The sequence below is a fragment of the Corynebacterium sp. 1103A genome, assembly GCF_055700955.1.
Genome location: NZ_JASTTF010000004.1, coordinates 115,343 through 170,018, shown reverse-complemented (window position 1 = coordinate 170,018; position 54,676 = coordinate 115,343). Strand labels below are relative to the sequence as shown.

The 54,676-nt window shown below is 60.5% G+C and carries 67 protein-coding genes, 1 tRNA gene and 1 pseudogene (2 of these 69 cut by a window edge); 57 read left to right on the top strand and 12 right to left on the bottom strand.

Annotation, left to right across the window (positions count from 1 at the left end):
- Positions 1 to 994, bottom strand: partial view of a nicotinate phosphoribosyltransferase gene (locus tag QQS52_RS05005; protein ID WP_472772849.1) — the 5' portion only. It extends 347 nt beyond the left edge of the window; 994 of the gene's 1,341 nt are visible here — the first part of the coding sequence; it begins with the start codon at positions 992 to 994; its stop codon lies off the left edge, out of view.
- A gap of 38 nt (positions 995 to 1,032) precedes the next feature.
- Positions 1,033 to 1,608 (bottom strand): CAP domain-containing protein, encoded by a 576-nt coding sequence (locus tag QQS52_RS05000; RefSeq protein WP_472772848.1) that lies wholly within the window; start codon positions 1,606 to 1,608, stop codon positions 1,033 to 1,035.
- 185 nt (positions 1,609 to 1,793) lie between these two features.
- Here QQS52_RS05000 and clpS point away from each other — a divergent pair, with 185 nt between their 5' ends.
- The 8 genes from clpS (at position 1,794) to rdgB (ending at position 7,386) form a co-directional block, all read left to right on the top strand.
- Positions 1,794 to 2,093 carry an ATP-dependent Clp protease adapter ClpS gene (gene clpS, locus QQS52_RS04995; RefSeq protein ID WP_070769684.1) on the top strand — a complete coding sequence of 100 codons (300 nt, stop codon included), beginning with the start codon at positions 1,794 to 1,796 and terminating at the stop codon, positions 2,091 to 2,093.
- Positions 2,094 to 2,113: 20 nt separating this feature from the next.
- Positions 2,114 to 2,653, top strand: a complete 540-nt coding sequence (locus QQS52_RS04990; RefSeq protein WP_472772847.1) for a DUF2017 domain-containing protein — start codon at positions 2,114 to 2,116, stop codon at positions 2,651 to 2,653.
- A complete protein-coding gene (locus tag QQS52_RS04985) occupies positions 2,653 to 3,591 on the top strand; it encodes a P1 family peptidase (protein ID WP_472772846.1) in 939 nt (312 codons plus the stop codon). Before QQS52_RS04990 ends, QQS52_RS04985 begins: the two co-directional genes overlap by 1 nt.
- 127 nt (positions 3,592 to 3,718) lie before the next feature.
- Entirely contained in the window at positions 3,719 to 4,351 is a 633-nt protein-coding gene (locus QQS52_RS04980) for a rhomboid family intramembrane serine protease (protein ID WP_472772873.1), read from the top strand.
- A 6-nt stretch (positions 4,352 to 4,357) separates the two neighbouring features.
- Entirely contained in the window at positions 4,358 to 5,188 is an 831-nt protein-coding gene (gene murI, locus QQS52_RS04975; protein WP_296205378.1) for a glutamate racemase, read from the top strand.
- A 62-nt stretch (positions 5,189 to 5,250) separates the two neighbouring features.
- Positions 5,251 to 6,021: an MBL fold metallo-hydrolase gene (locus tag QQS52_RS04970; RefSeq protein ID WP_472772845.1), complete on the top strand. Its 771-nt coding sequence runs from the start codon at positions 5,251 to 5,253 to the stop codon at positions 6,019 to 6,021.
- Positions 6,022 to 6,049: 28 nt separating this feature from the next.
- Entirely contained in the window at positions 6,050 to 6,781 is a 732-nt protein-coding gene (rph, locus tag QQS52_RS04965) for a ribonuclease PH (RefSeq protein WP_070769678.1), read from the top strand.
- Entirely contained in the window at positions 6,781 to 7,386 is a 606-nt protein-coding gene (gene rdgB, locus QQS52_RS04960) for an RdgB/HAM1 family non-canonical purine NTP pyrophosphatase (protein ID WP_472772844.1), read from the top strand. The genes rph and rdgB overlap by 1 nt, the downstream gene beginning before the upstream one ends.
- A 9-nt stretch (positions 7,387 to 7,395) precedes the next feature.
- Here rdgB and QQS52_RS04955 read toward each other — a convergent pair whose 3' ends face one another.
- Complete coding sequence (locus QQS52_RS04955; protein ID WP_472772843.1) at positions 7,396 to 7,770, bottom strand: DUF3817 domain-containing protein; 375 nt, start codon at positions 7,768 to 7,770, stop codon at positions 7,396 to 7,398.
- A gap of 52 nt (positions 7,771 to 7,822) precedes the next feature.
- Positions 7,823 to 8,245 (bottom strand): hypothetical protein, encoded by a 423-nt coding sequence (locus tag QQS52_RS04950; RefSeq protein ID WP_472772842.1) that lies wholly within the window; start codon positions 8,243 to 8,245, stop codon positions 7,823 to 7,825.
- A gap of 112 nt (positions 8,246 to 8,357) precedes the next feature.
- On the opposite strand from QQS52_RS04950, the gene QQS52_RS04945 reads away from it, so the two are divergent.
- Positions 8,358 to 8,443: transfer RNA gene (locus QQS52_RS04945), tRNA-Leu, on the top strand.
- A gap of 23 nt (positions 8,444 to 8,466) precedes the next feature.
- On the opposite strand, the gene QQS52_RS04940 is transcribed toward QQS52_RS04945, so the two are convergent.
- The 4 genes from QQS52_RS04940 to QQS52_RS04925 all read right to left on the bottom strand — a co-directional run bounded on the left by QQS52_RS04940 (position 8,467) and on the right by QQS52_RS04925 (position 11,028).
- Positions 8,467 to 9,279, bottom strand: a complete 813-nt coding sequence (locus QQS52_RS04940) for a tyrosine-type recombinase/integrase (protein WP_472772841.1) — start codon at positions 9,277 to 9,279, stop codon at positions 8,467 to 8,469.
- 378 nt (positions 9,280 to 9,657) lie between these two features.
- A complete protein-coding gene (locus tag QQS52_RS04935; protein WP_472772840.1) occupies positions 9,658 to 9,945 on the bottom strand; it encodes a hypothetical protein in 288 nt (95 codons plus the stop codon).
- Between the two features lie 221 nt (positions 9,946 to 10,166).
- The gene (locus QQS52_RS04930; RefSeq protein ID WP_472772839.1) at positions 10,167 to 10,544 is read right to left on the bottom strand and encodes an ImmA/IrrE family metallo-endopeptidase; all 378 of its coding nucleotides are present in this window, start codon (positions 10,542 to 10,544) and stop codon (positions 10,167 to 10,169) included.
- A complete protein-coding gene (locus QQS52_RS04925; protein ID WP_472772838.1) occupies positions 10,537 to 11,028 on the bottom strand; it encodes a hypothetical protein in 492 nt (163 codons plus the stop codon). Before QQS52_RS04925 ends, QQS52_RS04930 begins: the two co-directional genes overlap by 8 nt.
- 422 nt (positions 11,029 to 11,450) lie before the next feature.
- On the opposite strand from QQS52_RS04925, the gene QQS52_RS04920 reads away from it, so the two are divergent.
- From QQS52_RS04920 to QQS52_RS04905, 4 genes are all read left to right on the top strand, one after another.
- Entirely contained in the window at positions 11,451 to 11,723 is a 273-nt protein-coding gene (locus QQS52_RS04920) for a hypothetical protein (RefSeq protein WP_472772837.1), read from the top strand.
- Positions 11,724 to 11,923: 200 nt separating this feature from the next.
- Positions 11,924 to 12,745 carry an antA/AntB antirepressor family protein gene (locus QQS52_RS04915; RefSeq protein WP_472772836.1) on the top strand — a complete coding sequence of 274 codons (822 nt, stop codon included), beginning with the start codon at positions 11,924 to 11,926 and terminating at the stop codon, positions 12,743 to 12,745.
- Positions 12,745 to 13,116, top strand: a complete 372-nt coding sequence (locus QQS52_RS04910) for a hypothetical protein (RefSeq protein WP_472772835.1) — start codon at positions 12,745 to 12,747, stop codon at positions 13,114 to 13,116. Before QQS52_RS04915 ends, QQS52_RS04910 begins: the two co-directional genes overlap by 1 nt.
- 584 nt (positions 13,117 to 13,700) lie before the next feature.
- Positions 13,701 to 13,886, top strand: coding sequence for a helix-turn-helix domain-containing protein (locus tag QQS52_RS04905; RefSeq protein ID WP_472772834.1), 186 nt, complete (start codon positions 13,701 to 13,703; stop codon positions 13,884 to 13,886).
- A gap of 121 nt (positions 13,887 to 14,007) precedes the next feature.
- Here QQS52_RS04905 and QQS52_RS04900 read toward each other — a convergent pair whose 3' ends face one another.
- Positions 14,008 to 14,151, bottom strand: a complete 144-nt coding sequence (locus QQS52_RS04900) for a hypothetical protein (RefSeq protein WP_472772833.1) — start codon at positions 14,149 to 14,151, stop codon at positions 14,008 to 14,010.
- Here QQS52_RS04900 and QQS52_RS04895 point away from each other — a divergent pair.
- From QQS52_RS04895 to QQS52_RS04690, 42 genes are all read left to right on the top strand, one after another.
- Positions 14,150 to 14,338, top strand: coding sequence for a hypothetical protein (locus QQS52_RS04895; RefSeq protein ID WP_472772832.1), 189 nt, complete (start codon positions 14,150 to 14,152; stop codon positions 14,336 to 14,338). The genes QQS52_RS04900 and QQS52_RS04895 overlap by 2 nt on opposite strands.
- Before the next feature lie 180 nt (positions 14,339 to 14,518).
- Positions 14,519 to 14,788, top strand: coding sequence for a hypothetical protein (locus QQS52_RS04890; RefSeq protein ID WP_472772831.1), 270 nt, complete (start codon positions 14,519 to 14,521; stop codon positions 14,786 to 14,788).
- 137 nt (positions 14,789 to 14,925) lie between these two features.
- Positions 14,926 to 15,108 (top strand): hypothetical protein, encoded by a 183-nt coding sequence (locus tag QQS52_RS04885; RefSeq protein ID WP_472772830.1) that lies wholly within the window; start codon positions 14,926 to 14,928, stop codon positions 15,106 to 15,108.
- Positions 15,108 to 16,118, top strand: a complete 1,011-nt coding sequence (locus QQS52_RS04880; RefSeq protein ID WP_472772829.1) for a YqaJ viral recombinase family protein — start codon at positions 15,108 to 15,110, stop codon at positions 16,116 to 16,118. The genes QQS52_RS04885 and QQS52_RS04880 overlap by 1 nt, the downstream gene beginning before the upstream one ends.
- Positions 16,115 to 16,300 carry a hypothetical protein gene (locus QQS52_RS04875; RefSeq protein WP_472772828.1) on the top strand — a complete coding sequence of 62 codons (186 nt, stop codon included), beginning with the start codon at positions 16,115 to 16,117 and terminating at the stop codon, positions 16,298 to 16,300. Before QQS52_RS04880 ends, QQS52_RS04875 begins: the two co-directional genes overlap by 4 nt.
- Before the next feature lie 62 nt (positions 16,301 to 16,362).
- Positions 16,363 to 17,067 (top strand): recombinase RecT, encoded by a 705-nt coding sequence (locus QQS52_RS04870; RefSeq protein ID WP_472772827.1) that lies wholly within the window; start codon positions 16,363 to 16,365, stop codon positions 17,065 to 17,067.
- Positions 17,068 to 17,499 carry a single-stranded DNA-binding protein gene (locus QQS52_RS04865; protein ID WP_472772826.1) on the top strand — a complete coding sequence of 144 codons (432 nt, stop codon included), beginning with the start codon at positions 17,068 to 17,070 and terminating at the stop codon, positions 17,497 to 17,499.
- A gap of 121 nt (positions 17,500 to 17,620) precedes the next feature.
- Positions 17,621 to 17,767 carry a hypothetical protein gene (locus QQS52_RS04860; protein ID WP_472772825.1) on the top strand — a complete coding sequence of 49 codons (147 nt, stop codon included), beginning with the start codon at positions 17,621 to 17,623 and terminating at the stop codon, positions 17,765 to 17,767.
- 36 nt (positions 17,768 to 17,803) lie between these two features.
- Entirely contained in the window at positions 17,804 to 18,052 is a 249-nt protein-coding gene (locus QQS52_RS04855) for a hypothetical protein (protein WP_472772824.1), read from the top strand.
- Between the two features lie 104 nt (positions 18,053 to 18,156).
- Positions 18,157 to 18,675: a hypothetical protein gene (locus QQS52_RS04850; RefSeq protein WP_472772823.1), complete on the top strand. Its 519-nt coding sequence runs from the start codon at positions 18,157 to 18,159 to the stop codon at positions 18,673 to 18,675.
- Positions 18,676 to 18,904: 229 nt separating this feature from the next.
- Entirely contained in the window at positions 18,905 to 19,267 is a 363-nt protein-coding gene (locus tag QQS52_RS04845) for a hypothetical protein (RefSeq protein ID WP_472772822.1), read from the top strand.
- Positions 19,268 to 19,315: 48 nt separating this feature from the next.
- Positions 19,316 to 19,735 carry a dUTP diphosphatase gene (locus QQS52_RS04840; RefSeq protein WP_472772821.1) on the top strand — a complete coding sequence of 140 codons (420 nt, stop codon included), beginning with the start codon at positions 19,316 to 19,318 and terminating at the stop codon, positions 19,733 to 19,735.
- Entirely contained in the window at positions 19,732 to 20,457 is a 726-nt protein-coding gene (locus QQS52_RS04835) for a DNA-methyltransferase (RefSeq protein ID WP_472772820.1), read from the top strand. The genes QQS52_RS04840 and QQS52_RS04835 overlap by 4 nt, the downstream gene beginning before the upstream one ends.
- 130 nt (positions 20,458 to 20,587) lie before the next feature.
- Complete coding sequence (locus QQS52_RS04830; protein WP_472772819.1) at positions 20,588 to 20,779, top strand: hypothetical protein; 192 nt, start codon at positions 20,588 to 20,590, stop codon at positions 20,777 to 20,779.
- Positions 20,772 to 21,851: a hypothetical protein gene (locus QQS52_RS04825; protein WP_472772818.1), complete on the top strand. Its 1,080-nt coding sequence runs from the start codon at positions 20,772 to 20,774 to the stop codon at positions 21,849 to 21,851. Before QQS52_RS04830 ends, QQS52_RS04825 begins: the two co-directional genes overlap by 8 nt.
- Positions 21,845 to 22,279: a hypothetical protein gene (locus tag QQS52_RS04820; protein WP_472772817.1), complete on the top strand. Its 435-nt coding sequence runs from the start codon at positions 21,845 to 21,847 to the stop codon at positions 22,277 to 22,279. Before QQS52_RS04825 ends, QQS52_RS04820 begins: the two co-directional genes overlap by 7 nt.
- Positions 22,280 to 22,366: 87 nt before the next feature.
- Entirely contained in the window at positions 22,367 to 22,735 is a 369-nt protein-coding gene (locus tag QQS52_RS04815; RefSeq protein ID WP_472772816.1) for a putative PDDEXK endonuclease, read from the top strand.
- Entirely contained in the window at positions 22,732 to 23,274 is a 543-nt protein-coding gene (locus QQS52_RS04810) for a hypothetical protein (RefSeq protein WP_472772815.1), read from the top strand. The genes QQS52_RS04815 and QQS52_RS04810 overlap by 4 nt, the downstream gene beginning before the upstream one ends.
- 6 nt (positions 23,275 to 23,280) lie before the next feature.
- Entirely contained in the window at positions 23,281 to 24,048 is a 768-nt protein-coding gene (locus QQS52_RS04805) for a RapZ C-terminal domain-containing protein (RefSeq protein ID WP_472772814.1), read from the top strand.
- A gap of 128 nt (positions 24,049 to 24,176) precedes the next feature.
- Positions 24,177 to 24,512: a hypothetical protein gene (locus QQS52_RS04800; protein ID WP_472772813.1), complete on the top strand. Its 336-nt coding sequence runs from the start codon at positions 24,177 to 24,179 to the stop codon at positions 24,510 to 24,512.
- Positions 24,472 to 26,064 (top strand): hypothetical protein, encoded by a 1,593-nt coding sequence (locus QQS52_RS04795; RefSeq protein ID WP_472772812.1) that lies wholly within the window; start codon positions 24,472 to 24,474, stop codon positions 26,062 to 26,064. The genes QQS52_RS04800 and QQS52_RS04795 overlap by 41 nt, the downstream gene beginning before the upstream one ends.
- Complete coding sequence (locus QQS52_RS04790; RefSeq protein WP_472772811.1) at positions 26,057 to 27,424, top strand: phage portal protein family protein; 1,368 nt, start codon at positions 26,057 to 26,059, stop codon at positions 27,422 to 27,424. Before QQS52_RS04795 ends, QQS52_RS04790 begins: the two co-directional genes overlap by 8 nt.
- Positions 27,417 to 28,892, top strand: a complete 1,476-nt coding sequence (locus QQS52_RS04785) for a head maturation protease, ClpP-related (RefSeq protein ID WP_472772810.1) — start codon at positions 27,417 to 27,419, stop codon at positions 28,890 to 28,892. The genes QQS52_RS04790 and QQS52_RS04785 overlap by 8 nt, the downstream gene beginning before the upstream one ends.
- On the top strand, positions 28,892 to 29,284 hold the full coding sequence (locus QQS52_RS04780) for a hypothetical protein (protein ID WP_472772809.1): 393 nt from the start codon (positions 28,892 to 28,894) through the stop codon (positions 29,282 to 29,284). The genes QQS52_RS04785 and QQS52_RS04780 overlap by 1 nt, the downstream gene beginning before the upstream one ends.
- Before the next feature lie 6 nt (positions 29,285 to 29,290).
- On the top strand, positions 29,291 to 30,223 hold the full coding sequence (locus tag QQS52_RS04775) for a hypothetical protein (RefSeq protein WP_472772808.1): 933 nt from the start codon (positions 29,291 to 29,293) through the stop codon (positions 30,221 to 30,223).
- 12 nt (positions 30,224 to 30,235) lie between these two features.
- Complete coding sequence (locus tag QQS52_RS04770) at positions 30,236 to 30,601, top strand: hypothetical protein (protein ID WP_472772807.1); 366 nt, start codon at positions 30,236 to 30,238, stop codon at positions 30,599 to 30,601.
- Positions 30,602 to 30,619: 18 nt separating this feature from the next.
- Positions 30,620 to 31,078: a Gp19/Gp15/Gp42 family protein gene (locus QQS52_RS04765; RefSeq protein WP_472772806.1), complete on the top strand. Its 459-nt coding sequence runs from the start codon at positions 30,620 to 30,622 to the stop codon at positions 31,076 to 31,078.
- A 360-nt stretch (positions 31,079 to 31,438) separates the two neighbouring features.
- Positions 31,439 to 31,738, top strand: coding sequence for a hypothetical protein (locus QQS52_RS04760; protein ID WP_472772805.1), 300 nt, complete (start codon positions 31,439 to 31,441; stop codon positions 31,736 to 31,738).
- A complete protein-coding gene (locus tag QQS52_RS04755) occupies positions 31,728 to 32,156 on the top strand; it encodes a hypothetical protein (RefSeq protein ID WP_472772804.1) in 429 nt (142 codons plus the stop codon). Before QQS52_RS04760 ends, QQS52_RS04755 begins: the two co-directional genes overlap by 11 nt.
- Before the next feature lie 73 nt (positions 32,157 to 32,229).
- On the top strand, positions 32,230 to 33,069 hold the full coding sequence (locus QQS52_RS04750; RefSeq protein WP_472772803.1) for a hypothetical protein: 840 nt from the start codon (positions 32,230 to 32,232) through the stop codon (positions 33,067 to 33,069).
- A gap of 137 nt (positions 33,070 to 33,206) precedes the next feature.
- Positions 33,207 to 33,545 carry a hypothetical protein gene (locus QQS52_RS04745; protein WP_472772802.1) on the top strand — a complete coding sequence of 113 codons (339 nt, stop codon included), beginning with the start codon at positions 33,207 to 33,209 and terminating at the stop codon, positions 33,543 to 33,545.
- The gene (locus QQS52_RS04740) at positions 33,545 to 34,243 is read left to right on the top strand and encodes a hypothetical protein (protein ID WP_472772801.1); all 699 of its coding nucleotides are present in this window, start codon (positions 33,545 to 33,547) and stop codon (positions 34,241 to 34,243) included. The genes QQS52_RS04745 and QQS52_RS04740 overlap by 1 nt, the downstream gene beginning before the upstream one ends.
- A gap of 27 nt (positions 34,244 to 34,270) precedes the next feature.
- A complete protein-coding gene (locus tag QQS52_RS04735) occupies positions 34,271 to 40,678 on the top strand; it encodes a hypothetical protein (protein WP_472772800.1) in 6,408 nt (2,135 codons plus the stop codon).
- Between the two features lie 817 nt (positions 40,679 to 41,495).
- Complete coding sequence (locus QQS52_RS04730) at positions 41,496 to 42,467, top strand: hypothetical protein (RefSeq protein ID WP_472772799.1); 972 nt, start codon at positions 41,496 to 41,498, stop codon at positions 42,465 to 42,467.
- Complete coding sequence (locus tag QQS52_RS04725) at positions 42,467 to 44,131, top strand: hypothetical protein (RefSeq protein ID WP_472772798.1); 1,665 nt, start codon at positions 42,467 to 42,469, stop codon at positions 44,129 to 44,131. The genes QQS52_RS04730 and QQS52_RS04725 overlap by 1 nt, the downstream gene beginning before the upstream one ends.
- Positions 44,132 to 44,231: 100 nt before the next feature.
- On the top strand, positions 44,232 to 44,999 hold the full coding sequence (locus tag QQS52_RS04720) for a hypothetical protein (RefSeq protein ID WP_472772797.1): 768 nt from the start codon (positions 44,232 to 44,234) through the stop codon (positions 44,997 to 44,999).
- Between the two features lie 358 nt (positions 45,000 to 45,357).
- Positions 45,358 to 45,729 carry a hypothetical protein gene (locus tag QQS52_RS04715; protein WP_472772796.1) on the top strand — a complete coding sequence of 124 codons (372 nt, stop codon included), beginning with the start codon at positions 45,358 to 45,360 and terminating at the stop codon, positions 45,727 to 45,729.
- A 73-nt stretch (positions 45,730 to 45,802) separates the two neighbouring features.
- On the top strand, positions 45,803 to 46,390 hold the full coding sequence (locus QQS52_RS04710) for a carbohydrate-binding protein (protein ID WP_472772795.1): 588 nt from the start codon (positions 45,803 to 45,805) through the stop codon (positions 46,388 to 46,390).
- Positions 46,387 to 47,199, top strand: a complete 813-nt coding sequence (locus QQS52_RS04705; RefSeq protein WP_472772794.1) for a peptidoglycan recognition protein family protein — start codon at positions 46,387 to 46,389, stop codon at positions 47,197 to 47,199. Before QQS52_RS04710 ends, QQS52_RS04705 begins: the two co-directional genes overlap by 4 nt.
- A complete protein-coding gene (locus QQS52_RS04700) occupies positions 47,199 to 47,564 on the top strand; it encodes a hypothetical protein (protein WP_472772793.1) in 366 nt (121 codons plus the stop codon). The genes QQS52_RS04705 and QQS52_RS04700 overlap by 1 nt, the downstream gene beginning before the upstream one ends.
- Positions 47,565 to 47,566: 2 nt before the next feature.
- Entirely contained in the window at positions 47,567 to 47,977 is a 411-nt protein-coding gene (locus QQS52_RS04695) for a hypothetical protein (protein ID WP_472772792.1), read from the top strand.
- A complete protein-coding gene (locus QQS52_RS04690) occupies positions 47,967 to 48,389 on the top strand; it encodes a hypothetical protein (RefSeq protein ID WP_472772791.1) in 423 nt (140 codons plus the stop codon). The genes QQS52_RS04695 and QQS52_RS04690 overlap by 11 nt, the downstream gene beginning before the upstream one ends.
- Before the next feature lie 40 nt (positions 48,390 to 48,429).
- Here the strand turns inward: QQS52_RS04690 and QQS52_RS04685 are convergent, their stop codons facing one another.
- From QQS52_RS04685 to QQS52_RS04675, 3 genes are all read right to left on the bottom strand, one after another.
- Positions 48,430 to 49,068, bottom strand: coding sequence for a helix-turn-helix domain-containing protein (locus QQS52_RS04685; RefSeq protein ID WP_472772790.1), 639 nt, complete (start codon positions 49,066 to 49,068; stop codon positions 48,430 to 48,432).
- A 121-nt stretch (positions 49,069 to 49,189) separates the two neighbouring features.
- Positions 49,190 to 49,546, bottom strand: coding sequence for a hypothetical protein (locus QQS52_RS04680; RefSeq protein WP_472772789.1), 357 nt, complete (start codon positions 49,544 to 49,546; stop codon positions 49,190 to 49,192).
- 359 nt (positions 49,547 to 49,905) lie between these two features.
- Entirely contained in the window at positions 49,906 to 51,834 is a 1,929-nt protein-coding gene (locus QQS52_RS04675; protein WP_472772872.1) for a solute carrier family 23 protein, read from the bottom strand.
- Positions 51,835 to 52,238: 404 nt separating this feature from the next.
- On the opposite strand from QQS52_RS04675, the pseudogene pflB reads away from it, so the two are divergent.
- Positions 52,239 to 54,617, top strand: a pseudogene (gene pflB / locus QQS52_RS04670) (formate C-acetyltransferase).
- A 5-nt stretch (positions 54,618 to 54,622) separates the two neighbouring features.
- Positions 54,623 to 54,676, top strand: partial view of a pyruvate formate-lyase-activating protein gene (gene pflA / locus QQS52_RS04665; protein ID WP_472772788.1) — the beginning only. The gene runs 816 nt beyond the window's last position; the window shows 54 of its 870 coding nt (coding positions 1–54); the start codon lies at positions 54,623 to 54,625; the stop codon falls past the right edge of the window.

Below are 54,676 nucleotides of genomic sequence, written 5' to 3'. Positions count from 1 at the left end.
CCACGACCTTGTAGACCAGCCCGGCCGTCGGGGCGCCCGAGCCGGTGACCACGGAGGTGCCCACGCCGTAGACGTCCACCGGATCGCCGCGCAGGCCCGCGATGGCGAACTCGTCCAGGTCGGAAGAGACCACGATCTTGGTCTCGTTATTGCCCAGGTCATCGAGTTGCTTGCGGACCCGGCGGGTGACCGCGCCCAGGTCGCCGGAGTCGATGCGCACGCCGCCGAGTCTTTTGCCGGCGATCTCCACGGCGTTGATAACGCCCTGGGTGATGTCGTAGGTATCAACCAGCAGGGTCGTGCCCGCGCCCAGGACGTCGATCTGGGTGGCGAAGGCGGCCTTCTCGTTGGCGCTGCCGTCCTCGTTGACGTGTGCCAGCGTCCACGCGTGCGCGGCCGTGCCGGAGACCGGGATGTCGTAGCGGAAGCCGGCCTCCAGGTTGGAGGTGGCGACGAAGCCGGCCAGGTAGGCCGCGCGGGCGGCGGTGACCGCGCCGTATTCGTGCGTGCGGCGCGCGCCCATCTCCAGGATGGGGCGCCCGTCGGCGGCGGTGACCATGCGCGCGGCCGCGGAGGCGACAGCGGAGTCGGCGTTCATTATGGACAAGATGACGGTCTCCAACACGATGCACTCGGCGAAGGTGCCGCGCACGGTCAGCAACGGTGAATTCGGAAAGTAAAGCTCGCCCTCGCGGTAGCCGTCCACCTGGCCACTGAAGCGGTAGTTGCGCAGGTAGTCCTTGGTCTCATCGTCGAGGAAATCGAGGTGGGCCAGCTGCTGCTCGGTGAAGCGGAAGTTCTGGATGGCCACGATGACGCGCGGCGTGCCAGCGACGACGCCGTAGCGGCGCTCGTTCGGCAGGCGCCGTGAGAAAACTTCGCAGGTGACTTGGCGGTGGGCACTGCCGTCTCGCAGGGCTGCCTGGAGCATGGTCAGCTCGTACATGTCCGTGAGTAAGGCAGTGGAGGCGGTGATATTCGAGCTATCGTTCACATCGTGAAGTGTACGTCACAGCCGCGTGACGGGGGTGTTTATTCTTCAAATTGGATGACCACCCAGACGCGGCCGTGGCCGATTTCGGCGGCGACCGCCTGGAAGGTATTGGCCGGGTTTAAGACCACCTCGAGGTGCGGGCGGGAGGCGCGCAGCTTCTCCACGACCGCGTAGCCGGTGGCGCCTTCGGCCGGCAGGTTGACCTGCAGCTGAGAGATGTTCTCTGGCGAAGGGGTTTCCTTCCCGGTCGCCGCGTTCTGGCGGGCCTGTTCGCACGCCGCGCCCTGGCGGTCGGGCCACGGCAGCCCCGGCGGCAGTCCGTTATCGAGGCGCCACTGGTTCAGCGCGGTGCCCACCTCCTGCTCCAGCTGGGTCAGCCGGACCCGCTCTGCCGGGGAGGCCGGGTCCGGTTCCGTGGTGGAGGAGCCGTTGCCGGGAGACTCGGACGCGCCCGCCCCGCCGGGGCTGGAGACCAGGGAGGCGATGGCCACACCGACAGTGGCGGCGAGGGTGACGAAGGTGATAACCGCGCGGGCCACGCCGGGCAGATCGGCTGGGAAGCGGCCGAAGCGCACGTCGTTGATTAACCGTGTGAGCAGGGGAGGCTGTGACATGCTGTCCTTTCCGCCCGGGAGGCTGGGGCTGGCAAGCACTAAAGCTGAACTGCTTCAGTATGGAAGAACCATGGATGGATTAGGGTACAAGGCTAGTTGAGGCACAGGTTACCTGCCAGGCAACTTGTGCACTAGTGAAATTGGTTAGGCTATAAGGTATGACTGCCAGAATTTCCCCCATTTACATGGGCTCGCCCATGGCTACCCCGGAACTGGACGAGGACCTTCAGGTGGACGTGGCCACCAGCGAAAACCTGCCCTGGATGTGCATTGTCTGGGACGACCCGGTCAACCTGATGAGCTACGTCTCCTACGTCTTCCAAACCGTGCTGGGCTACGACAAGAAGCGGGCCAACGAGTTGATGATGCAGGTGCACACCGAGGGCAAGGCGGCCGTCTCCTCCGGTGAGCGCGACAAGATCGAAGCCGACGTGAAGAAGCTGCAGATCGCGGGCCTGTGGGCCACCATGCAGCAAGCCGGCTAGGAGGCGGAGAAGAAAAACCCATGCAAGAGTGGAAGAAGAAGAAATCGCTCATGCGCCCCGTGCGCTTTCACGCCGTCCTCGACCCGATGGAGCGCGAGGTCCTAGGCAACCTGACCTCGACGGTGGCCGAGGCCATTATCCAGCGCGCGCAGTCCGCGCCGAAGGACGAGCTGGCGGAGATGATGGACATGCCCTCCGGCCACAAAGACGCCCCGAAGGATCCGTCCCTGGCGCGCCTGTTCCCGGATTTCATGGCCGACGGCGACGAGGAGTTCGACGGCGACGCCTCCCTGATGCGCAGCCTGCACGAAAACGACATCGCCCGCGCCAAGCTGGCTAACCTGCAGGCCATCAACTCCGCGCTGGGGCCGACTGGCTCCGTGGAGCTGAGCATTACGGAGGAAGAGGCCCACCAGTTCGTCGCCGGGCTCAACGATTTGCGCCTGTTTGTGGCCGCGGGAGATTTCAGTGGCCCGGATGCCGCGGTCACGGACCGCGACGCGCTCGTCGAGTGGCTGGCCTTCAACCAGGACTCGCTGCTGCGGGCGCTGATGTCTTAATGCTCAGCGTCGGCCACGTTAGTCGCGGGGATACCGGGGTCACCGCGGTCTATTTCGGGCCCGCCGGGGCAGTGGCCGGCGTCGACGTGCGCGGCGGCGGCCCGGGCACGCGGGAGACCGACCTTTTGGCCCCGCACAACACCGTCCAGCGGGTCCACGCCATCGTGCTGGCGGGTGGTTCCGCCTTCGGCCTAGCGGCCGCGGACGGGGCCATGCGGCAGCTGGCGCAGGAGGGGCTGGGATTCGCCGTCTTTGGCGAGGACAAGCCCGGCCCGCGCGTGCCCATCGTGCCGGCGGCCGTCATCTTCGATCTGGCAGTGGGCCCGACGCTGCCCACCGCCGACGACGGGGCCGCGGCCATCCGCGCCGCCCTGGCCGGAGACGATCCGGCCCAGGGCAGCGTCGGAGCCGGCTGCGGCGCCACCGCCGGTAAGCTGCGCGGCGGGTTGGGCCGGGCGCAGCTGGAGTCGGCAGATACCGGCTATCACGTCGGCGCCATCGTGGCGGCCAACCCGGTCGGCCAGGTAGTCGACGCGGCCACCGGGCTCCTGTTCGGCGCGCCGGGCAGCCCCGGCATCGACAGCGCGGCCTTCGCCAAACTGCCCGACCCAGCCGCCGGCCTGAACACCACCATCGGGGTGGTCTACACCAACGCGCCGCTTTTCAAGGCACAGGCCAAGCGGCTGGCCCTGGCCGGCCACGACGGCATCGCCCGCGCGGTGCGCCCGGCCCACTCGCCGCTGGACGGGGACACCTTGTTCGGCGTCTCCACCGCGGGGTCGGGGCAGGCCGCGGCCGCATCCGCGCTGGTGGGGGACGGGGTCCTGGCCCGGCTGACGGCGCTGGCTGCCGATGCCGTCGAAGCCGCCATCGTCTCTGCCGTCTGCGCGGCCAGCGACGGCTTCGGCTACCCCGCGTATTCTTCCCTGCTGCGCTAAGCTGAAGTGCACTATGACATATTCCACTGGACCGTATTCGTCCCGGCCGGACCGTAGCCGGGGGCAGACCGGCCCGGCGAATTTCGGACCCACGGGCGGACCTCTCCAGCCGGCCGGCGGCGCTGGCATGCGCAAGCCCCAGACCAACCGGGGCGACTCGGTGAATTACACGCGCGCCGGGCGCTTGCGCACCGGCCTGGTCTTCGCCATTGGCTACTTGGTGCTGCTCTGGGGCATCCACATCATCAACTACGTCATCTTCGGCGGGCAATTGAGCTACTACGGCATCCACCCGCTGGACTTCAACGGCATCTGGGGCATCGTCACCGCCCCGCTGCTGCACGACGACTGGGAGCACCTCATGGGAAACTCGCTGCCCGGGGCCGTGTTCTGCTTCCTCATCGGCCTGTCCGGGCGGAAAGCCTGGTGGGAGGTCACCCTACTGGTGGTGCTCATCGGTGGACTCGGCACGTGGCTGCTGGGCGGGCCCGGCACCAACCACATCGGCGCCTCCAGCTTGGTCTACGGCTGGCTGGCCTACCTGCTGGTCCGCGGTATCTTCAACCGCTCGCTCATCCAGATCGTCCTCGGCGTGGTCCTGGGCGTTGCCTACTCCGGCCTGGTTTGGGGCGTGTTGCCCATCTACGAGGGCGTGTCCTGGCAGGGCCACCTGTTCGGGGCCATCGGCGGCATCGTGGCCGGTATGACTATCACCTCCGACGACACGTCGAAGCAGATTATGCGCCGCAGCGTAAAATAGTTCGGCGTGACTGAACTAGCTGATAAACCGCAGCCCGGACCGACCGCCCCCATCGGGATTTTTGATTCCGGGGTGGGCGGCCTGACGGTCGCGCGCACCATCATCGATCAGCTGCCTCACGAGTCGCTGCTCTACATCGGCGACACGCTGCACGGCCCCTACGGCCCGCGCCCCATCGCGGAGGTCCGCGCGCTGTCCATCAACATCGCCGACGAGCTGGTCGCCCGCGGCTGCAAGATGATCGTGGTGGCCTGCAATACCGCCACGGCCGCCTTCCTGCACGACGCCCGCGAGCGCTACGACGTGCCGGTCGTCGAGGTCATCCGCCCGGCCGTGCGCCGCGCCATCGCCACCACCCGCAACCACAAAATCGGCGTCATCGGCACCGAGGGCACCATCAAGTCCGGCGTCTACCAGGACCTTTTCGCCGTGCACCCGGACGTGCGGGCCACCGCAGTGGCCTGCCCCGACTTCGTGCCGTTTGTGGAGCGCGGGATTACCTCGGGCCGCCAGATCCTGGGCATTGCCGAGGGTTACCTGGAACCCATGCAGGCCGCCGGCGTCGACACCTTGGTACTCGGCTGCACGCACTACCCGCACCTTTCGGGGGTTATCCAACTGGCCGTGGGAGACGAGGTCACGCTGGTTAGCTCCGCGGAGGAGACCGCCAAGGACGTTCTCAAGGTGCTTACCGAGCGCGACCTGCTCGCGCCCGTGGACAACCCGGCCACGCGCGTGTTCGAGTCCACCGGCGACATGGAGATCTTTGAAAACCTCGCCTCCCGCTTCCTGGGGCCGGGGGTCGGTGAATTCAACCACATTTCCCACTCGGGTTGATTTTCTCCCCGAAATGGCCACAAATCGCCCCACTGTGGGCCCATTCGTGACACCATGAATGCATGAAGTTGACCATCTTGGGATGCTCCGGAAGCGTGCCCACTTCCGGGAATCCGGCCTCCGGCTACCTCGTGTCTTTCCCGGATGCGCCGTCCATCGTCATGGACTTGGGCCCCGGTACGCTGGCCGCTTTGCAGGACGTCCAGGATCCCTGTGACGCCCACGTGGCGCTCACCCACCTCCACGCCGACCACTGCATGGACTTTCCCTCCCTGATGGTCTGGCGCCGCTTCCACCCCTATGCGCCGGCCAAGGGCCGCAACTTCTGCTTCGGCCCCAGCTACGCGCCGCTGCACCTAGGGCGCCTGTCCTCCGACGGCCAGCCGGACGGCGTGGACGATATGTCGGATACCTTCGCATTCAGCCCCTGGGAGGACGGGGTGGAGCAGCGCGTCGACGACGTCGCCATCACCCCGTACCGCACCATCCACCCGGTCGAGACCTACGGCCTGCGCTTGCGGCACACTGAGACCGGCAAAATCATCGCGTATACCGCGGACACCGCCTTTGATGCCAAGCTGGTGCCGATGGCGCAGGACGCGGACGTCTTGTTAGCAGAGGCCGCCTGGGGAGCTAGCTCCGAGGGCAAGGCGGAAAAGATGCACATGTCCGGCGCGGAGGCCGGCCGCCTGGCGCAGCTGGCGGGCGTGAGCACCCTCGTGCTGGTGCACCTGCAGCCGTGGGGTGATGCCGCGGAGACGGTGGCGGCCGCCCGCGCCGAATTCGACGGCGAATTGGTTCTCGGCAAGCCCGGGATGGTCATCGAACTCTAGCCCGGGCGCGGCGGGTAGCCTGGGGAGCATGACTGATTTTCAACGAGCAGACGGCCGTGGCCTCGACGAGCTGCGCACCGTGCGAATTACCCGCAATTTCACCACCAACCCGGCGGGCTCGGTGCTGGTCGAGTTTGGTAACACCCGCGTGATGTGCACCGCCTCGGTGGAAACCGGCGTGCCCCGCTTCAAGCGGGATTCCGGCGAGGGCTGGCTGACGGCCGAGTACGCCATGCTGCCGTCCGCCACCCACGAGCGCATGCCGCGCGAGTCCATGAAGGGCAAGGTCAAGGGCCGAACGCACGAAATCTCGCGCCTGGTGGGCCGCTCGCTTCGCGCCGCGGTGGATCTGAGCGAGCTGGGGGAGAACACCATCCAGCTCGACTGCGACGTCCTGCAGGCCGACGGCGGCACCCGCACCGCCTCGATCACCGGCGCCTACGTCGCGCTGGCCGATGCCGTGGCCGCCCTCAAGGAGCGCGGCGCCGTGCCGGGCGAGCCGCTGCTCGACCCCATCGCGGCGGTTTCCGTGGGCATCATCGACGGCCAGATCTGCCTCGACCTGCCGTACGAGGAAGACTCCCGCGCCGAGGTGGATCTGAACGTGGTCATGCAGGAAAGCGGCGACTTCGTGGAAATCCAAGGCACCGGTGAACACGGGCTGTTTGGCCGCGACGAGCTCAACCAGATGTTGGACGTGGCCCAGAAGGGCTGCTCCGAGCTCATCGCCGCGCAGCGCGCCGCCCTGGGGTGGGACTAATGCAGCTGCTGATCGCCTCGAACAACCCCAAGAAGCTCAAGGAGCTGCACACCATCCTGGCCGAGGCCGGCATCGAGGGTGTGGAGCTGGTCCCGCTCAGTGAAGCCGAGCCCTACCCGGAGCCGGTCGAGGACGGGCGCACCTGCGCCGACAACGCGCTGATCAAGGCCCGCGCGGGCGCGAAAGCCACCGGCCTGCCGTGCGTGGCGGATGATTCCGGCCTGGCCGTCGACGAGCTCAACGGCATGCCCGGCGTGCTTTCGGCTCGCTGGTCCGGCCGTCACGGCGACGACGCCGCCAACAACGGGCTCCTGCTGGGGCAGCTGGCCCACGTGCCGGAGGGGCGCCGCGGCGCGGCGTTCGTCTCCGTGTGCGTGCTGGTCACCCCGGCCGGGCAGGAACACGTGGTGGAAGGTCGCTGGCCCGGGAGCGTGCTGACTGCCCCGCGCGGGGAGGGCGGCTTCGGCTATGACCCGCTTTTCCAGCCGGAGGGCGAGGAGCGTTCCGCCGCGGAGATGACCCCGGAAGAGAAAAACGCCGTCTCCCACCGGGGCCAGGCGCTACGGCAGCTGGTTCCCGTGGTAGCGGCGTTGCAGAAAAACTAGCGCACCAGGCTAGAGCTGGAAGTCGCGCTGCACCTCGCGGCGGCGCTTGACCTCCATGTAAAAAGAGAAGAACGGGATGGTGCCGGCCAGGGCCGTGGTGAACCACTTCATCGGCGGCCACAGGGCCTTCGGCGCCAGGTTCAGGATGGACAGCAGGTACAAAACGTAGAAGGCGCCGTGGATCTGGGCGATGTGGGTGGCCCACTCGGGCATGTCCATGCCGACGAGGTATTCCAGCACCATGCGCGTGGTCAACACCAGCAGGAAGATACCGGTGACCGTCGCGGCGACGGTGAACAGGGTCAGCGCGGTGCGCACGCGGGCTTGGCGGGCCGGGTGGATGCGCTTCGGCGCGGTGGAAGCAGAAGTGTTCTCAGAAGTCATAGCAGTTATCTAGCTTAGCTTTTTCGGAAATAAAAATCGCACGGGTCAGGCCCTAGTGGTCGAGACCGGGGTTGACCTCGTGGTGTCCGCGGCGCGGGCGGTTAAGCTCGTTGAATTCCTTGACGTCTAGCCGGGGCCGGCTGGGCAGGAAGTCCTCGTCGATGGTGGTCGGCTTGGTCTTGGTGACCTCCGGGGCCTCGTAGGTGAAACCGTCGAGGTCCTCCGCCTCGTTTTCGGCGGCGATGCGCTCGTTCTCGCTGCGCAGCGCGGTCCGGTAGGCGTAGATGACAAACGCCGCGAACAGTGGCCACTGGAGGGCGTAGCCTAGGTTCTGGAAGGTGCCGGAACCGGACTGGAAGCGGGTCCACTGCCAGTAGGCGAGCGCGAAGAAGGCGACCACGAGCACGGCGATGAGGACAATATGCCACCACCGTACTCGGATCCTCTGGCGCTTGCCGGTTTCTTGCGTGCTCACGAGTCCTAGCCTACCCACTGGCAGCGGCGCGCCAAAGTCATTAGTGAGCGAAAACGCCCACCGCCCCGATTAGAACCCGTCGGAATCCATCCGGTAGTATCAATCGCGTTAAGCGCCCGTGGCGGAATTGGCAGACGCGCTAGATTTAGGTTCTAGTGTCCGAAGGACGTGTGAGTTCAAGTCTCACCGGGCGCACCAGGCTAAAATGCCTCTTGACCAGCTCAAGAGGTCTTTTTTAATCCCTCTACGACCCCATCGCACGACAATTCCACGACATTAGAAAAACGACTATCCATCACCGCACCAATCGTATCCACGTCGTTCTCCCACAAGTCCGCATAGGTCTGTAGGGTCTCCGCCGCGTTCTTGTGACCAAGATAACGCTGCACAACTTTCACCGTTGCCCCGGAGCCAATCATCAGGCCAGCCGCCGCATGGCGCAGACCATGCGGTGTAATCCGCTCAGGGATAACCCCCGACTCCACACACCGCCGCACCGCGAACGCAAACCAGGAATGATGACCCAGCGGCTTCAGCGGCGACTCACTACCGAACAACCACTCGCCCGGGGCACGCCCCTGGGCCTGCGACCGCAAAAACCCCATCACAGTCTCAGGCACCGCGATAACACGCGACTCCCCATTCTTCGGTGCCCCAACATGCAATTTCCTGCCCTCCCACGTGACAGCCCGGGCTACTTTCACACGGTGCCCAATATCGGGAATATCACCAACTTGTAGGCCGGCCAGCTCGCCCCACCGCAGGCCAGTCATGCCAAGAGTGAGCACGATACCCCCGTTGGGGCCGCACTCTCGCGCCAGGCCGACCAGCTGCTGTTCGGTCAAATAAATCTTCTTCGGGATAGGCTTTTTCGGCAGCGTCACACCCCGGGCGCGATTCATCGGCACCGCACCATCATCGACAGCGATGTCCAAAATTCCGGCCAGCACGCCATGGGCGCGGCGCACAGACACCGGCTTCTCATGATACTCAGACAGCCACGCTTGCACCTCAGGCTTACGAATAGACCCCACACTACGATTACCCCACACAGGTTTAACCCAGTTCTCCCAGGATGACCGCATAGGGCGTAATGACCCCGGCGCTAAGTGTGCCTTCGTCTTGAAAAACAAGGGGGCATAATCGGCCACGGTACGCCGCGCCAAAGTCGGGTCACACCACGTACCATCACGCACATCCGTCGCGTTTTTATCCGCCCACGCCTGGGCCTCAGTCTTCGTACGAAAACCTTGTTTCGTCCTCGACCTGCCATCCGGACTGCGGTATTGGACTCGCCACGCATACCCGCGGGCAGTCTCATACTTCCTCACCGACGCCATGATAAATCTTTTTCCCTTCCACCAGGCCTAGACGCAAAACCCCACCCAAACAGTAGGGTGGGGGCTATTTTTCTACGGGTTGAGTGCTTCAAACTTGGCCATCATCTCCTGATAGCACCCATCGGTGTAGCCGGTCGTCCCGTCCGTGAAATACGTCGTCCCCGGCTGGTACAACATCACATCATCCGCGCAGTGAGACACGACCTTGGACGCGTTGGCCGGATCTTCGTAGTTGTTGACCGAGCCGCCACAATCCGGGTCGCTGGGGAAGCGCTCGCACAGTGGAGGCAGCTGCTGGTTGGGTCCGTAGCCGTCGCCGCTATTCGGGTCGAATGTTGGTGAGGCCGGGGGTTCGTCCACAGGTGCTTGCTGTTCGACTGGCGCTGCCTCCGGCTCCTGGACAGGCTGGGCAGAGGGCTCGCTGGTCTTTTGCTCCGAGCTAGAAGAAGCACTGGAGCTTGTCGATGTGGTAGACGGCGCGCTGCTGCTGCTCGTAGTCGACTCCACCGGGGCTGGGGTGTCCTCAGACTGGCACGCAGCCAAGACCAACGGGACTGCTAAAAAGATGGGGATGAGGCGTTTCATGCTGCTTGCCTTTCGTAGAGAGATTGCCAAGTTTTTAGGACTTTGACCGTGACGCCTAGCTCGTGGGCTAGGACGGAGGGGTGTGGTCCGTAGATTGCTTCGGTGGCGGCGTAGTCTGCCGGGTTGATGAGTAGGCGGGCGGCGAATCGGTCGGCACGTAGCTCGTGTGCCCCGTGGTGGCCGGGCGGGTCCCCGTAATGTGCGTGGCCTAGTTCGTGGGCCAGTGAGCACAGGGTGGTGACGTCGTCCATGCCGACGCGCAGCGTGATGGTGTTGCGGTGGGGGAGCCATGCTGCTTTCGGCCCGCCGCGGTGCCACCTCACCCGATACCCGCGTCGCTGCGCCACGTCGATTAGGGCTTCGACGTTAATCAATCAAATCTTCACCTCGTTTCTCACGCTCGGCTTGCTCGTCGGGGGAGGAGTCAGCGGCGTGCGGGATGCTGTCATCCCAGTCCATGACGGTGCCGTCATCCTCGTCATGCAGTGAAGCATGAGCGCCGGACACGGGGGCACCCGCACGACGAGCAGCCAACTCGTCTATCTCATTAGCGCGGGTAGCGGGATTGAGTCGGCGCGCAAGCTCTATGGCCAGTTCACCCTCGTCGGCGGTGGATACTAGGGCGCCGTCGGAGTCGAGGAAATCGAGCACGTCTTGGTATGGGACGTGGCCTAGCTCAACTAGGGCGAGTGTGCGGTTTATCCCGAATTCTTTGCAGAGTGCAAGAAGGTCGTCTGTGGGCAGGCCATCGTTTAATCGTTTGTTTGCGGTTTTGCGCGTGATTTTGAGGATGTCTGCGACTTCTTGGTCTGTGATTCTGCGGTGCGAGGTTTCGCTAAGCCATTGCTTGATTTCCATGTTTTACACACTAACACAGTGGGTAAAAAATTACCCAGCGAATGGGCAATTACATGCCCAAATGGAAATTAGAGTTCCCCCATTCGTGTAATTACACTTGCCGGTTACTGGTGTGGTGTGTAAATTAAGTTACACACCGACCAAAAGAAAGGAGGGAATGGGAATGTTTCTACTCTCCCTAGATGAAATCGACCGAGTGAAGCGACTTCATCACATCACGTCCACGACCGGCTTGGCCGAAAAGACAGACCTGAATCGAAAGACCTGGACCACGGCACTAAACACCCGCAGGCCAACAGTCTCAGTGCTCGAGGCGTTAGCGGCACTCGGAGCCAACCCCTCCAAAATTCTCGTTGCCGAAGAACTGGCCGCATAAGAAAAAGCCCACATAAAGCGGTATTGAAAAGGAAGGAGTTTACAGCATGACCCGCGATGAAAAGGAAACCCCCGGCGGGGCAACGCCAGGGGAAACCTTCAAGGCAAAAATGGACGACCTAATTGCCGCCCAAGAGGAATTTAATCGTGCTTTCTCTCAAGGTCGACAATTCGAGCCTCTAAGACCCCAAGGGCATACTGCATCTGATTTAGGGCGTGAAAAATCAACATTCGGTCATCGCTTGCGGCAGTGGCTGGGGTTAGCCGTTCGGCAAGGTCTTCGATTCCCTCGGATACGGAAGTCGAAAACTGCCGAGTAACAGACAGTTCTTCCGATAGAGAATCAGCACCATTCGCGAATGTTGCTGCCACGCCTTTTATCGACGCTCGCAGAGTTTTGAGCTCTTCATTCATCATTTTTCACCTCACTTTCTAGGGCTGGTTGCCCTGAATTAAGTGAAGCATATAAAAGCCCCGCACGAGGGCGGGGCACCAAACAATCTACTTAGGAGTATACATCATGGGTGAACTCATCCCGATTCAGGACTATGACGGCGCTCAAGCTGTCATGGGCCGCGACCTACACGCATTCCTCGGTGTGAACTCTCGCTACCGCGAGTGGTTCCCGCGCATGGTCGAATACGGCTTTGAAGAGGTCAAAGACTACGCGCCGAAAAATCGGCGGGTACAAGATTCCCTAGGCCGCGAGCGTGAAGCACTAGATCACATCATCAGCTTGGACATGGCTAAAGAAATCAGCATGATCCAGCGTACGGAGAAGGGGAAGCAGGCTCGCCAGTACTTCATCGAATGCGAACGCCGGGCGAAGAGCCACCAGGCCACCCCCGTGCTTCCCCAGGATTATGCTTCCGCGCTGCGCGAGCTGGCCAGCACAGTGGAGGCGAAGGAGCTCGCTGAGAAGCAGGAGCGTGAGCAGCGTGAGCTTGCTGAGAAGCGGGCACGCGCTATCGAGGCGCAGGCCCCCGCCGTAGCTAAGGCGCAGGCTCATTCCGGTGTTAAGGAATGGAAAGGTAAGCAGAATTTTGCCCGCGAAGTGCAGCAGTGGGGAGATTTGCAAGGGCTTGATATTAAGCAGGCCAATGTTATCCGCCTGCTGACCCGGAAGGGAATGTATATCGCCCCTGGGCGTGCCGACAGTGGCCAGGTTAAGCGGGACGCTGTACGTGCCGGTTGGGGCAAGAACGAAAAGGGGGTCGCTGAAAACGGGCACGCCTACGACCGCCCGTTAATCAGCCCTAAGGGCCAGGACGTGGCCTGGAAATGGATTGTCAAGGCCGTCGCAGAGTACGGCCAGGAACTGAACCCGAAGGAGATCGCCTAATGAGTGACTACATGTACCGCGCCCACATCATCGACTACCCAGAGTTTGAGGCGTACACCGCTTTCGATGAACGTACTGGCGAGGAGGCCGTTGAGTGGGGCTGCCCGGTGGGATGGCAAGCGGGGCCGGAGTATATCGAACGGTTTAAGTCCAACAAGTTTTTCGAGCCGAATACGGATAAGTGGTTTAGGTCTCGTTCTTCGGCGAAGCGGCGTGTTGACCTGCTGAATTCCATGGGATACATCGCGATTGTTCAGCGCAGCGCCCCGGTCCAGTGGCCTAAGGACGGGCAGGAACGAGTGCCAGAGAAGGCAAACGTGGCAGAAGCGTTGCGGATTGTCCGGGACGCAGGATTCACGATCACGACCTAGCCCGATGGTGTAGCTGGGGTTCGAGTCCCTGGCCGGGCACTGGGGCAGTTGTCCCTGAAAATTCTGTCACAGTGACCAAAACCGTGAGGGGTGGAGGTTGGGCAGAAAACGATGTATCAGAACTGAATAGTGGATAGCGCCGCCATAGATACGGGCGTGTGTAAACCTAGCGAGCGAGATTGGAACGCCGTTTAAGGCAAGTAGAACGCCATGACCTAAGGGGAGCACGCACCTACACCCTGCGGGTGCGAACCGTGGGAGGTAACGGGGCGGCGCGTAAACAAATTCCAGCCCTTGCCCACTGGTGTGGGCAGCTTTTCCGTATCCCAACTAGCGGATCGGGGAGTATTACAACACTAGCTGTTCAGATTCGATTTCTGACGAGGGCACTGGGGGTGTCTGTGGGTTGTCCAGCATTCGCCCGCGGCAAGGGGTTAACCGTGTGCTTTTCGTTCACCCAGAGCTCGTCTCCTGGGTTGGCACGCCGGCACTGACCACCTGCACCCCACCCAACACATGAAAAGGCCTCCGTGTGACGTAGTCCGAATAATCACGCGGAGGCCCCTATCAGGAAGGTATCCCACATGAATACTACACGTTATTTGACCGTTAAACAGGTCGCCGACATGACGCAATACTCGCCTTGGTTTATTTATGAAGCGCTGAATCGGGGCGTTCTCAAGGGCACGAAGTCAAGCCCGGGATTCCGTGCTCATTGGCGTATCCGCCCGGAGGACGTCGACGCCTGGCTGGAAAGGAACGCTGCCTAATGAAGAAAATTCTCCGAAGTCTCCAGAGTCTGTTTTATCGGGGCCGGCACCGGCGTGACTATGCCATGGTCTGGAGGTAGACCCAGTGCAGCAAATCACCCCAGCAGAGCTGGTGAAGCGTCTACGCGACATCGAAGGCCAATATCAGGCCCTCTACCTGGCTGCGCACGCCCCAGAACAGCTCCGCCGCCGCCTCCATGATGCGGCTGCTCAAGCCCACCACATGGCCGGAATGGCCAAGAAATACGAGGAGAAAATCCGCCATGCCCACCCCGACCACAAGTAAGACCCGCCCGCGCCGGGTTAGCCCTGACCGGCGTATTCAGCGCCTGGAAGACCAGCTCGCCAAGAGAATGCGATTCGCCTGGTTGATGTTCATCTTCGGCACCCTGGCCGGCGCGGTGTTCACCGCCATTATCTCCGCCCCGCCAGTCTGGCTGGAGGCGATGTGACATGCCGCTGATTGGCTATGAGCCCGGCAGGGAAGTGCCCCGAGAAGCAAAAGTCCACGCTATTAATGAGCTCCAGAATTTTGCCTTGGACTGGATGCGCGACCATGAAGGCTTATCCCCCGAGCTTACAGACATGTGCCACGCCATCACCGTCCAAGTCGACCGCGAGCGGGAGGGACTGTGAAAGACGACGATGAAGTAAAGCCGAAGGCCCGCGTCATCCGCAAAGACGGCGTGTGGATGGCAGTGCGCGGAATGTGGAAGCGCTCGTGCTCGTCTCATGCTGAGGCCGTGCGACAGGCGGAATTGCTGTCCAAGAAGAAAATGTGCGTCTTTTCGCAGTGCGTCCGCCCGCAGGTGACTGTCGAGCACCGAGAGTTAGGCCTCTGCGACTTCCACGCCCGAAGAGCAGCCGCAATTCTCGGCTGGGAAAAGCAGGCCGCAGCATGACCGACGACCGTGTAACCCAAGCTGAAAAGGACGCCGGGGTGTATGACTGCGACGTGTGCGAGACCTACCCGTGCGAGTGTGAGCCGGACCCAGACCACATCTATGAACTTGCCGTAGGCAAATAAGGAAGGAAACCAATGTTTAACAGTCTGCCGAAGCCCGGCCATCTACCGGAGCCAAACGCCTACATCCGTGGTGCAGCGCATAACTTGGCGCAGATTATGTCTGCCTACATGGAATCTGGCTTTACACGCGAGGAAGCCTTCGAACTCGTCACCAGTGTGATGATTGAACATGCCCGCGCCGAAAGGGGGGACTAATGACTGGCCGTGTACTGACTGCCGGGCAGGCCGCCCCGCCTGGTAGTCCAGAGCACCTCAAACGTATTACCGCCTCGAAAATTCCCGCCATTCTGGGTATTGACCCGTACCGGACGCAGGGGGACCTGTGGATGGAGATGAGCGGGCTGGCTACCCCGGAGGAACCGAGCGAGGAGATGCGCCGGGCGTGGGCGTGGGGGCATGCTGCGGAGGAGTCGCTGGCCCGGTGGTGGCAGGCCCAGCACGACGGCTGGACGCTGAACGCGAAGCGTGGCGGAACGACTGAGATCGCCTACGCGGACGACGCGCTGCCGTTCCCTAATCAGGTCACGCTTGACCGGCGTGCCCGGTCTGGTAGTCGGTATCACCGGCTGGAGATTAAGACCAGCGCCTCGGAGAAAAAGTGGGGTAGCAGGGACGCGGAACTACCCGGGGATGTTGCGGCCCAGACCATTTTCCAGGCTGGTGTGAGTGGCATCCAGTCCGGCACGGTCGTCGCGCTTGTCGGTTCCGACCGGCCAATGTACCCCCGCACCTATGATGCCCCAGCAGACCATGAACTGTTCGAGGGCATGGTGGACGCCGCCTTGGAGTTCTACCGCACGCTGGGGGAGTCCGAGCCGCCCGCTCCAGACCCTGCACTCCTGGACGCGCTCAAAGCACAGCAGACCCCCATTGATGATGACGACGTCACTATCCCGCAGGATGTGCTCGACCGCTACCAGCAGACCAAGGACGCGCTGGCTGAGGCCAAGGACGACCATGAGCAGTCCAAGGCCGAGCTCGAATCCCTTATCGGCGCGCATAAGCGACTCATCGGCCCGGACGGGCAGGTCATCGCCACCCAAACCCCGGGCCGTTTCTCCCAGCGTCACGTCCCCGACGAATACGCCCACCTACTCAAAGACCCGGAGGTCATGACACCCAAACTTGACAACAAGAAACTCAAATCCAAATACCCCGACCTCTACCACGCGGCCACCGGCCCCAACACAGTGAGGTACCAATGACCCGAACTCCACACGACCACGCGCTGCAGCAAGCTCGCGCAGACCACGCCGCCTACAAGGCCATGTGGGAAGAATCAATCCTCGAAGTCGATGAAACCTTTGACCGGTTCAGCGCCGAAGACCCCACAACCGCCGCCATCCTCACCCTGGCAACCATCCTCAACCTACAAGAAGGAGAATAAACATGACCAACGATATTCAGCACTATGACAATAGTGACTTTGATAAGCAGCTGTCCGCTCAGATGCGACACGCTGAAACGCTTGCCCAGGCCAATATGATCCCCGACAAGTTCAAGGGCAACCCAGCCAACGTCCTCGTTGCTCAGGAAATCGCCCGCAGCATGGGCGAATCCACATGGGTCACGATGACGGAGTTGTACTTCGTCGGCAATGTGCCCACTTTCAGCGCGAAGTATATGCGCTCCCGCGTCCGTGCAGCCGGCCACATCCTCCGCGAGTCGTTCGACCCGAAGACTATGACCGCCACGTGTGTCATCATTCGCAAGGACGATCCAGACTTTGAGCACGTGACCACCTGGACGAAGACGAAAGCCGAGGAACACGGGCTGTGGGGTAAGGGCCACTGGAAGAAGAATCCTGAGCTGATGCTCAAGAACCGCGCCGTGTCTGAGGGCGTGCGCGAAGCCTGCAACGAAGTCATGGGTGGGGTGGTTTACACCCCGGAGGAAGCCCAATCTATCCAGATGACGGCTACCCGGGATGATGCGCGTGGCATGGGGCAGGTTCGTGCTGCGTTGGCTGCGAAGAAGGAGCAGGAAGCCCAGGAAGAGCAGGGCGCGCCGGCCCCATCGAATGTGGAGCGGGTGCAGGCCGTGACCTCCCGCGATGAGCTCGACAACCTCATGGGCGAATTACAGACTCAGGTGCAGCCCGATGAGTGGGCCGAGCTGGTTGACGCCGCCAACGCTAAGGCGGAGGAACTCTAAATGGCTTACACCGTACTCACCGGGAATTTGGGCAAAGACCCGGAGTTGAAGGCCACCCGCGATGGTAAACCCATGCTCACGCTTAGTGTCGCGTGGTCTGAAAATACACGTGACGCTAATGGCCAGTGGTCTCCTGGCCCGACCGTATGGGTATCCGCGAGGGTCTTTGGAAAGCAGGCAGAACACGCCGCCCAGTCGCTCCACAAAGGCTGCATGGTTACTGTTTCTGGCCAGCTCAAACCCGAAACCTGGGCCTCTGACCAGGGCGAGCAAACCGTCATGACCATGATGGTGGACACCATCGCTCCGTCCTTGTTCACCCAGGTGGCAGACGTCCGCAAACCAGACCAGCAACCCCAACAGTCCAGTACCTGGCAGCCGCAGAACAACACCGGACACGCCTGGAACACCCAGCAAAAACCACCATTCTGACCGCCCCGCCCCGAGCGTATCGGGGCCCTTTTTCTAACCCTCTTCACCCCAAGGACACACCATGTGCACCTCCTCCTACGGCAAATCCAAAGCCACGCCAACAACCAAATACAACCGCCTGATGAGGGATGTCCGCCAGCTCAAACTCGACCTGGAGCAGATGGCAGGACTCGCCCCGTCCCAGGAGCGGGAAGCTTTCTTCGACGCCGCCGGCATGGTCAAAAACGTCCTCGAAACCCACGACCCCACCTACAGGACAAACAAATGAGAATACCCGAATGAGCACCAATGAAAAGGAGAAAGAATGAACGAACTTGACCCCGGCCTCCAGTCCGTCATCGACCGGCTGGAACTAACTCCCACCGAGTCCCAGCGGGACGAATTTTGGAAAGAAGCCTACGACTTCGATCTCCAGGTCAAGCGCACCGGGGACGGGTGGTACGTGGCCAAACTCTACATCGATATTGACCGCTACCTCGAAGTCACCTCCTGGAACCCCAACATGCTCGCCGACCTACTACACAACGCCTTGCCGAAAGGAACCCAACCATGATTAACCTCCTCAACCTAGCCTTCACCCCCGATGGTGGCCTAGCTGACCCGAACCACCCCATCTACATGCTGCTGTGGGCACTAGCCCAGCTGGAGGTGCTGTAAATGAGCGGACACACTCGTGACCAGATAATCGACGCGTGGGAAGCTCTCGACCGGATGAACGCCGGGCACCGCAGTCTAGAGGCCTACAACAGCGACCTGGAGGCGATTAAAGCCGTCCTGCCAGAACGGCCGAAGCAGAACATGGACGAACTCGGCTGGGACCAAGACGAGAACTTCCTTTGGGAGGCCGACTACAACGGAGAAAACGTCGCCATGCTCGGGTTCTCCTACGAGAACTGCACCATCCTCACCAACCAGGGGCGTATCGCCCCTCGTCACTTGGTCCCCACCGGCCGCCGGTACAAGCTCGTAATCGACGACGACCAACCCGAGTACCTAGAGACTGAGCAGGACTACAAGGACGCGCCCGACGGGACTGTAATCATGCTACGAAAGGATGGCGTTCCCCTTATGAAAGACGGCAGCGTCTGGAAGTCGTGCACCTGGTCTGGCGGCAGCGAAGAAATATCGGGCAACCGCCGTCGTGTCCTGCGCTGGGGGTGGGGCACCGATGACTAAAACCCTCACTCCTACTGGTCGCCGCTACACACTCACGGAGGTGCAGGAATGATCGGACCGTGGCAGCGCTGGTTCGCCTGGCACCCTGTCGAAACGGAGCAGCACGGGTGGAGGTGGCTCCGCACCGTAGAGCGCGCCCTGCACTACCCGCCAGACATCCCGTTCGCACCCGACCCTTACTGGGTCTACCGGCCTACCCCTGACAACCGTCACGAAACGGAGACCACCAATGACTGACCTCACTACCACACACCTCCAGCACCTACTCGACCAAGCCGCGGCCGGGCCGTGGGAATACCACCCGGGAGAAGCCCCAGATGAGCGGTACATCGGCGACTGGTCTAGCTGGGACATGTGTATCGGAGTGGAAGCAAACGGCGCAGGTTCCTCATGCTCGGACGATGACCTCACACTCGCGGCCTTAGCGCCGGAACTCGCGGAAGAAGTAATCCGCCTACGCGGCGCGCTCGAATACCTCATAGAGGAAGCACTATCGGCCGCCGAAAACACTAAAGACGCGACAGTCAAAAAGCGCGTAGCGGAAGCAATCAAAACCGCCATCAAACAATACAAAGGAAACCACGATGAGTAAACAAAGTCGCGCCGCCCTGGCGGGGTCGTTTCGTATGAAAGGAACCCAATGATTTATTACCAGCTGGATGATGGCGCTGCTCACCCGCGCCAAGCCTACAAAGATGACGCCGGCATCGACCTGGCCCTCAAACACGACCTCACCGTGCCTGTAGGTGCCCACAGGGTAGGGGACACCGGCGTGCACGTTGCTGTGCCACGCGGCCATGTGGGGATGGTGTTTGTGCGCAGCTCCACGGGTATCAAGAAGCACCTAGTGCTTAGCAACGGCACCGGCATCATTGACCAGGGTTTTACCGGCCCCATCAAATTGAGCCTCCACAACACCGGCAATTCGACCCAGAACATTGAAGCAGGCGACTACATCGCCCAGTTGGTCACCGTGCCCATCACACCTAATGAGATTGCTGAAGTCCGCGAACTACCCGCCACCCAGCGCGGCACCAACGGAATCGGAAGCAGCAAATGAACCCCTACTACCAAGACGACCACATCACCTTATTCAATACCGACTGCCGAGAAGGCCTAAACAGCCTCGTAGACGAAGAAGCAGAACTAGTAATCACCGACCCTCCCTACACGGAACGAGTCCACAAAAACAGCCGACTCGGCAACATGAAACAAACCACCACCGTCGGCCAATCCTTCGTAGAAATCACAGACGAAGACCTAACCGACATCATGTCTGAATGCGGCCGCGTCACTCAAGGCTGGGTAATAGCCAACATGGACTACCACCACGCAGTTCAATACGACATCACCCCGCCGCCCGGCCTAACCATGAAACGAATCGGAATCTGGCTAAAGAAAAACCCAATCCCACAATTCACTGGGGACCGCCCCGCACAAGGGTGGGAAGCCATCGCCTATATGCACCGAAACGACCGTAAAAGCCACTGGAACGGCAAAGGAAAAGCAGGCAACTTCCATATGCAAGCAACCTCCGGTATGGGGCATCCAACCTCCAAACCGTTGGCAATGGTCGAGCAATTCGTCACGTGGTTCAGCAATCCCGCAGAACCAATCGAAGACCGGCCCGCAGATCTAATCCTCGACCCCTTCGCAGGTTCTGGCACGACACTAAGAGCCGCGAAAAATCTAGGCCGACGCGCCGTCGGCTACGAGGTAAACGAAGAATACTGCGAACTAATAGCCAACCGACTTTCCCAAGAATCGATCCCACTGTTCTAAATGCCTACCCATCAGCAGCGTGAGGACATGCGCGCCTGGCTCGAATCCCGAGACCTCTACGGCGCCACACCAGACCTACTCGACGCGCTCATCCAACTATTCCAATCCATAGAGAAAGGAGGAAACAACGATGAACTACCTGACCGTTGAAGAAAAGGAACACCTCATTGACATGCTTGAACGCCCTGAAGAGTGCCAATCCATCGAACGGGGTGTAGCCCGCTACCTTCTCCTTTTCGGGGACGAAAACGAGGAACTGGCGCATTTCGCCCGCTACCTCATCGATTTTCCGAACCACAAGGAGGATGGCCCGAATGCGTAAGTACGCCCAGATACAGGTAGAAATCTGGAATGACAGTGAATTCCGGAGCCTTACCGTTAACGCCCAGCACCTCTATTTTGTCCTGATTTCACACCCGTCCCTGAACCACGCTGGGGTAGGGGATTGGCGCCCCGGGCGATTAGCGAAGTTTGTCGGCAACTGGGAACGAACAGACGTTGAAGACGCCGCTCAAGAACTCATCGCGGGCCTTTATGTGCTCATCGACGAAGACACTGAAGAGTTCCTTGTTCGTTCGTATTTGCGCAACAGTGGGCTGTTGAAGCAGCCGAAGATGGCGACCGCTATGACGCGGAAGCTAGCAGAGGTCGGCTCTAGCGAGTTGCGTGGGGTTGTTGTGTACGAGCTCGCCCGGCTCCGCGAGGAGGCTCCCAGCCTTCCGGGGTGGGGGTCTGAGGAGGCGTTGAATCTGTTGTCTGAGCCCCGTGTTGACCCGTCCATTTACCCGTTAGGTAAGGGGTCTGGAAAGGGGTCTGGAAAGGGGTCTGGAAAGGGGTCTGGAAAGGGGTCTGGAAAGGGTAAACCGACCCCTATCGGTAAGGGGTCCAGAAAGGGGTCCGGAAAGGGGTGCCCTATAACTAGTAACTGTAACTATGTAATTAGTAATTCAGTAACTAGTTCAAACCCAGGTTCAAACGATGAACCCGAAGAGGGTTCACCTGACGGTGAACGCGGGCGTGATGAGACCCCCAACAAGTACCCCGCAGACTTCGAAGACTGGTGGAACCTTTACCCGCGCAAGCAAGGCAAGCGAAAAGCCCTCAATGAGTGGCGACGCGCGACTAAGCGCGTAAGCCGCGACGAACTCAACTCCAAGACCCGGCGCTTCGCCGACTTCCACGCCACCCAAGGCACCGACAAGCAATACATCCCACTGCCCACCACATGGCTCGCCAGGGACGGCTGGGAAGACGAACTCATCTCACGCAACCCCCAGCCCGCCCAAGACAGCAACACGCTTAACGCGTGGCTAGGCGTCCCAGACAACCCCAACACCATCGAAGGCGAAGTCATCAACCACACCTGGCAATCGAAAGGAGAACTCCCATGGTGAACCAAACCACCGCCGCAGCCATCCTCCAACGCGGCAAACAACTCACACCAGACCGCTTCCCCAAACCCGACGCAGCAACCGCCGCCGCATGGGCCAAATCCCTCCGCGGCGCCTACCCGCCAGCACTCTGGGAAGAAGCCGTACACCTCTGGGCCGAAGACCTCGTAGGCGACCGCATGGCAACGCCAAAAGAACTCAACCAAGCCGCACGCATCGTCCTACGCCGCTGGGAATCAGACCCCGTCCGCGGCCCCCAGCTGGAAGCCCACCGGCAGCAGCTCACCGACCAACGCGACCAGGAACTACGCAACGGCACCTTCGGCATCAACCGGGGCTACCAACCACGCCCCATCGACCCACCAAAACCCGAAGTCCCCGACTTCATCAAAAAATGGACCAAGAGAAACAACCACAAACGCCCAAAATAGCCCCCAGAAGCCCCACAGAACGACAAACAAGACACCCATGGGCAAACAGTCCAGAACGAAACGCCAGAGCGTTAGAAAGGCACACAGATGCCACGAACCAGAAAAACAGCCAAACAAGCCGGCGCACGCTTCGAACGCCTCATCGCCGACTACCTCGCCGCCAACCTCGACGACCGCATAGACCGAAGGGTCAAAACCGGGGCGAAAGATTGCGGGGACATCGCCAACGTCCGCGACAGTCACAACCGCCGAATCGTCATAGAAGCAAAGGATTATGGCGGAAAACTCAACCTCCCCCAATGGACCAAAGAAGCCCACCAAGAAGCAGACAACGACAACGCACACGTAGGTCTCGTCATCGCCAAACGACGCGGCACCACCGACCCCGGAAAACAATGGGCAATCATGACCGTCGACGACCTCACCAAACTACTCACATCAGGAGAACACCAATGAGCCTCGCCCACACCCTCCGCCACATCGCCCAACTCCTCCACACCCTCCAAACCACCTACTGGGAATCCGACCTCCACGCCGCCCGCCAATCACAAACAGGTGTCCGCACCAACACCACCGGCTCCACCACCCCCGGCGACGACACCCAACTCGAATACCTCCTCGACATCCAAACCCGACTCCAAGAACTCGCCGAAAACATCAGCGACGACCTCACACTCCCCATCCCACCCGACGCCCGCGTCGGAGGATTCTGGCCCGCCTGGATACACCGCCACCGCCACCACCTCAACGAACTCACCTGGTACGACGACCTCGAAACCGAACTCCACGACCTCGAAACCGAACTCCACACCCACATCCACCCAACCCGACCACACACCATCAACCTGCCCGACTACGCCACAGCAGACGAAATCGCCAAAGCCCTCGGCAAAACCCCAACCGCCATCCGCAAATGGTGCACCCGCCACCACGTCACCGCCTACACCCAAAACGGACGCGTCCACTACCGAACCCAAGAAATCCACGAACAATAAACACCAATGTCCAAATCCGTGGTACACTTACGTGTAACAACACATGACCCCCAACAACAGTTGGGGGTATTCGCGATCCACAAGGGCGGTGAACACGTGATGGCAATCCACATCACCACCGGACCACGCGGCAAAACCAACCGCGGCGACATCACCATCGATGCGACCAACCTGCCAAACCCACACGACGAACCAGCACTACGCCCACGCGACGGCAGAGACCCAAAAGTCCAAGACTGGCTCAACCAACACGCCGCCTACACCCAAGCACTCGACGCAGCCTACAACCGGCTCACACTCACCGAAGCCGCCAGCGCCACCATCACCTGCTCCGCCGGCAAGCACCGCAGCGTCGCACTTGCAGAACAGCTCGCACAACGCCTCCGAGACGACGGGCAGGACGTGACCGTCAACCACACCGCCCTGAAGCCCAGCAAGAAGAAAAACACCACCGCCGCTGGCTACGGACATAACCACCAAAAACACCGAGACCGACTGCTCTACAACCTCAAAGACGGCGAACCCTGTTCCTACTGCGGCCAACCTATGTACCGCGACCCGTCCAAGAATTTTGATGGCGCGGCCCTGGAAGCCGACCACGAGCAAGGCGACAAAACACGCCTGGCGTACCGGCTTATCCATCGGCGGTGCAACCGCAGCATCTCGAACGACTGGGTGGAGCATGGGCCGGGCTGGTATGCGGTCAATGGGCAGACGTCTGGTGATGATGGTGGCGGGTTGGACTGGCCGGACGGTCTTATAATCAAATGGTGACCAGTGGGTAGGGGTGGCCTAATTATCTGGCGGCCCCTCCCCTGACACCCCCCTCGGCCCGGCTTGAGTCAGGGATTTCTTCAGGGTCCCGAAACTTACGGGTATGACCACCCAGAAGGGAGCACATCATGGCTTGTCAGGCCCCTGAGATGTTCAACGCGGGCGGGCAAAGGCTTTTTGACGAACTTGACGTACCAACCAACGACGCGTCCACACACGCGCTCGTGGTGGAAGCCGCTCGGACAAAGGACCGTCTCGACCGGCTGAACCGACTCACCTCCGGGGATGAGGACGCGTGGTGCCGAATTTTCCAGGCCGACGGGGAAGTGGTCTTGAAAATGGACACCGCAGTATCCGAGCAACGCCAACTATCAACGGTGTTCAGGCAGCTGTTGGCTGAGATTCAAAGGAGGCAGGGAGATAATGTCTCTGGTGATGACGAGGACGGACTCGCCGGACTCTGACTACAATTCCGCGCACCGTGCCGTCATCGACGCTGAGTTCCCGGGCCTTGAAGGCCGGCAGGCACCACAAGCGCTGGTCCGGGACGAAGGTGGGGACTTCACTCATGGTGAGAAGGCAGTTGAGCTGGCTCGCCGGTTTGGCGTGACGCTGATGCCGTGGCAGCAGGACCAAGTCATGTTGGCGTTAGCTACTGACCAGGAGGGCCGGTGGGTTCACACTAATGTGGTGTTGTTGTGTCCTCGTCAGAATGGCAAGTCGCTGATTCTTGAGGTCATTATTTTGTATCGCCTGTTCGTGATGCATCATCAGATTGTTTTCTCGGCCCATCAGTGGAGGACGGCGAAGTCGATTCGTAATCGTTTGTGGCGGCGAATCAAGGCGAAGAAGTGGGCGGCCCGCCGTCTGGTGCGTAACACTGCGTCTGCTGGTGAGGCGGAGATGGAGACTGCCGAGGGAGGTAAGCTTCAGTTCTCGACGCGGTCGAATGACATGGGCCGAGGCTTCGACCAGATTGACCTTCTCCTGTTGGATGAGGCGTACAACCTGGACTCTGGCGAGCTGGACGCGGTAGCGCCGACACAGTTGGCGGCGGAGGACCCGCAGACGTATTACACGTCCTCGGCGGTGAATCGTGATAAGCACCCGAAGGGCGAGGAGCTATCGCGGATTCGCGATCGAGCATTAGCCGGGGAGTCTGAGGGCATGTTGTTCTCTGAGTTTTGCGCCCCAGACGGGGCGGACCGTGATGACCCGTGGACGTGGAAGTTGGCGAATCCGTCGTATGGGTTTCCGAAGCTGGTGGATGCGAAGAAGATGCGGTCGATGCGGTCGACGCTGACTGATAACGGTTTTGACGTTGAGATGCTGGGGTGGGGCCGTTGGTTCGAGTTCGGCGGTGACGATGACGAGGACTTGGTGTTGCCGCGCGACCGGTTTGAGGCCTTGGCGGTTGCAGACCCAGTGAAGGTCGGGGACGTGGTCCTGGCGGTGGAGTCGGTGCCGGACGGTTCGCGTGTAGCGTTCGCGTGTGCGGGCCGCACGCGCCGGGGTGTGCATGTGCAGCTGAGGCCTGGCGGTGAGGCATTTTCGGTAGACGAAGCAGTTGGTGTCATCAGCCGGTTTGTAGACGCGTATCAGCCTGCGGCGGTGGTGTTGGATAAGGGTGCGCCGGCGAGTGTGCTGGTAGAGCCCTTGCAAGCAGTCGGCATTGACCCCGTGGGAGCGACTGGTGGTCAGGTGTCGTCGGCGTTTCGTGCTTTTCGGCAGGCGGTTATCGACGGGACGGTTACTCATGATGAGTCCCCGGCCTGGGGAGAGCAGCTGAGTGTCGCCAGGTTGCGGAATGATAATCCGGCGTATCCGGCGATTAATCGGTTTGCTGGTGATGTTTCTGATTTGATTGCTGCCACGTTGGCGGTGTGGGGGTTGAGTCGTTGGGTTGCTGAGTCGCAGGTGGGCGCTCAGCGCCCGGTTGAGGATAAGAAGGTGAACCCGTCGGGGGCGTTTCCGACGTGGTCGACGCGTAAGCGAGGAGGTGTGTTAGTTGCCTGAGTCGTCTCAGATGGTGCGTGAGGTTGGTCATGCCGCCGTGCCTAGTTTCAATAAGCGTGTGGTTCGTCCTGAGGGGATGACCTGGGAAGCCTTTCAGCGTGAGCTTGTTCAGATGCGTTTGACGGCGAAGATTGCTCAAGTTGAAAATGCGATTCGTAAGCCGATCGAGCAGGCCACGTGGTCGGTGGCGCCGAACGGCGCCCCGCAGGAAGTTGTCGACCTAGTCTCGCATGACCTCCGTTTACCGGTCGAGGGCGAGGAAGGGCAGCAGCCGCGGCGTACAGGGCGCGTGTCCTGGGATGAGCACCTGAAGGTTGCCCTGGAAGCGATCTTTACCGGTGTGGCGTTCTTTGAACAGGTGTATGAGGTCGGCGCGGATGGGCGTAATCATCTGCGGAAGCTCGCACCGCGGCCGAACTTGTCGATTCGGAGTATTGAGACCGCCGATGATGGTGGCCTGGTTGGAATCTTGCAGCGCGGGATTAACGGCCACGAGGAGGTCTTCATCCCGGTTAATCGTCTTGTGGCTTATCGGCATGGGCGCCGCGACGGCACGTGGGAGGGCGCGAGTGTCTTCGCCCCAGCGCGGGACAATTGGCTGGAGCTGCAGAAACTCCAAAAGTTGAACTCGTTGGTGTTGCAGCGTAACGGCATGGGTATCGCGAAGTATAAGGCGTCTCAGCTGACTGATCGCGAAGAGGTTAAGGCTGAGATGGAGGCTGGGCAGCGGTTGGCGGAGGAGTACTCTGCCGGTGAGGTGACCGGCTACTCGCTGCCGCCGGGAGCGGACATGCCCGTTGAAGGTGTGACTGGTTCTCTGCCGGATATTCCGGCGTCGATGGAGTATCACGCCAACCAGATCGCCATTGCGTGCAACGCCACGCACCTAAATCTGACAGGAGGCGGGGGGTCGTATGCGCTTGCTTCTGTGCAGCTTGGAGAGTTCATCCAAGGGCTGCAATCGATGGCGGAGTGGATTGCAGATACTGCTTCGCAACACATTGTGGAGGACTTGGTGCGAGTGGCGTTCCCTGAGTACGAGGGGCCAACACCGTTTATTACGTCCACCAGGATTCAGGTTCAGAAGGACTTGACACCAGGTGATATTTCGCAGCTGGCTGCCCAGGGTGTGTTGACGAAGGAGCCGAACCTGGAGCAGTGGGTACGTTCGTCGTTCCGTATCCCGAAGGCCCGGTCGTTGTTTGAGGCGTTGAAGGACCGAAAGGCATTGCACGAGGCTGAGCAACGTGAAGGTGTGAGCCTGTCAGAAGACGATGAGAACGCCCCAGAGGAGCAAGCATCGGCAGCGATGAGGATGCTCACCAGATTCAAAAGAATGGAGGGAGCGCTCCGTGAATGAAGTAAAGATTTACGGTGACATTGGTTGGGATGTTCGCGCCGCAGAAATTGACGAGAAACTGTCCTCGTTTAACGAAGAACCGGTGCGGATCCGGATTAATTCCGGAGGCGGAGATGTCTACGAAGGAATCGCCATTCTCAACAGCCTGCGGTCCTACGCAGGTGAGTTAACAATCATAGTCGAGTCGTTGGCAGCGTCGGCCGCGTCTTTTATTGCAGTTGGGGCCGGCGCAGAAGTCATTATCCGCCCAAACGCCGAAGTCATGATTCACAAGGCGTGGACCATGCTTGCAGGCAACGCTGACGACGTAGATAAAGCTAAAGCTGATTTAGCGCGCCAGGACGTGAAGATTGCGAAGATTTACGCTGAGCGCGCCGGGGGTGAGATGGATGACTGGCTGACTCGAATGTCTGCCGAGACGTGGTACTCGGCGGAAGAAGCCCTTGATGCTGGGTTGGTGGACCGTATCGAGGACGCGAAGGCACCGGCTACTCAGAATGCGGGTACGCGTCGTGTGTTTGCGCAGTTTCGGTTTGCTAACCGGGCGGCTGCCCCGCCGCCTGTCCCCCGGTCGGTATCGAGGGACGAAACTACAATGCCCATTGATGGGCAGGAAGGAGATACTGTGAGTGTCTTGAATAAGCTTGCCCAGGAGCTGGGCAAGACGCCGGAGGAAGTGCAGAACGCACTCTCCGGCTTTTTTAATGAAACTGTCCAGGTAACCGGAGAGGTTGAGGTGGCCTACCCGGCGAATACTGCGGTTGCTCCGACTGAGCGTGTTTCCGTTGAACCGGTTATCGGTGATGCGAAGTCGGAAGAGTCCGAACCTGAGTCTGGGAGTGCTACTCCTCAGAACTCTACCGATGGCCTGGCCACTGGTCTTACTTTCGCGGTCGGCGATTCCCCGGAGGGGTGGGACGTGGCTGTTGATGAGTCTACGGGTGTGTTGACCGCGAAGGCCCCGTCTGGTGTTGAACCGGGAGAGAACGCTGAAGTGACCGTCCGAGTCAATGACTCGACTGATGTCGTCGCTGGTTTCACGGTCCGTTCACTGTCTGATGATGACGATGAGGGCGAGGCTGGGGAGGGGGCCGGTGCGGGTGAGGATGCCCCGTCGGCGCCGGCTGGCCCGTCGAACACTGTGTCTCTGGATCGTGCAACCTATGACCTTTTGGTCGCGCAGGCGAAGCAGGGGGCGCAGGCAGCGTCTGAAAAGGCGCGTGCTGAGCGTGTAGATGAGGTCGACGGGTGGATTAAGGACGGCCGTATTCCGGCCTCGCAGCGTGACAAGGTCCTCAACATCATGCACGAGAACCCCGGCTTGGCCCGCGAAGTCTACGGGTCTAACCCGAAGAACACCGTCCCTATGGCGGAGGTAGGCCACGTTGGCGCTGGCATGCCGAAGTCGAAGGCTGAAGAACTGTTGGCGAAGGCCGACAGTATCCGTAACAACAAGAAAGGATCGTAATGTCTAATCCGACTTTCAAGCATGGCCCGATTGGCTTTGATATTGCTACCGACCTCGAGAAGTTCCGCGTCGTCGCTCTGAATGAAGATGGCAAGCTCACCTATTCCGATGGTTCCGGCGCGGCACTGGGTGTTGTCACCGAGCAGGGGCGTCTGGCCCCGGAAGCGCCGGGCGCCCAGAACATCGCCGTCCACTATGGCACTGCCGCGGTGAAGGTAGAGACTGACGGTGAGATTAAGGCCGGTGCGGCTGTTTTTGCTGCGGCTGATGGCAAGGTCTCGGCCGCTGGCAGCGTCCAGGTTGGTGTGGCTATCCGACCGACCGTAGACGGTAAGACCCTGACGATTTTGAATGGCCTGCCGACCGCAGGCCCGGCTGGCGAAGGAGCGTAACCGCAAATGGCAACCAATAATTCTTACTTCGATGCTCTCGAAGTACTCCCCGTTGAGGACATTCTGACCTCCTCCGAGCTGCTTGAGGCAGCGGCCGAGGAGCTTCTGCAGGGCACGCAGGCCTACGACCTGCTGTTCACCCCGCACAACGTCAACCACCTGACCATCGGATACAACGTTGATGTTGCCCCAGGCCTGGATGAAGCCGTCCAGACCGTGCCGGAGTTCGGCGAAATCCCGGTCGGTGACCCGGACGCCGGCCTGCGTAAGTACGCCGACCTGACCAAGAAGGCCGTCGGTATCCGCATCTCTAAGGAACAGAAGGACTTCGGCTCCGGCGCGGATATTCAGCGTGAGCTTATCGGCCGCATGGCCGAAGTGCGCCGAGGTAACTCCAACGATGCTCTCGCGGCCCTGGAAGCAGCCGGTATTGAGGAGCTGCCGGTGGCCGCCAAGTGGAACACGAAGGACGCGCTGGCCATGGATGACCTGTGGGCTGCAGATGACCTGCTGGCTGGCGCGAAGGATGAGCGGGGCAACCTGTTCAACTATTCTGCTGGCTACGTGTGGGCAAATCGCAAGACGCTGAACGCGCTGAAGCGTAATAAGCAGACTGCGTCCCTGTACATCGGTGATATGGCTCATGCTAACCCGTTGTTTTCTGGTATTGAGCAGCAGCCGCTTATCGCGGAGCAGTTCAAGCTGGTCGCCGACCAGGCCCTGCCGGACGGTGTGGCCTACGTCTTCGCCGACAGTGAGTACGGTTCGGTAGGCACTAGGTTCCAGACTGGTGAGCCGATCTTCACCGAGTTTTACGAGGAGCATGGCCAGTCTGGACATGGTGGTTCTACCATGTCTTGGCGTTCTGACTACGCGCATTGGCGTGCGCTTGCCGTGCGTGCTCCGAAGGCTGCAGTGAAGCTGACTGGCGCGATTTAAGGGGCGTTGGTCATGCCTCAAATCACGTTGAGCAAAGCGGCGTTCTACCCACTGGACTCGCGGGTTATCCACCCGTCCGGGACGGTTTTGGACGTCACCGAGGAAGACGAGGCGGTGCTGCGGTCTCGTGGCGTGGTGGCAGATGACGCCACTGCGGCTCCGGCCGATTCGGTGGAGACCGTGCCGGCTCCTGAGCCTGCCCCTGAGGCTGAACCTCCGGCCAAGACCGGCGGTGGGAAATACCCGCCTCTGCCGGCCAAAACCGCACCGGTAGCCCGCTGGCGTGAATACGCCAAGGATAACGGCATCAAGCTGACCGGGCTGACTAAGCGGAACGAAATCATGGGCTACATCAACAAGGTTGTTAACGCCCAGTAGAAAGGGGGTGTCGTTCTCATGGAGGTCACTGTTGATGACATCCTTTCGGTTTTTCCCCGGCCGCTAACCGAGGATGAGCAGCAGCGCGCCCAGGGGCTTATTGCTCAGTCTCTGGAGCTTATCGCCATGGAGTTCGCCCGCCGTGGCCGTGACCTCACGGCTGAAATTGAGTCGGAGCCGTGGCGTGCAGTTGCTGTGAAGCAGGCTGTGCGCGTCATGGTGTCGCAAGCCGTGCTCGTCGGGGATAACGTGGGGCGTGCTTCTGTCTCGTCGACAACCGGGCCTCAGTCCGATTCGGTGTCCTACTCACAAGGGGTAGGAATTCACTGGGGAGGCGTGGGCCTCGATGATGCAATCCTCGACTTGCTGGGTTTGGGTATACGTGCGGTTCCACTGGGGCGCGGTGGCCAGGTAATTCCATTCGGTGGTCGTTGGCCACGTGGTGGGGCTGAATTCAGCGAGCGGGGGCGGTGCTAATGGTATGGCGCCCCGATGAATTTGGAGAGCCCATCGCCATCAGGGGAGAACTGATTGGTCGTGACCATCGTGGTCGCCCGCAGTACGCGCCGGGGCGTGTAATTGAGCACTGTGTAGTATCCCCCGCGGGGGACCAGGTCGTTAGAGGCGACGGGTTTACCCACGGCGATATTACGAAACTGCAGGTGCTCGCCCCTCCGGGGACGGTGGTTGCCGATGGGGATACGGTCACCATTCGCGGTGAGGATTACACGGTTCAGCAGCGCCAGTCGTTTGATTACAGCGTGGGTCGGCGTCCTGTGGTGTCGTGGCATCAGCCGAAGGTTGTGTTCATCGTGGAGCGTGGGGAGGTGAGTGACGGTGTCGCTTAACTACCACGAATTGTTTAAGCAGATGGCGAAGCAACCCCAGGTGAAAGAGGCATCCCGCAAAAAGGCAGAGCAGGTGAAAAAGTACATTGAACTTCGCTGGCCCGAAGTCAATGAACTTTCTCCCCGCGACCGCGCTTTCCTACGCGAGGGCGGCGACGTTGTGAAAATCACCCACGCGACTCGCGGCACGAACCGCCCGACGCATGTGGTCACGGTCCGGCACCCTGGTGCTGTTGCCAAGCAGGCTAAGGACGGTTTCATAACTAAGGCGGTGAAGGATGCTTCCTGATTTCGGGGTAATTCCTGATCCGCCCGCCTTGGTTCACAAGCACGTTCTAAGGCTCATCCCGGAAGTGGACCATGACATGGTTCATCTTCATTTCTTGCCGGATGGTTACAACTGTCATCAGGATGGTTTAGCCATCGTGGTGAGTGGCGATGTGGCAGAAGTTGATGATTCCGCGCATTCGCGTGACCTGGTCAAGGTGAGTGTGTACGGGCCGGACCATATGATGGTTCGTCGCTATGGGAGGAGTCTTTACACGGCTTTGACGCAGGGGATTACTGGCGTTGGTCTTGGTGTGTCTCGGCCTGATTCGAAGTTCTTTGGGTCTGGTCCGTCGTATCAGCCAACTGGGTTTGTGTCGACGATGAGCTTGTCGGTCGGTATCGGCAAGCTTTTCTTCCAGTCGCCGGCACAAGCATAAAAATCCGCACATTTGGTACACCACCTCGAAAGTCGGGGTGGTTATTTTCATGTCCTTTTGAAAGGGGATAACAATGGCTCAGAATCGTAGCGTTGGCCTTGACCTTCGCGTCCTGGAGGACCGTGAGGTACTGGTCAACTTCTCTGATGATCCGATTATTGATAAGAAGACCGGCGCGTTTGTCGGCGAGTGGGAGTCGCTTGGCCTGGAGCCTACTGACTCCCAGCACGGCCACACCCGCGAGGTCTCCTCCAACACCACCAACCTGACCGGTGGCCAGTCCTCCACCTCTTACACTGCGGGTGCTATCACCGCCGCTGTGGACGGTATTGCAGGTTCTCCGGTTATGCGTTACATCGAGAATCCGGGCGCGGTGGTTCAGGATGGCACCACCTACGGTAAGCACTCTGACCAGGTGGCTAAGGGATATGTGGCTTTCGTTCACAAGTTCACTTCCGGCCTGGTTCGTATCTGGGTGTCTCGCGAGAAGGCTGACCTGGTGGTTAACGAGCGTGTTACCGCTAAGGATCCGCAGGCTCGTCCGGTTCAGATTACGTTTAACAATGGTGATGATGAGCGCTACTACGAGGAGCGTTTCTACATCGTCGGAGAGGATGGCTCTGTGGTCCGCGTTGAAGAGAAGGTCTTCCAGGATGTTGCAGACGTTCAGGCCCAGATTGAGGCCGGTACTGCGTTCCACCCGCAGGCTTCTTCCAGTGGTCTGACCGCCATGGTTGTCACGGATGATGAGTCCGGTGACGTGACCCTGCATGAGTATGAGAACCCGGAGACTGGCGAAACCGCGGAGAATGACAACGAGGGTGTTCGTCCGTCGGGCGATCCGTCTGTTCCGTCTGATTCCGGTGAGACCACTGGTGACGCTGGCGACGCCGATCCTGGCGCTGAAGCGTAGTTAATTTTTGATGGGCCTTGCGTTTTTCGTGGTGATTCCGCGTAAGGCCCTACCTCAAGACTTTTTGTCTAGGAATCACCGCCCTTTTTGGCCCCGTAGAGTGCGGGGCTTTACTTAATTCCATAGGAGGAATCACCATGGCACAGAAGAAGAACACGGACCAGGTTGAGGTCGTGGAGAACGAGACCGCCAAGAATACTGGTGGTGACGGCCAGATTTCCGACGGTATTTACACCGAGCGTGAGGTTGAGCTGCTTAACGGTGTGAAGTTGGATATTGAGGTCATTGTTGACCGCGATATGCTGCCGGCTTCTGTTTCTTCCCTGGCGCATGAGGGAAATATTGAGGGCATGCTGATGGCTCAGCTGACCGCTAAGACCCGCAAGTTGTTGGATTGGACTGGCGCGACTCGTAAGGATCTTCATGAGGTTATTGGGCCGGTTGTTCAGCGTGGTACGGAGCTGGCTGATAAGTAATGTCTGCCCGGCTGATTCTTGAGGATGAGCCGGGTGCTTGGGTGGAGTTCACCTGCCGTCGGGTTCGTTATCGGGCGCGGCGTGACCCAATGTGGTTAGGGCATGAGGATTTGTGTCAGATGTTGGAGAATCCGCGGATTCTCTGGCGTTTGTACGACGAATCGTCGCGGGTGAAGTCCATGACCGCAGCCATGCTCTCTGGAGGCCTGGGGGAGCAGTTGAAGGCTTATCTTGAGGCCTGTGGGTTGAGTATTTTTAAGCTCGCCCTGGCTGCTCACGCGATAGAAGATATTGACCTTCTCGAGGTTGATTTGCTGCGTATGGGTTTTGACGTTCGGGATTGGCTCGACCCTAAGGGGCCGTTGTCCACGCGGCGCGTCGTGGCCTTGTATCAGGACATGCTGGACCGGCCGGAGACTCGCGTCGGTGCTAAGCGCATGGATATTAAGCCGGCTGACAAGGCGGCGTTGGCGGTGGCGCTATTTCAGACGAGCCAGATGGAAAAAGGCTTTGAACATTCGTTCCTGAAGTCTCCTAAAGATTTGGAGCAGGAGGCGGAGCAGGCGCGTATCGCCGCGGAAAAGCGCGAGCGAATGTCTAAAGACCGGCGTCGTGTGTTGACGGATGGTTCCGGTCGTTCGTTTAAGTCGTCGCAGGCGGAGTCTTTGCGCATGCTTGAGGATTTGAGTCCCACCTAGCCGGTGGGGGGATGAGAGGTTTTTAAAATGGCTGCTGGTTTCGTATCAGTCCCGGTTATTCCAACGTTCAAAGGCATGTCGAAGGAGTTTGCCGAGCGTTTGGAGAAGCCGGCTAAGGCTTCCGGCGAGCGCGCCGGTAAGGCCATGTCTGAGGGTATGGAATCGGCGGTTGAGAACCTGGAGCGCCAGGTGAAGGCCTCCTCTTCCAAGCTGCAGGACCTAGACCGTGCTTATGAGAAGTCTGCGTCGAAGCAAGCAGCCCAGAAAGAAAAGCTAGAAGCTGCAACCCTGAAACTTCAGGCTGCGGAGGATAAGTACCAGGCGGCCCTCGAAAAGGGCGATAAGGGTGTAGCCGAGTTGGCTAAGGTCAAGGAGGCTAAGGCTCGTGTTATCGGCGAGACTGAGAAGCTGGAGCAGGCCGAGATTGATCTCCGCGTAGCTGAGCAAAAACATAAAGACCAGCTTGATGACCTGAACTCGACTCTCGGTAAGCTTGAAGATGCCCAGGCCGGGGCGAATGACGAGATGTCCGAGGCCACGGTCCTCTTTGAAGGCGCGGACAGTGCTGCCGGTGGAATGGTTGACACGCTGGGAAGGCTTGCCGGACCACTGGCAGGGATTCTCGGCGCGGGTGCCCTGGCCTCGTCCGGTAAGAGCACCGCTGATGCTATCGGCCAGATTAACCGACAGCTTGGCCTGTCGGGTGACGAGGCTAAGGCGATGGGCGACGAGGTGGGGGAGGCCCTGCGCTCTGGAGTCTACACCAACGCGGAAGACGCGGCCGGTGCAATATCCGCCATGGCAGGTGCGTTCGACGAGGTCCCTACAGACCAACTTGATGGCTTAGCGGATAACTTCAGCGCGTTTTCCCAAACATTCGGAATTGATGTGGCGGAGGCCGCGTCTACCGCGGGTGTGATGTTGAAGAACGGTCTTGCGGGCGATGCAGTGGAGGCTGCTGACCTGATGACGAAGGCCATGCAGTCGGTGCCGGAGAATGTGCGTGGTGAGGTCATGGATGCCACACACGAATATTCCACCTTCTTTTCGAATATGGGTTACTCCGGTGTGGAGGCCATGGCCCTGCTCGTCGATGCTGCCGAGGGCGGGCAGTACGCTATTGATAAGACGGGTGACGCGGTTAAGGAATTTTCCGTTTTGGCGATTGACCCCGCCAAGGCGGAGGTGTTTAAGTCAATAGGCCTCAACGCCGAGGAGATGGCCACTGCTGTCGCCAACGGTGGTGACGAGGCCCGCGAGGCGATGGAGAAGACTGCGCAGGCTCTACTCGACGTGGAAGACCCCGGGGAGCGTGCAGCGAAGGCCGTGGAGCTTTTCGGAGCGCCGATTGAAGATTTAGGCGTGGAAAACATGCCCGCGTTCCTGGAAGCACTTTCAGGTGGTTCGGACGCGATGGACGGATTTGCTGGTTCGTCGCAGGATCTGTCTGACTCGGTAGGCGATAGCCTGAATGGCCGATTAAACACCCTAAAAGGCACGGTCCAAGACCTGGCAGGCGACGCCTTCATGAAGATGTGGGACATCGTCTCTAAAAACGAAGAGCTTTTTCTCGGACTCGCGTCAGCCCTTGGCGGGCTAGTAGCTGGCTTTGCGTTGGCGAAGGCGGCGGTAGCATCGTACACCGCCGTGCAAACGGCGATGACAATAGCGACGACTATCGCTGACAGCGGATTTAAGGCGCTGAACGCAACTATGAAGGCGAACGTCTTCGTTCTTGTTGCGTCCGCTGTTGCCGCTTTAGTTGCTGGTCTCATTTACTTTTTCACGCAGACCGAGACTGGCCGCGAAATATGGGAGAACTTCACTTCGGCTATCGCTGAAGGTTGGGACTGGGTTGTTGAGAAGCTCTCCTCTGGCTGGTCCTGGCTGATGGAAAACGTATTCCAGCCTATGAGCTCGTTTTTCATGGAGACTCTTTGGCCAGCTATCCAGGCGGTCGTGGGATTCGTTGGTGAAGCCTTCGCGGCCCTGTGGAATGGTCTTGTCTGGGCTTGGGAAAATGTGATTCAGCCAATTTTCAATGGGATTTTGGAGCTGGCGCAAATCACGCTGGGTGTTATTGCTACTGTTATTTTGACCCCGCTGCTTATCGCGTGGAATCTTCTTTCTTCCGCAATTCAGTGGGCGTGGGAGAACGTAATTAAGCCGGCCTGGAGCGCTGTTGTGGCGTTCGCCATGGAGACTCTGTGGCCAATGCTGCAGCAGGTGTTCCAATTCGTGAAGGACGGTTTTCACGCTGTCGGTAATAGCATCCAGTGGGTGTGGGCTAACGTGATTAAGCCCGTGTGGGATGCTCTCGCGGGCGCGGCGAATTGGCTGTGGGGCACCGTCCTGATGCCCGTCTTTGACCTGGTTAAGGCCGCGTTCCACGCTGTTGGTAACACTTTCCGCTGGGTTTACGACAACCTGTTGAAGCCCGTGGTCGACTCGTTCGCGTCCGCCTTGAACTGGCTGTGGGGAAGCGTGATCAACCCTGTCATTGATTGGATCCGCGGTAAGTGGGATGGCATGGGGCGCCTCTTCGGCCGGGTGAAGGATTTCATCGTCGATAATGTTTTCGGCGGGATCCAGTCCGGTCTGGATACGCTGAAGGGCTGGTTTAACACGGTTGTTAGTGCGATTGAGGACATTTGGAATCGTGTCAAGCGGATTACCGCTAAGCCGGCCCGATTCGTCGTGGAGACCGTCTACAACAACGGTATTCGCTCAGCGTGGAATGCGGTGGCGAAGTTCACCGGTTTGGATGAGCTGCAGCCAGCGGCCCTAGGCGACTTGGGTGCCTATGCTCGCGGTGGTGTCCTACCCGGGTACACCCCAGGACAGGACGTTCACCAGTTCTATTCCCCCACTGGCGGGAGGGTTGACCTGTCCGGCGGTGAGGCTATTATGCGCCCTGAGTGGGTACGCGCCATGGGCGGCAAGGCCGCGATTGACGCGATGAATAAGGCCGCGATTAGCGGTGGTGTGAACGGTGTCCGAAAGCTGCTGGGGTCTGACCCCGGCTCTGTCCAGCGCCGCGCTGACGGGGGAGTTCTCGCTTTCAAGGATGGCGGGCTTTTCCCCAACGGTGACACGGACCGCAAGGAGAACCAGTCTGCGGCTATCCAGCGTGCTCTAGCGTTTATGCGCCGGGAGGCTGGCAAGCCCTACCAGTGGGGCGGCGTCGGCAACCCGAGCTGGGACTGCTCCGGCCTGTGGTCGGGTATCGTCCATGAGCTGAATGGTAATGACGGTCGTAGCGGGCGTCTTTTCAACACGAATTCGCTTATCGCTAACCCAGGCACGTGGGGCTTTAAGCCGGGTCTAAGCGGCCCGGTTACGGTGGGCGTTTCTGCCGATCACATGGCCGGTACGCTGTCCGGGCTCAACGCTGAGTCCCGGTCTGGTGACGGCGTCCTACTCGGTGGCTCCGCGTGGGGCTCGGAAAATGGCTATTTCCCGTACAAGTACACGCTGGCTTCTATTCTGGGTGAGTACCTGCCGGGCGCGGAAGGCGGCGGCGGTGGCGGTTTCAACCTAGGTGCCGTGGTTAAGCGTATTTGGGATGGCATCATCGATAAGTTGCCGAAGTTCGACGGGGCTGCCACCAGCGGCTTGATTGGTCGTTTACCGGCCGAGATGCTGAAGAAGTTGGCTACGTCTGCGTGGGATTTTGTGAAGGAGAAGATTGGCTCGTTCTTCGGGGCGGGCGGACAATCCGGCAACGCGGAGTCCTGGCGCGAAATGGCCGTGTGGGCGATGCGGCGTACGGGGTTCAATGCTGATGACCCGGCGCAGGTGAACGCGATGCTTGCTCAGATTCAGTCCGAGTCTGGTGGTATCCCTGACCGTAACCAGGAGATCGTTGACGTTAACGGTACTGGTGCTAGTGCTGGCCAGGGCCTGTTGCAGATTATTCCGGGGACGTTTGCTGCGCACCGTGATCCGGAGTTGCCGAACGACCGGACTGACCCGCAGGCGAATATGGTTGCGGCGCTGCGGTACTACAGGAGCCGTTACGGTGACGACTTGACCACTATGTGGGGTCATGGTCACGGCTACGCCTTGGGCGGTGTCGTCGAGTTGCCAAAGCTGTACGACCAGGGCGGTTGGCTGCCACACGGTGGACTGGCCCAGAACCTGTCGGGCAAGCCGGAGCCGGTGTTTACCGCCTCGCAGTGGTCGAGCATTTCGGACATGATCCGTTCATTGGGTGACCTGGTCCCAGCAATTAAGGGCCAGACTGAGGTGATTGCCCGGGCTGTTGATGATGCGCAAGCATGGTTGGCAAAGGCCGGTGATTACAACAGCATTGAGGGCATTAACGCCCGCCAGGGTGCACGCCGAGTTCTTGACCTTGGGTTGGACTTGCCTGGGTCTGACATTGTCAAGATGGTTCTTGATGGTGAGGACACCTTGTGGGAGTCTCGTGTCCGTGCTGCGAAGCATCTTGACACCATCGTCGAGAAAGAAAAGGCGTTGGAGGATGCTCGTAAGGCTGTCGCCGATTTGACCGACAAGCCGGAGGGCGTGTCCAAGGAGGACCAGGAGAAAATCGACGAGGCGCAGAAGGCTCTGGATGATGCTAAGGCTGAGAAGGCTAAGGCTGAGTCGGAAGAGGATCGCGCCAAGGCTGCAGAAAAGGTCACCGAGGCGGAAAAGAAACTCAAGGATGTTCGTGAGGAGGTGGACAAGAACTCCGAGGAAAACATCAAGAAACACGCCGAAGAGGTCACTAAGGCCAACGACGAGGTGACCAAGGCGGAACAGGAGCTGGCGGACGCCCGCAAGAAGCAGGCCATGGACCTGGACAACGTTGTGTTGCTGTCCCAGGGGCAGATTAAGGGCATGATTCCGCAAGCCAAGCAGCTGGCTGACCAGTTGATTGGCATGGGTGCCCCGGCTCAGGCGGTTAACGCTGGGCTGGGACAAATTACCGGCCACCTATCCCAGATGGCCGGGTTCGTTGGCCCGGCGGGTATCACCTTAGGCATGGCAATGGACATGCTCAAGGTGGGCATTGGGATTATCAAGGCGATTGTTGGTGCGATTGAGGACCTTGTCGCCAAGATTCGCAAGGCCCGCCTGGATGCGCTGAAAGCTTTGGCCGATGGTTGGTCCATTATTGCGGATTACGCGAAGCTGATGGTTGACCTGCAGGGCAAGGTCACCAGTTTGCAGCAGGCGTTGATTCGTGGTGCGAATGCGCAACGCGAAGCTGAGTACAGCCTGATGCTGGCCCAGCATGACCGTTACATAGCGGAGGCTGAAGGCGCGTTAAAGGTGGCCGAGGCCCGACTAGAATTGGATGCGGAGATTAAACGCGGTGCCACCATCGCCCAGTTGAAGATGATGGGCCTGCACGAGGACTGGGACTCGTACATGGCCTACCAGGCCCTGGAGGCCCAGGGAGTGCTGGAGGAATGGTCGGACGCGGCTATTTCCGCGCTGTTTACGTACGAGAAGGCGCGTGCCGAAGCGCTGAAGGATGAAGTTTCTGCCCGTCTTGAGCAGATTAAGGCAGAAGCCGCCTTGGCCGAGGCGCAGCGTGAGAACGTGCGCAACCAGCAGGACCTGCTGAAGGCGCAAGAACGTCTGATTCGCATGTCCGCGAAGGTCGCAGGTGTTGACCTGGTTGAGGCCACGGGTACCGCCCAGGTGGCGAAGCTCATGGCCGAGATGGCCGAGGTTAAGCAGGCCATGGACAAGAACATTCTGGGCCGTTGGGGCGTGGGCCTCGGTGCTAATGGCTCCTACGCGAATGAGTACCGTGGCCAGCAGGCGCAGTACGAGTCGCTGCAGCAGGCGCTGAATGCGGTGCTTGCGGAGACTGGCGTGCAGATTGACCGAGGCAACCTCGACCGCGTCCTGGAACTGATGGGACGTGCCGCCTACCGCGGTGGCGACCCGACAGCGGTGCTGCGCTCCCAGCTACCGGAACTCGCGCAGGCGGAAACAGCACTCAAGATTAACGAGTCGCTGAAACCGGTGTATGACGCTCAGGACCAGCGGGACGATTTGGCCCGTCAGGTCGAGGACTTCACTGCTGAGATTGACCTGTATGAGAAGACCACCCCGTTGGAGCACACGCTTAAGGGGCTGGACTACACGATTAAATCGTTGGAGCAGTCCTCGCAGGCGTGGGCTGAGGGTAACGAGGAGCTACGCGGCGAGTATCTGGCCGCGGCTAAGGCGAATCGTGACGCGGCCGAGTCTGCTGGTGTGGATTGGAAGCTGGATTCGAAGTACGCGAATGCGGGTGTTCGGGACCAGATTCGTCGTGAGACAACAATTCACCTTGATGGGGAGAAGATGTACACGGCGGACCAGATTGACCAGCTGTTGGCGGAGGTTACTGCCGGCACGAATGGTTCTTACCGGATTGTCAGGTCGGCTAGTGAGGTTGCTGTTGCTCGTAGGAAGGAGCGGGTCTAATTGCTGAACGTGAGGTTGATTACCGCTCTAGGTGATGGGTGGAGATTGTCTGGTACGGATCGGGAGTCAGAGGTGCTGTCGCCGTACTCGTCTCTCGTGGAGCTTCGGGCGAATGCGTCTAGGTCGGATGTGCCGGTCCCCGGTGGTGCTGGTGTGCTGCCGGGGGCGCGCCGGCTGGGCGCGATCACGACGGAGCTCGAGTTCTACCTGAAAGCCCGCGATGGCGAGGACCTGGAGGACGTGTACCGGAGTCTCCGGCAGGGGTGGGCGGCGGCGACGCGGTCTAACCCGTGTGTGATTAGAATCGAGTCGGATAACCCTTTATCGCCGTTGACGTTTGAACTTGTGGTGGACGGGGTGTTGCCGGGTGTGCCGGTGGATATGCGGCGTCGGTCTGCGGAGACGCTGACGGTGCCGGTGGTGTGCTTCGACGGTGTAGCGAAGACGTCGACCATGACCGGAACAGGAAAAGTCACAGTGACGAATTATGGTGATGTTCCGGTATACCCAAAAATCCGCTATAAGGGCGCTGGGGGAGTGGTAACTAACCCTTCTGGGGCGACATTTACGCTTCCTCGCGCTGCGGAGGAAACTATCATCGACCTTAACCCTCGTGTGCTTCGCCTAGACGGTGCATTCCCTGAGAGTGTTCCACCCGGCGACACTGGGGTGTGGGTGCTTCCCGCAGGAGCGCAGCTTGAATGGACGCTCGGGGTTGCTGACCCATGGAGCTAAACCCAAAAAAGGGACCTTAAACAAATTGGAGGTGTGGTCCCGCCTTCCCTTTTTGACTAACTGAATTTTATGAGGTGTGAGCATGGCTGATTGGGCATCGTGGAAAAAGACCGTTGACTACACCATAAAAACCCAGGGCCGCTGGTACGGAATTGGGGATGCGGACGGTACTCCGCTGTTTACATTGCCGATGCCGTCGGAGCCGGATACGCCAGACCAGTGGATGGACTCGGCAGACCTACAAGTAAAGTTTCCCGCTCGTGAGCCTGATGGGGGCGTGAACCGTGCAGCAGAGCTTCTGGTGATGGACGCTTTGGGCAAGTTCGACCCATCGGGGCAGCTTCCTACCGCAGAGGGTGACTACATGCTTTTGGCCGCGTTCCCCGGCGCTGGTGGGCGTGTGGTGCGCCGCGGCGGGGCAATCGTGCACGCCACCGCGAACGATGAGGATAACGATGGTATACCGTCTGAGATTACGATCCACGCGCTGAATTGCATGGATGTGTGGCACACGATTCCGGCGGTGTCGTGGCCGGCTGCGTGGTGGAAAGCGGACCCCTACGAGGTGGGGACGGATGAGTCCGGGCTCGAGTATAAGAAGAAGCGGCTCATGGCCCGGGTGGAGCTTGCAACGAACGCGATGTTCGTGTGGAAGAACGGGCCGGCCGCGTTTGTCATTCGTCGCCTGGCGCAGGAGTCCCTGGACGCGGCGATGCGCACCCAATCTGACCCTGATGGTGTGAGGTGGGTGGATGACCCTTACCACGTGGTGGAAGTGCCGGAGGAAGACACATCGGAGGAAATCAGCATTGAGGCCCGCGACGGCTTCTTGTGGGAGACGGTGTCCGGCCAGGCGGAGAATGCTGGTGTGATTCTGGGGGCTTATATCTGGTGGCCGGGTGATGCGCCGGTTCGGTGCTGGTCTCAGGCTACGTCGAGTATGAGTCCTGGGGATGTGGATATTACGCCGAGTGAGGGTAAATCGTCTCGCACGTTGGGATACCGGGAGTTTGAGCACGCGATGATTGTGCTGACAGTGAAGGAGGTGGGCTGATGACAACACCGTATCTTATTGCTGATTCGGCGCAGGTCACTGTTCTGCGCTCGCTCGCGTCTACGGCTTTTGGCAAGTATGGCCTGAAACTTCCTGAAGGTGTTGACCTTGAGGACGTGTATGAGGTTAGCGCGGCGGGTAATGAGCTGGCCTACGTCTCTAGCCTCGGTAGTAAACGGCGTGTGGGTGGCATGTTCCGCCGATTCGTTAGGGCGGATGTGAATGTCACAGCCCAGGGTGAGGACATGGTTCCGGCGTCGGATGTGGAACGTGTTCTGGACGAGGCTGCGAAGCGCGTGTCCGGTGATTTCTTCCTTGAGTCGGATATATCTAAGGCGGGTCTTGGCCCGTGGGTACCGATGGTGGATTTCCACGTGGGGGATATTGTCAACGTGGAAATCTGGGGGCGTGTGGTGCCGCTGGTAGTAACCCGGATTGAGCCGAAGCGCACAGACCATTCGGATAATGACTGGTCGGTAGATGTTGGCGGGCAGCTGCTGTCCGATTCTGAAGCCCGGCTGGCGGAGAACGCTGATATTTATAACGCGGTGGTTAGTGACCGTCGTGAGTTGGCTGGTTTGGAAACGAAGACTTCGCAGGCTGCTGCTGCTGCGTCGCGTGCTCAGTCGACGGCTGATTCTGCTCAGTCTACGGCTGATGGGGCTGCGGAGGGTGTGCAGGACCTGCGGGATACGCTAGGGGGTCCCGGCGCGTCGGGGAAGACGCTTGTGGAGCAGCTGGGGGCGCTGAATGAGCAGCTGAAGGCGCAGGGGGAGGATCCGAAGCCGGGGCTTTTGCCTGCTTATCTTGATTTGAACACGAGGCTGTGGGGACAGCAGCAGCGTGTCAACCAGCAGCAAGAAGAAATCAATGACGCCCGGGACGCGTTTGAGCAGTCGCAGGTTCAGATTAATGATGCGGTGGATTCGTCGGCGCAGGACCAGGCGGAGTTGATTGAGTCGATGACCCGCCAGCTGGATAGTCTGCGGTCGCAGTTGGCGGCGGTGTCTGGCTCGGTTTGGCAGGTCGGCGCCCCGGGTGATGGGATGTTTTCTATCGAGAGAGAGTATGTTGGCGGGTATTATAAATACTTTCTTGTGGTTGACGGGTCGTGGGTTGGCCGCGGAGTAGTGAACTTCAGCTACACGGACGGGTACGGTGACTCCGCGAGGACTGTCCCTGGCAGCATTCCAATCGAGATTGGTACTCAGCGCCGATTCGAACTCACAAACGACAAGCGTCCATCCGGTGTCGTGGTTCACTACCGCGTGGACGATGGCCGGATGAGGGCCCGGGAGATTCCTATTACGTCTCAGACTGCGGGCCAGTCGTTCACCGCGCTGGTCAGTCGTTTTACTACTCCGGTCGCGTCGCCCTACGCGATTAACTTGGACTTGGCGTGGTTGAACGCCCACAGGGGGGCGTTGTACGCAATCCGAATCATGGCCTACGGGAAGAGTGGGTCAACCCAGTTGGGGAGTATTTCCCGTGATTCTATCGGCCCGCTGGGCCCGGCAGGTGATGGGCGCCGCACGATGACCCTAGCGGTGGAGCAGGAGCTGGAGGCAGGCGTGGAAATCGCCGTCGAGGCCATGTGCGATCACTCTGGCGAGTATCAGCGCCAGGTGGACGGCGGCAGTGTGAATATTTCGTGGATTGTGTAGGAGATGACTGATTATGCCTGTTTTGCAGGGTGTTTTAGTGGATGTGACGGCTGAGCCGTCGACGGCTAGTGAGGTGTGGGTGCGTGCCCCGCGGGGCCGTGTGGCTGGTACGCGTGTGGTGGTGCCGGAGACCAGGCGGGTGGAGGTGAAAAACGGCGAGTTTGAGGTGAACATTGAGCCCGGCCCTGCCTACCTCGTCGTCGTGCACGCTACTGGCCCGCAAGAGCACGTGCCCCTCCTGGTGCAGGAGGGCATGTCCACGATTGCTGAGGCTGTCCGTTTGGGGGATGAGTCGTGGTCTGATTTTTCCCCGTCGCAGGCTGACGCTATCCGCGCTGAGGTTGTGGCGTCGGTGGCGCAGGCCCGCCAGCAGGCGCAGGATGCGGCCACGTCAGCTACAGCAGCGGACAAGTCAGCTAGTGGTGCGTCGTCGTCGGCGGCGCGGGCTGAGGAGTCTGCGCAGGCCGCGACCACGGCGGTGGATAACGCGGCAATGTATTCCAGGGAAGCGCTGGACTCCAGGTCGGCGGCGCAACGGGATGCCAACCGGTCGGCTGAGTCGGCGTCACAGGCGGCGGGTAGTGCCGCGAGCGCTAAGGCTGATGCTGACCGTGCTGGGCGTATCGCGGAGTCCACAAGCTGGTCTGGTGACAAGCTCACCGTCAACGGGAAAACCAGCCCGTCCCTCACCGGCCCCAAGGGAGAACCTGGCGAGGTGTCTCAGAAAGAGCTTAACGCCCGCTTGGCCTCCTCCCCCTACAATTCCATCACGGTGCGGAGTGAGTCGGAGGCGCAGACCCTGTCTGGCCTGCGGAAAGGCGACTACGTGCACGTGCTCGATACGGGAAATGTCTACATTTGGGAGTGAAAACAATGACCAGTAACACGACACACACACACACACACACACCAGTCTCAGCGGGCGGTGCTAAATGCCGCTAAGAAAAGTCGATTTGTCGACCACAATCTCTGGTCAAGGTTGGGAAGCTACAAAAACCGGCCCATGGGTCGAATTCCGAGTTTTGGGGTCGATCGAGGACGATATTACGCTCCCCAAGGGATTCGCCCCCGCGAGGCAGACGTATATCCCGATATCTGCCGAAATGACCGACAAATTCACCCCGCGCTTAGCTATCAACCAGGCGGGGGTGGTCACGAAGCAGGGCTTTACCTACGGGTGGGGACTGGGTATTTGGCGGGCCGCCTAGCAGGTGAGGCGGTTGACTATGCCGCTTAAACTGATTCGTAACGGGGCCGCCCGCACCTACGAGTTGGTCGGGTCGCCTATCACCATCGGTGACGAGGTGGTGACGGTGCACACCCCGCGCCTGTATGGGCCGGTTATCTTCACCGCGGCTGTGGACGGCGCCGCACAGGTGGGACTTTTTATGCCCCGCGTGTTCACCGCCCAGGGCCAGCGGTATCGGGAGCGGCTGTCAGACTGGCGCACCACCGGGGTAAATGGTGGAGGCGTCTTTTTCTACGGCACTGATCCCTCCCAGACGCTGCGCCTGCCACCTGGATATTACATGGAGGGTGTGGAGGTCTCCCGCTGGGGTGGTGGAGGGGAAATCACCAGCCTACAAATACAAAACTAGATTTCTAGCCCCCTTGACCGCGCCTGGTTGGGGGCTATTTTCATGGGCGGAAGAGCCCAGGAAGGACACGACTATGGATACGATTAAGCAGCAAATCCAAGCCCTCGACAACGCGGAGTTTGCTAACCTCATGCGCTGGATGTACGGGGAGGAGCAGCCCCGGCGGGAGGCGCAGCCCGTAGTGGAGCAGGCGCAGGCTGAAGTGGTCAAGGTGTTGCAGGACGAAGGGAAGCTCACGATGCCTGATGCGCTGACTGACGCGGAGGCGCTGCCCGAGGACGTCAGCGACGTGCCAGAATGGGTGAATCCGGGCATCGATCATTCTGCTATGTACCGCGAAGGCGATATTGTGCGTTACGAGGGGCGGATTGTTCGCTCGACGCACAAGGGCCTCAACCACTGGGAACCAAACACACTGTCGCTCGACGGCCGTATCTGGGAGGACATCACCCCGACCGACGACACCCCCGCCGAGGGCGGCGAGGACACCGCCGAAGACGGGGAGGCCACCCTGCCCACCTGGCGGCCTGGCGTGGCCTACCTCGCCGGCGAAGAACTCCTTCACGAGGGCCGCCGATACCGCGTAATCCAGGGCCACACCTCACAAGAAGACTGGGCCCCAGACGCCGCCCACTCGCTATTCCAGGAGGTCAAAGCATGAAGGACTGGGAGACTCTAGAACCTGATAAGTACGCGCTGGTTGGTGGACATCGTTTCACGAAGGGGCGCGCCCGGCCGATTGACCGGATTATCATTCACCATAACGCGGCAAACCGATGGTCGTCTGAACAGGTGCGTGACCTATGGAATAACAGCCGCGAGGCCAGCGCTCATTACCAGGTGGAGGCGGACGGGACTATCGGCCAGCTCGTCAACGACTGGGACACTGCTTGGCACGCGGCAAACGCTGATATTAACGCCCGCTCGATTGGTATCGAGCACGCGAACATTTCCGGCCCGCCGCGCTGGCAAATCTCCGACAAGACCATCGAAGAAGGCGCCCACCTCGTCGCCGCCCTCTGCCACGCGTACAAGCTCGGCCGACCGCAGTGGGGCCGAAACATCTTTCCCCACTCACAGTTCACCTCCACCTCCTGCCCCCACCAGCTGGACGTCGGCGGCGAGGACCACACCACCTACATGCGGCGCGCCCAGTGGTGGTACGACAACCCCACCGGTGGGGCGAAGAAAACCACACCACCGGCGGCGCAGAAGCCGAAACCGAAGGAGCAGAATGTGCTGACCCCCAAATACTTCACCGACTTCATTACCGGCTATTTCGGTCCCCAAATCGACGCCCTACAGGAAGTTTGGCGGCAACTACGCGGCCCCGGCGGCAAGGGTTGGCCTCAGCTGGGGCAGAACGACAAGGGCCAGAATCTCACCCTCGTCGATGCGGTGGCTAGCATCCGCTACCAGCTCGCACAGATTCAAGCAGACCTAGACGAACTGAAGCGGAGGAAGAAATAATGGGTAAGCATTACAAGAACCCGATTATCACGACCGTGTCGGAGCACGTGGCAGAAGCTGTCGCGGTGGAACTCCAGGAACAGCCATGGTGGCGGCGGTATAAGGGCACCATCATGCTCATCTTGCAGGCCGTCGCGTGGGTAGCTGGCATGCTGCCTGTGTATCTTGCCGACGCGCCAGAATGGACAATCATCCTCGTGGGCGGTATTGGATTCTTCGTCACCACCCTGACCAACCGCCTCACCGTCGATGGAGTCACCCCGTCCATGGCCTCACGCCTAGCAGGCCAAGCGGAACGCCGCGAAGCAGCAGAAACCCCCGCCACCCTACCGGTCTACAGCGGCCCCACCACTGCGGGGGAGTAGTCATGACCCGCACCCTTCGACTCATCATCGCCGCGCTAGCGCTCCAAATGACGTCACGGGGCTTGGACTACCTATTCGGTGACACTCGCTCAGGGATCGGCATATTCGAGATTGATAGCATCGGCCCGCCCTTCGCATGGGGCCTAGCCTGTATCCTCGCCGCGGCGATTACCGCTACTGGTCTCGTCATTGGGAGGGACCGAATTACGAGGGGAGGAGCAACGCTATCAGCGGCGATCTACGTCGCCTTCGCCCTTATGGTCGTTGACGACGTTTACCTAAACGACACGGTGGATGACTGGCGCTATCTCACCCTTTATCTGTCCGCCGCGTTTATCTGGGGGGTCATCGCATGGGCACTCAGTGTCCGCATGGCGGTCACCGAGAACCGGAAGGAGCATAGTGCAGATTGACGAAATACTTACGTTCTTATCCGGCTCTAAGAGCCCGCTGGGCTTCTTTCTTTCCGTCGCTATCATCCTCGCCTTCGTGAGCGGACTATTCTCCAAGGCGGCAGAAAACTACGGCGGCATCATTGGTGCCGCCAGCAAGGCGCTCAATAAACATAAGCAGGACGCCATCGCCGCCGACGAGGCTAGCGATGCCCGCCGCCTCGACCGGTTAGAGAAGACGATTCAACGCCTCGATAACGAGGTTGGTGAGCTGCGGGAGAAAGACAAGATTCATCACGAATACCAGCTTTATGTCGCAGCGTACTGGCGCAAGCTGCAGTTCTGGGCAGTGGAGAAGAACATCACCCTGCCGCCCCCACCGATGATGACCTACCCGGAGTGGAAAATAAGTACCTACCCGGACACAGAGTAACGTTGACCCCCGCCCGCGTGGTGGGGGTCTTTTTTCATGCCTAGACTTCGTCTTCCAGGAGGAGTTCCACCCCATCGCGAATCATGGCCTCCTGGAGAACTCGCCGCTCCCAGCCTAGTGGGCGGAAGGGTAGCTGCTGCTCGTCGTACTCCTCCGGGTAGACGGTGATGGAGGCGGGCCGGTCTGCCTGGGCGGTGATTTCGTCGACATCCGCCTCGAACTGGTCTACCAGTTGCCGGAGTTCTAGGGCGACGCCGCCGGGGATGGGGGAGGTGCCAGCGATCCACCTGCGGATCGTCCGCTCGGTGACGTTGAGCTTGACCGCCATGTCAGTGAGCGACAGGCCTAGGTAGTGTTGAGTGGCTTGCAGCTGGCCGCGAGTACTCGGCTGGGGCATGTCATGGCTGGTTTGCCAGGCCACGGCGGGCACGTCCCAGACTTTGCAGGCTAGGGCGTCCAGCAGGTCTTCGGTCAGGGGTCGCGGGGTGGCGGGCTGCTCGTTCTCGTCGAGTTCGGATTCATCCGGCGGGTAGACCGCCTGCACCTGGTCGGCCCAGTCGTCCATGATTTTGCCAGCGTCCAGGGCCTCGTCGATAAGCTGCTTGCGCAGCTCCTCCAAAGTCTCGCCCTGAGCCTCGTTGATGTAGCCGTTCTTCTCGGCGCTGATGATGATGGTCATTGTGGTCTCCAGTCTTATGTATGGCTGTGTATTTTGTGTGGTTTATATATCTTCCCGCTTAACTTCCCGCCAACTTCCCACAGTGTTAAGTCGAGTGGGAAGCTAGTGGGAAGCCGGCGGCTTAGGCTGCTGCGTAGGCTAGGGGCTTCAGCTCGTCAATGAGCGCGGAGGCCTCCTTGCGGGTAAGCCCGTCTAGTTCGACCTCGCGGCCGGCCTTGTCGGCCAGGGAGCGGATGTAGCCCAGCTGGCGGCTGGTCGGCTCCGTGCTCGGCGGGGTATCCGCGCCCGGCTGGCCGAGAAGCAGCTCGATAATCTTCGACGCCATCCAGGAGGAAGCCTCGCCGGTGTAGCAGGCCTCCAGGTCCAGCTTGGGGTAGGCGCGCATGCCGACCGTGAGGCCGTCGGTGCCGGCGTAGGCGCCGGTGCGGTGAGCGAGGCTGGCGATGAATCGCTGTTGCTTTTCGGTGATCTTCTTCATGATGGTGGCCCTTTCTGACCTGGTGGCTGGGACCTCTTCCCTGTGCCTGTACTTCTATTATGCGCGATAAACCCCGCCATGTCCAGATAAACGGACAAAAAGTGATTAATGGCACATTGGGGGTTATTGGCGCCACGCCAAATCCCACGACAATTCCACGACAAAAGGGTCAAAAATAAGCCAAAAGTGCCCAAAAGATACCTAACGCGAAAAACACAAAAAACCACCACAACCAGCAAAAACACAGGTAATAGCGGGGAGGCGACAAAAGGCGTAAAGGAGTTCAAGTCTCACCGGGCGCACCAGGCTAAAAATGCCGAGGTCATCGCAGCAGGAACCTCGGCATTTTTTGTGTCGCCCTACTCCACCTCGGTGAATTTCCGGTCCCACGCCGAGCGGATGGGGTTGGCGTCAGCCAGCAGGATGTCGAAGCGGTCGCCGGCGATTTCGACGATTTCGCTCAGCGCCACGCGGTGCTCTTGGGGCTCGGAGTTGGCTAGGCGGCGCACGCCGGCGTCGAGGACGCGCTCGAAGGTGTCGTTGGTGTCCAGGTAGGCCACGAACGGCATGCCGAAGCGCTCGCGGTAGGCGGCGGCCAGTTGGGTGATCTGCTCGGTCTGGACGTCGTCGAGCTCGCCGAGGCCCAGGGAGCCGCGGTCGGCGGAGATCGCCGCGGCGCCCTCGTCGTCGGCCAGCAGGAGCTCGTCCATGGCGGGGTAGTCGTGGATGAGCTGTTCGCGCCGCTCGACGTCGGCGGTAAGCACGGCGACCTGGATGGCCTCGCGCAGCTGCCCGACGTTGTCGAAGGGGCGGGACTCCCAGGTGGTCTCCAGCGGCCAGGTCTCGTTGTTAAACAGCGGGCGCAGGGTCGCCACGAAGTCGTCGCGGTCCATGGCGTTGAGCTCGTCCAGGGAAACGCCCGTGCCGCCGGTGCGGGCGACGTCCCCGCCGCGGGAGCGGCCCGTGTGGAAGAACAGCAGGTTCAGCCCGATGGCGGTAATGGCGCCGATGGACATGCCCGAGGAGACGAAGGTCTGCGACCACTCCGGGAAGACCGCCGCGATGTCCGGCTTGAAGGTCACGAGCATGGCCAGGCCCAGGGCGGTGGTCACGATGACGGCGTTGCGCCCGTCGTTGATATCGGCCTTGGCGATGGTCTGCAGACCCACCCAGGCGACGTTGGCGAACAGCGCTAACGATGCCCCACCCAGCACCGGCGCCGGGATCGCCGCGACGATGGCGCCGGCCTTGGGCAGCAGGCCCAGAACGATCATGAATCCGGCGGCGGCCACGGCCACCCAGCGGGACTTCACGCCGGTCAGGCGGACCAGTCCGACGTTTTGGGCGAAGCAGGTGTAGGGGAAGGAGTTCATCACGCCGCCGATGACGGTGGACACGCCGTCGGCGCGCAGCGCGGCCTGGACGTCGGCACGGCGGATGCGCTTTTTGACGATCTCGCCGGTGGCGAAGACGTCGCCGGTGGTCTCCACCATGGTGATCACCATGACGATCAGCAGGGAGAAGATGGCGACTAGGTCGAACTGCGGCATGCCGAAGTAGAACGGCGTCGTGATGCCGAAGGCATCGGCCTCGCCGACTTCCGCGAAGCTCGCGTCGCCGGACAGGAGGGCCACGCCCGTGCCCAGCACCAGGCCCAGTAGCACCGACAGGGTGCCCAGGAAGCCGCGGAAGAAGCGCTGGACTAGGACGATGACGGCCAGAGTGCCGAAGCCGTACCAGAGGTCGCGGGCTAATGGTGCGCCCTCGGCGTAGTTGGTGAAGTCGTTGGCGGAGACGGCCAGCAGGGACGTACCCATCACGAGCAGGACGGTGCCGGTGACCACCGGCGGGAAGTAGCGGAGGAAGCGGCCGAACAGCGGCGCCATGAAGAAGGTGAACAGGCCCGCGACGATGATGGAGCCGTAGATGACCGGCAGGGAGGCCACACCGCCCTGCCCGTCGGTCGCGCCCAGGCCGATGGCGATGATCGGTGCGACGGCGGTGGTGGTCACGCCCTGGACGATGGGCAGCCGCACGCCCACGTGCTTGCCGATGCCGACCGACTGGATGATGGTCGCGATACCGCAGGTGAGTAGATCCGCGTTGATGAGGTGGATGGTGGTGGCGGTATCCAGGTTGAGCGAGCCCGCGATCAGCAGCGGGACGATGACCGCCCCGGCGTAGAAGGCGAGAACGTGCTGCAGGCCGAGTGCGGCGAGTTTGCCGGGGGCCGGAACTTGGTCGACGGGGTGTGTGCGCTTGGGCTGGGTGCTAGTTTGGGCAGCCACGAAGTCCTCCAGTGTGGGGCGAAGCAAAAAAAGGGGTCTAATTCGTACCCCTCAAGCGTAGAAGGGCGGCGCAGATTTCGGGAAAACCGCAGCAAAACGTTCCGGTTATGACCAGAATTCCGGCCGGCGCCCGAAGCTTAAACCGGACAGACGTTTTACTAAAAATGCCTGAGCAGCGCACTAGAGTCAGACATCAGACCTGTGGGCCATTGCACACTTTCTGGGTTGGAGTAACCACCTAACAAGCCCCTACACTGGGACTCAACGGGGCTTGCCGCTAGAGAAGCTCAAGACCATCGAAACCCGAGAAAATATACAGGTTACAAGGTGGATTGGGAATTGGGAATGGCGAGCGCGCCCCAAGGTATAAGGGAACTTATAGATACAGAAGGGAGTCACCGACAGTGACCACCGCAACCCAAGACCTCAAGTTTGATGCCTGGAAGGGGTTTGAGACCGGTCCGTGGACTGAGGGCATCGACGTGCGCGACTTCATCCAGCGCAACTACACCCCCTACGAAGGAGATTCGTCCTTCCTGGCCGGCCCGACCGAAAAGACCAAGCGCACCTTCCAGCACCTGGAAGACAAGTACCTGTCCGTCGAGCGCCAGCAGCGCGTTTTCGACGTCGACACCCACACCCCGTCCGACATCGACGCCTTCCCGGCCGGCTACATTTCCGAGGATGACAACGTCATCGTCGGCCTGCAGACCGATACCCCGCTGAAGCGCGCCATGATGCCGTTCGGTGGCTGGCGCATGGTCAAGCAGGCCATCAAAGAAGCGGGCAAGGAAGTGGACCCGGAGGTCGAGAAGATCTTCACCCGCTACCGCAAGACCCACAACGACGGCGTCTTCGACATCTACACCCCGCGCATCCGCGCTGCCCGTTCCTCCCACATCATTACGGGCCTGCCGGACGCCTACGGCCGCGGCCGCATCATTGGCGACTACCGCCGCGTGGCCCTCTACGGTGTTGACTACCTCATCGAGGAAAAGCAGGCTTCCCGCGATTCCGTCGCCGACGCCGGCTTCTCCGAGCACTGGGCTCGCTTCCGCGAGGAGCACTCCGAGCAGATTAAGGCTCTGAAGAAGTTGAAGGTCATGGCCGAGCAGTACGGCTTCGACATCTCCGGCCCGGCTACCACCGCGCAGGAAGCTGTGCAGTGGACCTACTTCGGCTACCTGGGCTCCATCAAGTCCCAGGACGGCGCCGCCATGTCCATCGGCCGCCTGTCCGCGTTCTTCGACTGCTACTTCGAGCGCGACCTGGCCAACGGCACCATCACCGAGGAAGACGCTCAGGAAATCATCGACGCGCTGGTCATGAAGCTGCGAATCGTCCGTTTCCTGCGCACCGAGGACTACGACCAGATCTTCTCCGGCGACCCGTACTGGGCCACCTGGTCCGACGCCGGCTTCGGCGACGACGGTCGCCCGCTGGTCACCAAGACCTCCTTCCGCCTGCTCCAGACCCTCATTAACCTGGGGCCGTCCCCGGAGCCGAACATCACCATCTTCTGGGACCCGAAGTTGCCGGAAGGCTACAAGAAGTTCTGCGCCCACATCTCGATTGAGACCTCGTCCATCCAGTACGAGTCCGACCGCCAGATTCGTGAGCAGTGGGGCGACGACGCCGCCATCGCGTGCTGCGTGTCCCCGATGCGCGTCGGCAAGCAGATGCAGTTCTTCGGCGCCCGCGTCAACGCCGCCAAGGCCCTGCTGTACGCCATCAACGGCGGCCGCGACGAGGTCAGCGGCAAGCAGGTCGTGGAAGGCTACGAGGCCATCCAGGGCGACGAGCCGCTGGACTTCGATGAGGTCTGGCAGAAGTACGAGGAGATGCTCGACTGGGTCGTCGGCACCTACGTCGAGGCCCTGAACATCATCCACTACAGCCACGACAAGTACGCTTACGAGGCCATCGAGATGGCCCTGCACGACTCCGACATCGTGCGCTCGATGGGCTGCGGTATCGCCGGCCTGTCGATTGTCGCCGACTCCCTGTCCGCCATCAAGTACGCCAAGGTCACCCCGGTCCGGGATGAGTCCGGCCTGATTGTGGACTACAAGACCGAGGGCGAGTTCCCGGTCTACGGCAACGACGACGACCGCGCCGACGACATCGCCGCAACCATCGTCCACACCGTGATGGAAAAGATTAAGGCCATCCCGATGTACCGTAATGCCATCCCGACCCAGTCGGTGCTGACCATCACCTCGAACGTGGTCTACGGCAAGGCCACTGGCGCCTTCCCGTCAGGCCACGAGGCCGGCACCCCGTTCGCGCCGGGCGCAAACCCGGAGAACGGCGCCGACAGCCACGGCATGGTCGCATCCATGCTGTCCGTCGGTAAGCTGGACTACAAGGATGCGTTGGACGGCATCTCGCTGACCAACACCATCACGCCGTCTGGCCTGGGCCGTACCCCGGATGAGCGCATCACCAACCTGGTGGGCGTCCTGGACGCCGGCTTCATCATGGACAAGTAAGACCACCCAAAACCCAATCTCGTAGAAGGAGAAATCATCATGGCAACCCCGACTTTCGATCAGCGTCTCGAGGCAATGAAGTCCCGTCGTGCAGAGCACAACATGGACTCCGGCCTGTACCACGCCAACATCAACGTTCTGGACAAGTCCACTCTGGAGGACGCAGTTGAGCACCCGGAGAAGTACCCGAACCTGACCGTTCGCGTCTCCGGCTACGCCGTCAACTTCGTCAAGCTGACCAAGGAACAGCAGCTGGACGTCATCTCCCGTACCTTCCACCAGGGTTCGTAAAAACCATGGCTGATGGCGTTACTGGTGTTGTTACCCTCCAACCAGAAGAAGGCGAAAAG

Bases quoted from the DNA above. Each gene is read 5' to 3' on its own strand.
- QQS52_RS04915 (WP_472772836.1), top strand. From the start codon at position 11,924: ATGGGTGAACTCATCCCGATTCAGGACTATGACGGCGCTCAAGCTGTC.
- QQS52_RS04735 (WP_472772800.1), top strand. From the start codon at position 34,271: ATGGCTGCTGGTTTCGTATCAGTCCCGGTTATTCCAACGTTCAAAGGC.
- QQS52_RS04765 (WP_472772806.1), top strand. From the start codon at position 30,620: ATGGAGGTCACTGTTGATGACATCCTTTCGGTTTTTCCCCGGCCGCTA.
- QQS52_RS04855 (WP_472772824.1), top strand. From the start codon at position 17,804: ATGAACGAACTTGACCCCGGCCTCCAGTCCGTCATCGACCGGCTGGAA.
- QQS52_RS04740 (WP_472772801.1), top strand. From the start codon at position 33,545: ATGTCTGCCCGGCTGATTCTTGAGGATGAGCCGGGTGCTTGGGTGGAG.
- QQS52_RS04985 (WP_472772846.1), top strand. From the start codon at position 2,653: ATGCTCAGCGTCGGCCACGTTAGTCGCGGGGATACCGGGGTCACCGCG.
- rph (WP_070769678.1), top strand. From the start codon at position 6,050: ATGACTGATTTTCAACGAGCAGACGGCCGTGGCCTCGACGAGCTGCGC.
- QQS52_RS04850 (WP_472772823.1), top strand. From the start codon at position 18,157: ATGAGCGGACACACTCGTGACCAGATAATCGACGCGTGGGAAGCTCTC.
- QQS52_RS04980 (WP_472772873.1), top strand. From the start codon at position 3,719: ATGCGCAAGCCCCAGACCAACCGGGGCGACTCGGTGAATTACACGCGC.
- QQS52_RS04775 (WP_472772808.1), top strand. From the start codon at position 29,291: ATGGCAACCAATAATTCTTACTTCGATGCTCTCGAAGTACTCCCCGTT.
- QQS52_RS04680 (WP_472772789.1), bottom strand. From the start codon at position 49,546: ATGAAGAAGATCACCGAAAAGCAACAGCGATTCATCGCCAGCCTCGCT.
- clpS (WP_070769684.1), top strand. From the start codon at position 1,794: ATGGGCTCGCCCATGGCTACCCCGGAACTGGACGAGGACCTTCAGGTG.
- QQS52_RS04780 (WP_472772809.1), top strand. From the start codon at position 28,892: ATGTCTAATCCGACTTTCAAGCATGGCCCGATTGGCTTTGATATTGCT.
- QQS52_RS04820 (WP_472772817.1), top strand. From the start codon at position 21,845: ATGGTGAACCAAACCACCGCCGCAGCCATCCTCCAACGCGGCAAACAA.
- QQS52_RS04770 (WP_472772807.1), top strand. From the start codon at position 30,236: ATGCCTCAAATCACGTTGAGCAAAGCGGCGTTCTACCCACTGGACTCG.
- QQS52_RS04920 (WP_472772837.1), top strand. From the start codon at position 11,451: ATGACCCGCGATGAAAAGGAAACCCCCGGCGGGGCAACGCCAGGGGAA.
- QQS52_RS04685 (WP_472772790.1), bottom strand. From the start codon at position 49,068: ATGACCATCATCATCAGCGCCGAGAAGAACGGCTACATCAACGAGGCT.
- QQS52_RS04880 (WP_472772829.1), top strand. From the start codon at position 15,108: ATGACTGGCCGTGTACTGACTGCCGGGCAGGCCGCCCCGCCTGGTAGT.
- QQS52_RS04730 (WP_472772799.1), top strand. From the start codon at position 41,496: ATGGCTGATTGGGCATCGTGGAAAAAGACCGTTGACTACACCATAAAA.
- QQS52_RS04750 (WP_472772803.1), top strand. From the start codon at position 32,230: ATGGCTCAGAATCGTAGCGTTGGCCTTGACCTTCGCGTCCTGGAGGAC.
- QQS52_RS04845 (WP_472772822.1), top strand. From the start codon at position 18,905: ATGACTGACCTCACTACCACACACCTCCAGCACCTACTCGACCAAGCC.
- QQS52_RS04955 (WP_472772843.1), bottom strand. From the start codon at position 7,770: ATGACTTCTGAGAACACTTCTGCTTCCACCGCGCCGAAGCGCATCCAC.
- QQS52_RS04875 (WP_472772828.1), top strand. From the start codon at position 16,115: ATGACCCGAACTCCACACGACCACGCGCTGCAGCAAGCTCGCGCAGAC.
- QQS52_RS04925 (WP_472772838.1), bottom strand. From the start codon at position 11,028: ATGGAAATCAAGCAATGGCTTAGCGAAACCTCGCACCGCAGAATCACA.
- QQS52_RS04895 (WP_472772832.1), top strand. From the start codon at position 14,150: ATGCCCACCCCGACCACAAGTAAGACCCGCCCGCGCCGGGTTAGCCCT.
- QQS52_RS04830 (WP_472772819.1), top strand. From the start codon at position 20,588: ATGAACTACCTGACCGTTGAAGAAAAGGAACACCTCATTGACATGCTT.
- QQS52_RS04905 (WP_472772834.1), top strand. From the start codon at position 13,701: ATGAATACTACACGTTATTTGACCGTTAAACAGGTCGCCGACATGACG.
- QQS52_RS05000 (WP_472772848.1), bottom strand. From the start codon at position 1,608: ATGTCACAGCCTCCCCTGCTCACACGGTTAATCAACGACGTGCGCTTC.
- QQS52_RS04725 (WP_472772798.1), top strand. From the start codon at position 42,467: ATGACAACACCGTATCTTATTGCTGATTCGGCGCAGGTCACTGTTCTG.
- QQS52_RS04835 (WP_472772820.1), top strand. From the start codon at position 19,732: ATGAACCCCTACTACCAAGACGACCACATCACCTTATTCAATACCGAC.
- QQS52_RS04700 (WP_472772793.1), top strand. From the start codon at position 47,199: ATGGGTAAGCATTACAAGAACCCGATTATCACGACCGTGTCGGAGCAC.
- QQS52_RS04990 (WP_472772847.1), top strand. From the start codon at position 2,114: ATGCAAGAGTGGAAGAAGAAGAAATCGCTCATGCGCCCCGTGCGCTTT.
- QQS52_RS04840 (WP_472772821.1), top strand. From the start codon at position 19,316: ATGATTTATTACCAGCTGGATGATGGCGCTGCTCACCCGCGCCAAGCC.
- QQS52_RS04910 (WP_472772835.1), top strand. From the start codon at position 12,745: ATGAGTGACTACATGTACCGCGCCCACATCATCGACTACCCAGAGTTT.
- QQS52_RS04885 (WP_472772830.1), top strand. From the start codon at position 14,926: ATGTTTAACAGTCTGCCGAAGCCCGGCCATCTACCGGAGCCAAACGCC.
- QQS52_RS04860 (WP_472772825.1), top strand. From the start codon at position 17,621: ATGAGGGATGTCCGCCAGCTCAAACTCGACCTGGAGCAGATGGCAGGA.
- rdgB (WP_472772844.1), top strand. From the start codon at position 6,781: ATGCAGCTGCTGATCGCCTCGAACAACCCCAAGAAGCTCAAGGAGCTG.
- QQS52_RS04900 (WP_472772833.1), bottom strand. From the start codon at position 14,151: ATGGCGGATTTTCTCCTCGTATTTCTTGGCCATTCCGGCCATGTGGTG.
- QQS52_RS04800 (WP_472772813.1), top strand. From the start codon at position 24,177: ATGGCTTGTCAGGCCCCTGAGATGTTCAACGCGGGCGGGCAAAGGCTT.
- QQS52_RS04865 (WP_472772826.1), top strand. From the start codon at position 17,068: ATGGCTTACACCGTACTCACCGGGAATTTGGGCAAAGACCCGGAGTTG.
- QQS52_RS04755 (WP_472772804.1), top strand. From the start codon at position 31,728: ATGCTTCCTGATTTCGGGGTAATTCCTGATCCGCCCGCCTTGGTTCAC.
- QQS52_RS04795 (WP_472772812.1), top strand. From the start codon at position 24,472: ATGTCTCTGGTGATGACGAGGACGGACTCGCCGGACTCTGACTACAAT.
- QQS52_RS04810 (WP_472772815.1), top strand. From the start codon at position 22,732: ATGAGCCTCGCCCACACCCTCCGCCACATCGCCCAACTCCTCCACACC.
- QQS52_RS04870 (WP_472772827.1), top strand. From the start codon at position 16,363: ATGCGACACGCTGAAACGCTTGCCCAGGCCAATATGATCCCCGACAAG.
- QQS52_RS04815 (WP_472772816.1), top strand. From the start codon at position 22,367: ATGCCACGAACCAGAAAAACAGCCAAACAAGCCGGCGCACGCTTCGAA.
- QQS52_RS04695 (WP_472772792.1), top strand. From the start codon at position 47,567: ATGACCCGCACCCTTCGACTCATCATCGCCGCGCTAGCGCTCCAAATG.
- QQS52_RS04825 (WP_472772818.1), top strand. From the start codon at position 20,772: ATGCGTAAGTACGCCCAGATACAGGTAGAAATCTGGAATGACAGTGAA.
- QQS52_RS04745 (WP_472772802.1), top strand. From the start codon at position 33,207: ATGGCACAGAAGAAGAACACGGACCAGGTTGAGGTCGTGGAGAACGAG.
- QQS52_RS04710 (WP_472772795.1), top strand. From the start codon at position 45,803: ATGGATACGATTAAGCAGCAAATCCAAGCCCTCGACAACGCGGAGTTT.
- QQS52_RS04705 (WP_472772794.1), top strand. From the start codon at position 46,387: ATGAAGGACTGGGAGACTCTAGAACCTGATAAGTACGCGCTGGTTGGT.
- QQS52_RS04805 (WP_472772814.1), top strand. From the start codon at position 23,281: ATGTCCAAATCCGTGGTACACTTACGTGTAACAACACATGACCCCCAA.
- QQS52_RS04970 (WP_472772845.1), top strand. From the start codon at position 5,251: ATGAAGTTGACCATCTTGGGATGCTCCGGAAGCGTGCCCACTTCCGGG.
- QQS52_RS04715 (WP_472772796.1), top strand. From the start codon at position 45,358: ATGCCGCTTAAACTGATTCGTAACGGGGCCGCCCGCACCTACGAGTTG.